This is a genomic window from Caballeronia sordidicola (assembly GCF_000729995.1).
In the GTDB taxonomy this organism is placed as follows: domain Bacteria; phylum Pseudomonadota; class Gammaproteobacteria; order Burkholderiales; family Burkholderiaceae; genus Caballeronia; species Caballeronia sordidicola_A.
The window spans coordinates 1-57,671 of sequence record NZ_JNFG01000002.1 but is presented as its reverse complement, the minus strand read 5'-3'; the positions used below and the strand labels follow the sequence as shown (position 1 = coordinate 57,671).

Here is a 57,671-nt window from a genome sequence, read left to right as displayed (position 1 = left end):
ACGTGTTGTTATGCGAGACCAGTTGCACCTTCGATGCGCGCTCAGCACGATTCGCTTCATACAGCGCGAACGCTCCGGCGTAATCGGTTGCCCCTACTTCGTCCAGGCAGCGAGTCAGCATGGCTGCATCCTCAATCGCCATGGCCGCGCCCTGCGCCATATGCGGTTTCATCGGATGGCACGCGTCGCCGAGCAGCACGAGACGGCCACGGCTCCACAACGGCAGCGGATCGCGTTCCAGCAGCGGCCACTTTGTCACTTCGGGCGTGGCGTCGATCAGCTTCTGCACCGACGGATGATAGCCCGCGAACACCTCGCGCATTTCGTCACGGCTGCTGGGCGCAACCGACTGCCCTGCCGGCCACTCAGCCTGCGGAACGCCTGTCACGTAATAGATTTCATCGCGCTTGGACGTCACGTAATACACCATCATGTGCCGGTCTTCCGACCACCACTTTACACACAGATCGAAAGGATCGGAGCCGAGCAGCGACGCGGGAAATACCGCGCGATGAGCGACATATCCCGTATAACGCGGCGGTTCAGCGCCCAGCAGATGGTCGCGAATCTTCGAGTTCACGCCGTCCGCGCCAATCACGATGTCGGCTGTTTCAACACTGCCGTCGGCAAAAGTCAGCCGGACTTCATTCTCCAACTCTTCAATCCCGCTCAGGCACTTATTGAATTCGATCGTGCCCGGTGCGACCGATTCAGTCATCAGCGCATGAAAGTCACCGCGATGCACGGTCAGATACGACGCGCCATATTCCTTCAGCGCGAACTCGCCCAGCGGAATCTGCGCGATGGCTTCGCCCGTTTTCCAGTCCCGGCTGTACCAGTAGTCCGGGTGCGAACCCATAACGTTCAGCGCGTCTTCGCAGTCCATGCGGCGCATGATCTTCATCACGTTGGGGCCGAGATGAATGCCCGCGCCGAGACGCGAAAACGCAGGGGCTTGCTCGTACAGACGCACCGAATACCCGGCGCGCTGCATCAGCGCCGCAGCTGCTGTTCCGCCAAGGCCCGCGCCAATAATCGCGATTCGGGGTTTGCTCATGATGATCTCTCCATGTCTGGCGCTCGCCGAAAGAAGTCGTTCAGCCGAGCCTGTTGAATGAACTGATATTGAGTGTACACATTGAATTTTTTTGAGTAAAGAAAATTTGCATTGCGTCGATGTCAGCGCGTTTTATCCCTATGTTTGTGCATTTTATAAGGGTTTTCACCAATCTAAAGCGAGCATGCACCATTAAAAAATGTTTTCAGAATCTTGTTAAATTACAATGTGTACACTAGACTTTATCGAATCAAATTGCTGCAGCATTTGCCAGACCAACAACGCCGCTGCGGGCGGCCCAAGACAACCACATACGGAGTCGACCAGATGACCAAGACCTTTCGCATCGGCCAGATCGTGCCGAGCTCGAACACGACGATGGAAACCGAAATCCCGGCCATGCTGCTCGCCCGCCAGAGCATCCGCCCGGAGCGTTTCACGTTTCATTCCAGCCGCATGCGCATGAAGAAGGTGGTCAAGGAGGAGCTTGCGGCCATGGACGCGGAATCGGACCGCTGCGCGCTGGAACTCAGCGACGCGCGCGTGGACGTGCTCGGTTATGCGTGCCTCGTTGCAATCATGGCGATGGGACATGGCTACCACCGTGTGTCGCAGAAGCGGCTGCACGAGCGCACCGTGGAGAACGGCGGCGCCGCGCCGGTCATCACCAGCGCGGGCGCGCTTGTCGAAGCATTGAAGGTCATCGGAGCGAAACGCATCGTGGTGGTGGCGCCCTATATGAAACCGCTGACCGAACTGGTCGTGGACTACATCCGCAATGAGGGTTTCGAAGTCGTCGCCTATCGGGCGCTCGAGATTCCCGACAACCTGGATGTCGGCCGCCACGACCCGCGCCTGCTGCCGGACATCGTGAAAACCCTGCCCTATCAGGACGTCGATGCAATCGTCTTGTCGGCCTGCGTGCAGATGCCATCGCTTGCCGCAGTGCCGCAAGTCGAGGCAATGACGGGCAAGCCGGTCATTACCGCTGCCATTGCCACAACTTACGCCATGCTGCGCGAGCTGGATCTCGAACGTGTGGTGCCGGGCGCGGGTGCGCTTCTCTCCGGCGCTTATTAACCACACTTACTGATCGCTTTCGATTCACTCACGGACTCCGCGATGACCACAACTTTTCTCTACGGCGCGAACGTCAACGCTAACGGCATTCGCCAGCATTACCTGCGCTACGGCGGCAAAGAGGGCGTGCGTGCCGGCCGTCCCGCCGTGATCGTGATTCCTGGCATTACCAGCCCGGCCGTCACGTGGGGCTTTGTCGGCGAGACGCTTGGCCGCCAGTTCGATACCTACGTGCTCGATGTACGCGGTCGCGGTTTGTCCGAAGCATCGCCGACGCTCGACTACAGCCTCGACGCGCAAGCCGCCGACGTCATCGCGCTCGCTGAAGCGCTTGGCCTTGAACACTATGCGCTCGTCGGCCATTCCATGGGCGCCCGCATCGCGATCCGTGCTGCCCGCAGCGCGCCGAAGGGCCTGACGCGCACGGTGCTGGTCGACCCGCCCGTGTCCGGTCCGGGCCGCCGCGCGTATCCGGCAAAGCTGCCCTGGTATGTCGATTCGATCCGCCTCGCTTTGAAAGGCATTGACGCCGACGGCATGCGCACTTTCTGTCCGACCTGGACTGAAGAGCAGTTGCGCGTGCGCGCACAATGGCTGCATACCTGCGATGAACGCGGCATGCTGACATCGTTCGAAGGCTTTCATACCGATGACATCCACGCCGACCTGCCCCTGCTTCGCGTGCCTTCGCTTCTGATCACGGCCGCGCGCGGCGACGTGGTGCTCGACGAAGACGTGCAGGAGATGCAGACACTCGCACCGGGACTGCTGCATACCCGCGTGCCGGATGCCGGACACATGATTCCGTGGGACAACGAAGCCGGCTTCTATGAAGCGTTCGGCGATTTCCTCGGCGCAAAGCTCGTCTAAGGTCCGGCACAAACGACCCAAGACTAGCCGACACTGACACTCATTCTTCAGGAGTCAACATGCCAATCAGCGATTACGAAATGATCGCCGCATGGAAGCAGGTACTGACGTTGTCGAAGCTGCAGGCCGGCCAGACCGTCACCATCCTCACCAGCGCGTCCACGCATCCGCAAACGCTTTCAAGCGCCCTGATCGCCACGCAATCGATGGGCGCGATCGTCAACCGGCTGGACCTGTTGCCGGTAAACGGAGAAAAGGCGCTGAGCCGCGACTCGCTCGCGTATCTCGGCACCACGCCTCTCACCGGCAACCTGGCCGCTATCGCCGCGTTGAAGGCGAGCGATCTCGTGCTCGACCTGATGACCTTGTTGTTCTCGCCCGAGCAGCACGAGATCCTCGCGACCGGCACGAAGATCCTGCTCGCGGTTGAGCCACCCGAAGTGCTCGCGCGCCTCGTGCCGACCGAGGCCGATCGCACGCGCGTGCGGGCGGCGGCCGAGCGGATCAAGGCATCGCGAGAAATGCGCGTCAAGTCGAAAGCGGGCACGGAACTCGTGTGTCCGCTGGGCGAATTCCCTGCAATCTCCGAGTACGGTTTCGTCGATGAACCTGGCCGCTGGGATCACTGGCCAAGCGGTTTTGTGCTGACCTTCCCGAACGAAGGACAAGCGAGCGGCCAGATCGTGATTGATCGCGGCGACATCCTGCTGCCGCAAAAAAAATACGTGAACGATCCGATTACGCTGACCGTGGAAAACGGTTACGCGACGCGCATCGATGGTGGTGTAGATGCAGACTTGCTAAGCGACTATATGGCCTCGTTCAACGATCCCGAAGGCTATGCGATCTCGCATATCGGATGGGGTTTGCAGCCTCGCGCACGCTGGTCCACGCTCGGCCTGTACGACCGCGAGGCAACCATCGGCATGGATGCACGCGCGTTCGAAGGCAACTTCCTGTTTTCGCTTGGGCCGAATAACGAAGCGGGCGGCAAACGCACGACGACGTGTCACATCGACATCCCGCTGCGCCATTGCGACGTGACGCTCGATGGCGAAGCCGTGGTCCGCGATGGCGTGGTGATGGACCGATAGAACCTGACCCCTTGGAGTAATCTGAATGAGCGACATCCAGAGCCACGCCGAATCGGGCGTGTACAAACAGCAGGGATTTGGCACACCGTTGCCGGTGCAAGGCAATATCGGCTTGCTGATTGTCGACTTCGTGGTCGGCTTCGCGGACCCCAAGACCTTCGGCGGCGGCAACATTGCGCCGGCTATCGAACGGACGGTGCACCTGCTGGCGGCTGCGCGCCGGCATGGCTGGCCGGTTGCGCATAGCCGGATTGTTTACGCGGCCGACGGCAGCGACGACAACGTGTTTTCACTGAAAGTGCCGGGCATGGCGACGCTTACCGAAGATCATCCGAACAGCGCGATCGTGCCTGAGTTGACGCCTGCACCGGGCGAGTTGGTCGTGCGCAAGACCGTGCCCTCCGCGTTCTTCGGCACGCAACTCGCGCCGTGGTTATCGCAGCGTGCAGTGCAGACCTTGATCGTGGCCGGTGCGGTCACGAGCGGATGCGTGCGCGCAAGCGTGGTCGATGCGATGTCGCATGGTTTCCGTCCGCTGGTTGTGTCCGATTGCGTCGGCGATAGGGCGATCGGTCCGCACGATGCGAATCTCTTCGACATGCAACAAAAATATGCCGCTGTCATGACGCTCGATGAAGCCCTTGCGACGATAGAACAACGCCGGGCCTGAGCGCAGGATTTCCAGGAAACACTCTCGCGGGTTGCCTCTTGGTGTTCGCGATGCGAAAGCGTATCGTTGGACTTGAAGCTAGTCGTTGACGTCAAACGTTGGAAGCGGTGTAGTCGAATAAAAGCTGCGTTTTCGGAAACCATCATGCCTACAGCAGCAGCGCTCACCCGAGGTGAACTGCTCGCGCTCAACGGCTGCCTGACCATCGTCAGGCAGCCCCTCGCGCCGGTCAAACCCGCGCCCGGGCAACCGGGCAGCGGGTCTTCCTACGTTCAGGACTCGCCGGAAATTTTCGTCGCGATACTGGACGACGGCCGCATCCTGGCGTTCAACGGCCACGTCGATCTTGGCACAGGCATCCGCACGTCGCTCGCGCAGATCGTGGCGGAAGAACTCGACGTGCCGGCCCCGCGCGTCGCGATGATCCTCGGCGACTCCGCCCAGGTGCCCAATCAGGGGCCGACCATCGCGAGCGCGACCATCCAGATATCCGCCGTGCCGCTCAGGTTTGCTGCGGCGCAAGCGCGCCTCGTGTTGATCGGGCTCGCGGCGCAACGCTGGGGTATCGATGCCGCCCGCCTTGCCACCGACGACGGTTATGTCATTGCCCCGGACAAGACCCGCATCGGCTTCGACGAGCTGCTCCAGGGGCAACGGATCTCGCTTCCCATCGACTCATCGGTCGCGGTAAAAGACCCGTCGACCTACCGGATTGTCGGGCGGCCAACCCCGCGCGTCGATCTGCCCGCCAAGGCCACCGGCACCCTAACCTTCGTCCACGACATGCGTGTGCCCGGCATGCTGCACGGGCGCGTCGTGCGGCCACCGTATGCAGGACACGATTGCGGAGCGTTCGTCGGCAAGACGCTGATCGACGTGGACCGTTCATCGGTCGATACGTTGCCGGGCGTGCGTGGCGTGGTTGTCATCGGCGACTTCGTCGGGGTGGTGGCGGAGCGGGAGGAACAAGCGATCCGCGCAGCGCGTGCGCTACGCGTCCGGTGGCGCCCGCTGCCGCCGCTCCAGTCTCTCGATGACCCAGCAGAGGCCATCACCCAAGCTCCGGCCCAGCGCCGCCTGCTGCTGGAAGAAGGCGACGTGGAGAGTGTGCAGGGACAGCCTGGGACGACCACGCTGACACGCAGCTATGTATGGCCGTATCAGATGCACGGCTCGATCGGGCCGTCCTGCGCCCTCGCGGACTATCAGGACGGACGCATCACGGTATGGTCGGGCACGCAGAACCCGCAGACCTTGCGCTACGACTTGTCGCGTCTGGTCGAGCGAGACGAAGCTGATATCGATATCGTCCGTATGGAGGCCTCCGGATGTTATGGCCGCAATTGCGCCGACGACGTCGCGGGCGATGCGCTTTTGCTCTCACGTGCGATGGGTCAGCCGGTGCGGGTCCAGCTATCACGCGCGGACGAACATCAGTGGGAGCCCAAGGGCACGGCGCAAGTCGTGGATGTGACCGGCACGGTGTCCCGTAGCGGCGACACGCTGGGTTATTCGTTCGCCTCGCGCTATCCGTCGAACGACGCGCCCCTGCTCGCCCTTCTGCTTACCGGCGCGACGCCGGCGGAACCGCGCGTCTTTGAAATGGGCGACCGGACCGCGGTGTCGCCCTACACTTTCGCGCATCGCCGTTTCGTTTGCCATGACCTGGCGCCGCTGGTCAGGGCATCGTGGTTCAGAGGGGTATCTGCACTGCCGAACTCCTTCGCCCATGATGTATTCATCGATGAACTCGCGTTCGAGACCGGCGCCGATCCCCTGGCTTTCCGGTTGCGTCATCTCGAGGACGAGCGGGCGGTGGCGTTGCTTGAGGCAGTCGCGGAACGCGCAGGCTGGCAAGCCCGTGCCGGACGCCGTCCAGCACGGGAAACCGGCGAACGTGTACTTCAAGGACGCGGCGTGGCTTATGCACGATATGTGCATAGCCGCTTTCCCGGTTTCGGTGCGGCCTGGTCGGTGTGGATCGTCGATCTGGAAGTCGATACCGTCAGCGGGGAAATCCGCATCACGCGCGTGACGGTCGGTCAGGACACGGGCACCGTGATCAATCCGGACGGGGTGCGCCATCAGATCCATGGCAACGTGATCCAGACCCTGAGCCGCACGATGAAAGAGCGTGTGCGCTTCACCGACGGTCTGGTCGCAAGCAAGGAATGGGGCAGCTATCCGATCCTGACATTCCCCGAACTGCCCCCCGTGGACGTGGTGCTGGTGGACCGGCAAGGCGAGCCGCCGCTCGGCGCCGGCGAGTCCGCTTCGCTCCCCGGTGCGCCCGCTATCTCCAATGCGTTATTCGATGCAACTGGCGTACGGTTCCGCGCGCCGCCCTTCACGCCAGACGCTGTCAGGGCGACGCTGCAGGCCGCCGCTGCGCTCGCGCCTGCCGAGCATCGATGAGCGCGTAGCAGTGGCCTGTAGGCGTTTATACGGAGCTACAGGCACATACGGCTCAGTTATCTTCCGCCTGCGCCATGGCGCGCAACAGATACACGATCGCAACGCGCTCCGCCGGATTCAGCCCCCCAAAAGTCTGCTCACTCACCTGCTTCGCAAAAGGCACGGTCTGGTCGATCAACGCCAGTCCTTCCGGTGTCGTGCGCACGAGCAGCTTGCGGCCGTCGAGCGGGTCGGGCGAGACCACGATCAGCGAACGCGCTTTCAAACGCTCAACAACGCCGCGGATGGTGGCCTGGTCGATTGCCGTCGCTTTGACGATGTCGTTAAGCGAGCAGGATTGCTTCTCCTTCACCGCGCATAGCGTGACGAACTGGGCCGCGGTCAGGTCGGAATCCGGTATGGCCGCCTGGAAGATGGCGACGTGGCGCTGGTACGCGCGCCGCAGCAGATGGCCGATCTGCCTGGAGAAGTGATACTCCTCGCTGTCTGCAGCAGCCGGAGGGGGAGAGGGCTTTTTGGACATGGGAAGAATTGTAGGGCACACGTTATATTACGCTGCCATTCCGGTGGCGCACCGTTTTCTTCAGTCCTGCCGTGATGCCCTTTTCATCATGGTCCGCGCGGGGGTTCGGGGGCGTTGTGAAGCGCGCGAGGGGCCATCTGCCCATACCCTTCCCTGATCTTTACCCGAGCGTTCCATGCTTCGAAGGCTGTCCTCATGCATCTAATCCCGTTGGCGGCTTCGTTCCATCATGAGGCGACCTGCCAGATCGGAAGCGAAGGTGTCGCGCCCGTCCGCGTCCGCATTGCAGCCGTTGGCGACGCACCAATCCGGAAACACATTCGGGTCGATATATGCCTGGATCACGCCAATGCCCTGGTGGATACACCGTTCACGGAAGCGCTCGACCTGATTTTTCCAGTCCATGTACGAGGCTGGCAACACCTCCCCGTCGACGAACATGGCCCGGCATCGGTCGTAGTGCTCTTGCGTGTACCACGCCACGCCCAACAAACGGAACTGCGAGTTCATGGATTCCTTTTATACATGCGAGCTCGCGAGGGAGCGGGAGCGCCGGGCGCGAGTAACGCGCGCGGATCGACGCGAAGGCCGCCGCCGACGATGACCCGCCCCGTCAGCCGGACTCGACGTTGGTGAAACCGTATCGGCCATACCAGGGATGCACTCGACAGGACCGGATGGAGAAACACCTGGTGGATTGGACTACCAGACTGACACCGGGTAGCCGCGCTCAGCGACGCTTCTTAAATAAGCTGCCTGACTGCGTAGTACAAACTCCTTCCGAACCTCACGCTCATCTTCGCTTGCAGGGTCCTGAGGAACTCACTGCGGAGTATCTCCACTTCACGGCTTGCCCGCGGAGGCAGAAGACCTACCGCCTGAATGAAGTCGTCCACCTCATGCGTACCCATGTCGTCTTCGAGCACGATCATTTGATGGCCAGGCTCCGCCGACATCTCATCCACATCGCGAGCATCTGTCGCGCAAGGCAATGACCGCGATGCCCCGAGGGCGCCCGCCGGCATGAGCAAGACATCGGCGGCGTCGAAGTCGCACGTGCCGTTGGCGCACGCACCCATGATCCGTACCCGCCCGGGAAATGTTGCCGACAGATCGGCGAGCCACGCCGCCGGTTCGTGACCGACTCCAGCTATGAGTAACCGCGAGCTTGGAGCCTGCATCAATGCGCGAATTAATGCAGCTTGCCGGGCGATGCCGGTAGATGAAAACTCGTCACTGACCACCGCCAGCGCGAAGTCGTTATCCGACACGTTCATCCTGGCGCGAGCGCGTTGTCTTACCGCGAGCGGCACCTCACCGCGGCGAGGGTCCGGTAAGACTTTGACTTTGACTGCGGCCGCTCCCACTGCCCCCGCATCGAAGCGCGAATCGAACGTAAGCAAGGTCGCACGCGACGCAAGAGAACGGCGCGTTCTCCATTCGCTGTCGACAGGCGACGCTTGAGGATTCTCCCGGCGCATGTCCAACGCGAACACGGAAGCGGGCCCGAACCATCGCCTTAGCGCGAACGCACATTCGGCGAACGCTTCGGCATAAGCCTCGACACCCACGAAGACATAAAGATTGCCGGCAGCGCCCCCATGACTGTCCGCATGTGCCCGTTGCACCATCGCAAGCAGGTGCGCCGAACTGATGAGCGTTGCGCTTTGCGAGCCCCCGCGCAACTCGGCGTTGATGAATTCGACTCCCGCAAAGCTGTCAACCCCTACACCCCGCCATAGCTGCATAGACCTGGTAAGAGGGGCGACCACCTTGATGGTCACACTCGAAACAGAGCGAATTCCCTTTACCGAATCGCAAAGGATTTTTATCGATGCCGGATGCATCACTGGAGTTAACAAAACGATAGACGAATGCAATGCCTTCTCAAATAGTATGATGAATTAAGACCAAGCTGAATGGTGGTTTGAGTCTTGATAAACAATGAAATTAGAAGATTTCTTATTGCTTATCGATGGCCAATTATTTACGATTTTTTTCTGATTATAGATACATATTCTTAACTAATTCGGACAATACATATCCTTTTTGAGACAGTCGGTAAAGGAGCTTTTCTTTGTTAGCTAGAATGGTTTTAGGGCACACACTAACGAGAAAAAAATGAACTTAGAGGTTGCAAGATCCTGGGAGAACTCAAGACGGGTAGTCTCCATCGAGCAAGGGAATCGTCGGCACGGGCACGCGACCAACAAGCGGATCGCCATCCTGGTCTACGAGAACTGCTCGTTCGTGGAGGTCGGACTGATTGTCGAGACCTTCGACCTCGCCAATCTGGCCGCTACGACTCAGTACGGTCAGGCTCCACATTATTCGATATCCTTATTATCGAGCCGGGGAGGTCGCGTTCAGTGCTCCAACTCCATCAGCATGGACACGGACTCTGTCGACTCGTCGAATCCGTCCGGATACGACGCTTTGTTCATTGCGGGAGGCGAGGGTGCATCGGCTGCGGCCAACGACGACCGGACAACCGGGTGGCTCAAGCGCGTGTTCCAGACCGTGCGGGTGGTGCAGGCGGCGGGCAACGGCACGTTGTTGCTCAAGGGCGCTGACCTGCCCAACGCGCGCGGCATGATCATCCCGATACGGCCGTCGGGCAGGCAGCACATCCAGGGACCGGGAAACGATGTGGTGATTGACGTCAATGCCGGTTCGCCGGTCATCACTGCCCTCTCTCTCATCAAGAGCGACTTCGATTATGAAACAGCGGAGGGCATTGCCGAACGCCTCATGCCCTTTCCCGGACGTTGGCTCGAACCGCTGCTCGGCGACCCGCCCAACGCAAACGTTGCTTCAACAATCAAGGAAGCGACTCGCTGGATAGAAGAGCATTGCGCCCGTCCGATCACGGTCGACGACATTGCACAGAGCGTGTCTATGGGCGAGCGCACATTTCTCCGGCATTTCAAGGCCGAAACCGGAATGCCGCCTTCCGAATACTTATTGCGTACCCGCCTTGATATTGCGTGCCGGTTATTGATCACCACGACTTTACCGATCGATAAGGTGGCGCGGCGATGCGGAATGCGCAGCGGCACCCGGCTGGCGAAAATCTTCAAGCGGCGCCTGGGTATTTCCGCCAGTGACTACCGTAACTGCGCGCGTGCCGACTTCGGCAATACCTGAATCTCCAGAGTCCAGTGCCAAGCCCCGATCGCGGGCTTCGGCACTTTTCAACCTGCGGCGCTTTTCAGCCCTGATTCCAGGGCTATTTCTTGAATACCCCGACAATGCCCGCGTGATCGACTACGAGTAGTGAAGTGATCTTGTGCCGCTCCAGCAGCGCGAGCGCGTCTTCCACCCTCGTGCCGATCCGCGTGGTAACCGGGTTGCTCGACATGAACTCGCTTGCCGATTTGCTGAAGGCATCTTGTCCATGCACCTCGATCACGCGCCGTATGTCGCCATCCGTCACGAGACCATGACCTTCCCCGGTCCTGACGATCGCGATTCCCAGGTTGCTCTTCGTCATGACCGACACGACTTCCATCACCTTCGCGGCAGGGTCGACAAACGGTAACGCGTCGCTGATCATTTCGTCCTCGACCATCCGCAAAAGGCGCCGGCCCAGCGACCCTCCGGGGTGAAACCGGGCGAAACTCTCGGGCCGGAAATCGCGGGCTTCCATGAGCGTAACTGCTAATGCATCGCCCATTGCGAGTGTCGCCGTGGTGGACGCGGTCGGAGCCAGCTGCAACGGGCACGCTTCGCTTTCCACCGCCACATTCAGGTGGCAATGCGCCGCGTTCGCCAGCGTCGAGCCGGGCTTGCCGGTCATCGCGATCACGGCATTGCCGTTCTGCCTGAGGAACGGCAAGAGCTGGATCACTTCATGCGTCTCGCCCGAATTCGAGATTGCTACGAACACGTCGTTGTCCTTCACCATGCCCAGATCGCCGTGATAGGCCTCGCCGGGATGCATGAAGAAGGCCGGCGTGCCGGTGCTTGCCAGCGTGGCGGCAATCTTTCGCCCCACAATGCCCGACTTGCCCATGCCGCAGACGATCACCCGCCCGCTCGACTCCAGGATGGTGCGCACCGCCCGCGAATAGTCCTCGTTCAGGCGAGCCGAAAGTGCGGCCACCGCGCGTGCTTCTATGTCGAATACGCGCCCGGCGGACGCTATAAAAGTGGCATCGTTCATGAATATGCTCCGTTACCGGCAATTAGAAAGTCGGATACGCGCTTCACGTCGTCCCATGTGTCAACGCCATGCGGGGGCGCTTCAGGCCAGGTCATCACCTTGATCGGAATGCCGAGCCAGATCGCGCGCAACTGCTCGAGCTTCTCCCATTGCTCGAGCTGGCATAAGGGCTCCCGCGCAAGCGCGCCAATCACCGAGCGGCGATACGCATAGATCCCAATATGGCGCAGGAAAGCGGGCAACGGCCATTGATGTAGCGGAACATCCCGGCAAAACGGAATGGGTGAACGGGAGAAAAGCGCCGCGTCACCCGCTGCATTGACGACAAGCTTCACGATGTTCGGATCGTGCAGATGCGCCGGGTCAGTGACGGACGCGGCGACGGTGGCCATGCGCAATTGCGGATCGGCGTTGCAGAACGCGATGAATCCGGTGAGCAGCGCGCACGGCAGCAGCGGTTCATCGCCCTGTACGTTCACGACGAGATCATCGGCGTGCCAGCCGAGGCGCTCTGCCACTTCCGCGCTTCGATCCGTACCTGATCGATGTTCCGGGTCGGTCAGCAACGCCGGGACGTTGTAAGCGTCGAGCACGGCGGCGATGCGGTTATCGTCGATTGCGACGATCACGTCAGTCTGCCCATTCTCACCATCCAGTGCATCCAGCGCGGCCCTGACACGCCGGTACACGCGCACGATCATGGGCACGCCCGCGAGTTCGATCAGCGGCTTCGCGGGCAGCCGCGTCGAACCGTAGCGTGCGGGAATGACTACATGAACCCGCGAGCAGTCATTGCCTGACGTCATGTCGGCTCCATTCGTCGATAAGAGGCGCGTAGGCGGCGTCCAGCGACAAGCCGCCCAGCGCGAGGAGATGGTCAGCCACATCGCGGGCGACACCGTGACCGCCGATGCAGGGCGTGACGTAGGCCGCAGCGCGCCGCACGAGCGGATGGGCATCGGCCGGTGCGCAGGAATAGCCTGCGATGGCCATGGCCGCGAGATCGATCACGTCGTCGCCGACAAACGCAATCTGCGCATCTTGCAGCGCGCGCTGCGAGCGGATGCGTTCGTAGGCGGAGCGCTTGTTATCGCATCCGGCGACCACGACATCGAACTCCAGTTGCCGCGCGCGCAACGTCAGCGCCGGGCTCGAGCGCGCGGACACAATGCCTGTCGCAATGCCGTGCGCGCGCAGCAACGCGACGGCAACACCGTCTTTCACGTTGAACGGCTTGATGCATTCACCTTCGCCGTCCAGGTAGATTGATCCGTCCGTCAGCACGCCGTCGACATCGAACAACACGAGCCGGATGGCCCCGCGATAGCCGCTGCTCACAGGAGGCCTTCCTCGATGGGTGCGAACGACTTGACCAGGTCATCGACCGCTTTCATCTGAACCAGGAACGCTTCGAGCAGCGCGAGCGGCAATGCGCTCGGACCGTCGCAGCGCGCCTGCTCCGGGTTCTCGTGCGATTCGAGAAAGAGTCCGGCCACACCCGCGGCAAGACCGGCGCGCGCCAGTTCAAACACCTGTTCGCGGCGGCCGCCGGACGCTTCGCTTCCGGCGTCGCGGCGCTGCAGGCTATGCGTGACGTCGAAGATCACAGGGCTTCCACCTGACGCTTCACGCATCGTGCGAAAGCCAAGCATATCGACGACGAGGTTGTCGTAGCCGAACGAACTGCCGCGCTCACACAGCATGACGTTGTGATTGCCCGCCTCATGGCATTTGTTCACCACGTGCTTGACCTGTGCCGGACTCATGAACTGCGGTTTCTTGATGTTGACGGCGCGTCCGGTCCGGGCGATAGCCACCACCAGATCCGTTTGCCGCGCAAGGAATGCGGGGATCTGCAGCACGTCGACCACTTCCGCCACCGGCTTCGCCTGTTCGATCTCGTGAACGTCGGTCAGCACGGGGACGCCAAAGCGCAGCTTGACCGCCTCGAAGATCCGCAAACCCTCGTCGAGACCCACGCCGCGGTATGAATGCATCGACGAACGGTTTGCCTTGTCGAACGATGCCTTGAAGACAAATGGAATACCCAGGCGTTCCGTGACGTCGACATAACGCGCGCAGGCAGCCAGCGTCGAATCGAGGTCTTCGAGCACGTTAATGCCGCCGAACAACACGAACGGCGCTTGATTGGATACGGTGATGTCGTTTGAAATTACCAACGATTGTTGACTGGCAGTCATGGCTGTTGTCCAGGTGGCTTGGCATCGGGACCCGTCGTGGTGACGGGCAGGATTGACTCAAAGGCATAACGTCGATCAGCGTACAACGCACAATGTGCATTTCGTGCACTTCACTTGCTTAAACAACCGGCCTCATGCGTGGAGCCGCACACCAGGTTCGCGGCTGGCGTCGCTTGCCATACATCGACGGAGCGCACGGTCATGGGCTGCGCACTGCCGCTGCCGAGAATCAGAACGAGGTGATCCTTGTCGAGCACGCTGAAGCCAGCGGTCTTCATCTCGGTCTCAGGCGATCCGTCACCGGCGCGTGCCCAGGCCATGGGCTTGCCGACCGGCTTGCCATCGAAGAAAAATTGCGCTTTTCCCGGTTGACTGGCGTTCGCCGGAATCCACAAAAATCCGTATCGGTGATAACGGCTGAAGTCCGTGCCGGACGGCGTGCGCATGCGCACATCGAGATTCGCGGTCGAGCGGGCGCAATAACCCGAGGGGCAAGTATGCTGATACACGCCGAACCAGTCATGCAACGCACTTCCGTATAAATCGCCCGGCAATCCGAACCGCTGCAGATCGTATTCGAAGATGTCCACTTCAATGAAACGCCGGTAACCCGGCGGCTGACCCGGCCACTGTTCGCCGGCCAAGCCTGCGAGATGCTCGATCGCCATGCTCCAGAACGCCGGCCATCCGCGCTGCGCGGCCGAGCGTGAGGCCGCGGGGTCGAACTTGAGCTCCGCCTCCATGTACGCACCGCCGCCAAAGGCCGTGCCGATCCATCCGGGCCCGCTCAGGGCGGGTGCAGCAGTCGCCACGCCATAGTTCGCGCGGCCGCTGTCGCCCAGCGTAATGCCCTGCTCGCCCGAGTCCGGCTTTGATAGCGCCGAGCGCTCCAAAGGCGGGTAGCCGAAAAACCGTCCACGGAACCATTGGAACTTCGCGTTGCGCTCGTCGCTCCAGTCCACGGTCACCGGCTCGAAGCGGCTGCGAAACGTGTGAGTCGTGTAGCCCGCGCTGCGTGCCTCTGGAGGCACGGTATCCATGGACGTCTGCGCGGAAGTTTGCACGGGCTGCGCTGCGGCGAGCGCAAACACGGGCAGGAAAGCCAGCCCGGCGCATACCCGTCCGATCATGGACATCACACTCTTTCGCTTATTTTTTTGCATCGCTTTCGTACGCGTAGGCTGCATAGCGATAGGCGCCGTACTTCGAACCATAACCGTATTTCACATGCTTGAGGTTCAGGCCGTTGAACAGCACACCGGTTGGCTCGACACCCGCCTGGGCCAGCCGTTTCACTGTCTCCGTGATTTCGCCCATCTTGGTCACCGTTGCCCAGGCGACCAGGAACACCGTGCCCGCGGCCGGCGCGAGAATGCCGGCGTCGGCGGCGACCAGCACGGGAGCCGTATCGATCACCACAATGTCATACGCTTCGGACACGTCTTTAACAAGCTTGAGCAGACGGTCGTTGAGCAGGAGTTCAGCCGGGTTGCGCGGCTGCGCGCCCGTCGAAATGAAGTCCAGGTCCGGCACCACGCCGCGATGCACGGCCGCCTCCACGCTGGTTTGGCCCGAGATGATCTCCGACAGTCCAACACCGCGTTCCAGCCCAAAATACTGGTGAAGATAGCCCTTGCGCAAGTCGGCGTCGATCAGCAGCACGCGTTTGCCGGCCGTCGTCAGCACGGTGGCGAAGTTCGCCGAGACAAACGATTTACCCACCGACGGCGCCGGTCCTGTGATCAGCACCACGTTGTTCTTTGCGTTGAACATCGTGAACTGAAGCGCGGTTCGAAGGCTGCGGAAACTCTCAATGGAGGGATCCTCCGGTGCATCCAGCGCCAGCAGCTTCACACCCGGCGACTTGGCACGAATGCGCTTCGACAACGCCGTTTGATGCTCGCTCAACGGAATGGTGGAATACACATGCAGTCCGCTGCGCCGCTCAATTTCATTAGGATCACTGATACCACGGAACAGCATGTTCCTGACGAACGCCACCACAACGCCGAGAAACGCGCCCGCGAGGAATGACCCGAGCACGACCAGCAGACGCTTTGGTTTCACCGGATCTTCAGGCGTGATCGCCGTATCGACCAGGCGCACGTTGCCGGTCTTGCCCGCCTTGACCAGTTGCAACTGCTGGAAGTTGTTCAATAGCGACGTATAGAGATCCGTATTCACCTGGACTTCGAGCATCGTGCGGACAATGTCCTGCTGCGCGTCCGGAAGCAGCTTGAGCTGCGCCGCGGTGTTGTCGGTGAAACGCTGCAAGCTCGCCAGTTGTTCATCAATCGCGCGAATGGCCGGATGCGTCGGGCTGAAGCGCAGCAGCAGCTCTTCGCGGCGCTGCTGCAACTCGAGCAGCCGCGTCTTGGCATCGGCGGCCTGGCCGAGTGAGAGCTTCGCTTCCTCGGTCATGTCAATCGATCCGCGACGGTCACGCATCGCGGTATAGCGCGCCTGTGCTATTTCGAGCCGCGACTTGATCTGAGGCAACTGAGTATCGAGAAACTTGAGCGACTGCGCCGCTTCCGCGGACTTGCGCTCGACGTTTTGAGCAACATACTGCGTGGCGATAGCATTCAACAGATCCGACACGCGCCGCGCGTTCGTATCCTGCAATGCGGCAATCAGGATGCCCGACTGCTTGACCTTCTCCTGCACGTCGAGGTTGTCCTGCAGGTTTTCGATGGTCTTGACCTTGGAGTAACGCTTCAGGATGAACTGCGCGCCCGGGTTGCCGCGCACGGTGTTGACCAGCAGGCTCAGGTTGCCGTACGACGAGGGAATGGTTTCGAGCCGGCCGACCTGACCCGTGAACGGCTGGTCCAGGTCACTGCCGGACAAACGGTAATGGGTGGCATCCGTGACCGTCAGCGTGAATCGTTTGCTCTCGAGGTCTTGCGGTACGTCGAAACGCTGGACGTCGATACGTTCGCCGCCCCATCCGTAACCACCGAATCCGAGCAGCCCCGGTGTGGACAGATCGTCGTTCTGCCTTGCCAGCCAGTTGCCGATCACCGGAAAGCGCTTCGGACCCGCATCGATATAAGTCCGCAGCTTCTCGACTGCCCGCGTGACCACGAGCCGTGACGCGAGGATCTGGCTCTCGGCGGCGGCGGTCGACTTCACGTCGAAGAGGGACGATACATCGCCGAGCATGCTCTTGGCCGCCGAGGAGTCGGGACTTTCCTCGACCTGGATCATGATGTCCGTCTGATAGACGGGCTCGGTGGCGAACGCGTACAGGAGGCCGAGCGCCAGGCAGGCGCCGGTCACGAGAGCGATCAGCCAGCGGCTCTCGATCATGACATCCAGGATCGTGACGAGATCGAGATCTTCTTCTTTATCGACCGGAGGCGATGGAGGACGTGTCATTAGATTCATTCAATTGCGCCAAGGTAAGCAATGCGCCAGCAAGGAAAAAGTACCTGACGAATCAGGCCGTGAGGGCGATGCGTTGCGCCCATTCGTCGACGCCCGCTTCGATCAACGCAAGGCATTGCTCGAAGTCGGCACGACTGCCGCCGTAGGGATCGAAGATGTCGCGGTCGTGGAACTCGCCCAGGCGAAACACTTTGCCGCGGGTCGCCCGGTAGGTCTCCTGGATCACGCGCTTCTGGTTCGCGTCCATCACAAGGATCATGTCGACGCCGGAGCAATGTGATGCGCTGAGCTGGACCGCGCGGTGCGCTTCAATGTCTATACCGCGCTCAAGCAGTAACTGGCGACCTAACGGATCCGCAGGCATGCCCGAGAGCGCGCCCAGACCTGCCGAGAGCACCTGGAACTCGGGCAGGCGCGCGCGCAGGAGGCCTGCGGCCATCGGGCTGCGGCAGATATTGCCAATGCAAACAGTCAGGATCGAACGGATCATGCGTCAGTCGCCTCGTGCCGTGCGTTGCAGGTAATAGGCGCCGGTCGTACTGCCGACGAGCGGCGTAATAAAGCGATCCCAGCGGATCACGCCCGGTGCGTCGACGTACACCACGTCGTCACTCCTGAGCTGGAAGCTGCTGGCGAGCGACATGGCGGAGGGCGACTTGCTGTCGAGGTGATACACGACTGGCAGCGCGCCATCCACGTGACGCCGGATCACATAGATCTCGCTCGCGTCGGCGGTGACCTGGCTCACGCCGCCAGCGTCGCCCAGTGCGTCGCTCAACGTCAGGCGGCCGTCGCTTCGGAACGGCACCGGGCTCGGCTTGCCGACTTCGCCCATCACGACCACGCGGTGTTCAAGCAACGGCGGCACGCGGATCACATCGCCATTGCGGATCGCAATGGCCGTCGTGCTCAGCCCCTTCGCGTGGAGCTCGCTCAGGTCGATGTCGTAGGTAGTCTCGCCGCGCGTCAACTGGATGCGTGACCGGTCGCCCGTCGGTGCAATACCGTCGGCCTGGTTCAGCATCTCCGCGAGCGTGGCGGGAATGTCGTTGATCGCCTTCACGCCGGGCGTACGGACTTCGCCCTCCACGTACGCTTTCTGGCTGCGAAAACCGACCACTCGCACCGTGACTTGCGGATCGGTGATCACACCGGTCAGCTTGCGGGTCACCGCGTTCTGTAACTCCTGTTCGCTGAGCCCTTCGGCACGCAGACCCTTGACGTAGGGAAACTGCAGCAGCCCGTTCTCATCGACGACATAACCCGGCACGCTTTGCGATGCCATGCCGGCGCTGCCGGGCATGGCGCCGTTAGTGCGCTCGATGTCGTAGGTCAGGTTCGGCATGACCAGTTCCGGGTGGTCCCATACGATGATCGACAGGACGTCGTGCCGGCCGATCCGGTAGGGCTTCGGTTTGCCGAGCAACGGCGCATAGCGGGTATCGGCCGTGAGCTGTTCACGCTGGTCAAGCAGGTCGCGCTGGATCAGCGCGAACGTGATCGGCGTGACCACCGGGACCGAGTTCGGATCGCTCGGATCGACCGGCTTGGACGCGTCGAATTTCATGCCGGGAGCGAGCATGCACCCGCCGAGCAACATGCAGGCAGACGACAGGACCACGATCAGTTTCGACGACACAGCAAATTTTTTCATAGTCAACAGATTGGATGGTGCAACCGATGCACGCGGCCGATCGACCGCGCCTCTCATCGGCGATCGAACCACGTGCGCTCTATTCCGGACCAGTGGTCGCGGGCGTTGGCGGTGAGAACCACAAGTTGCGTGGGTTGCTCTCGTCCGTGAGGTCATACAGCGGGAACTGGCGCGCGAGCTTGGCCCCGCCATCGCGGGTAAGCGGCGACCAGCGGATGGCCGCGACCCCGGAGGTCGAATGCGTGAACAGCGCATCAAATGGAATCGTCACGTAGATGCCTTTGTCAAAACTCCCTTCACCGAACTCGCTGCTCGACACGTTGGTCTTGGTTGCATAAGCCCCTATGCGCACGCCGTTGCGAAACACGCGGCTGATATCGAGCGTCGCGCCGCGGTCTTTCGCGAGGTACTGTCCAACGCTCAGGTCGACCTGCACGCCGTGCCAGCCGGTGTCCCAATAGAGCGTCACGTTGCCGGTGGTCACCGAGTAATCGCGCAACGCAAAGTCCTGCCGGAAATCCCGCTGCTGGACCCGGTTCACATCGACGCCGACCGCCAGCGGACTCGACCATGGCCGATACAGCCACTCGCCGCCCACACCGGCGAACATGCTTTCCAGATAGCCGCCATAGACGCTGTAGTACTGGTCGCGGCCAAGCGCGCCCACGTGCGTCAGTTGCAGCAGCGGCATGGTGAAGCGCGATGTCGTCAGGTACTCGCGAAGGTAGGTCCGCACCCGCGGCAGCGAACTCGGCGCCGTGTAGGTGAACTTGTCGTAGTTGTCGACGAGCCCCAGGTTCAGGTCGCCGGCAAGCCACGTATCGCGGCGCAGGCGTGCTTCGGCATACGCGTTCAACGACAACTGATACAGCACGAATCCGTTCGGGCCGCCGAGCGTCTGCTGATACGCCGGCCCGACCGACAAGGTGAAGCGCTTTGGCTCCTGCCGGTAGATGTCCGTATACATGCCCTTGGGCGGCGGACCATCCGGCATCGCGGCAGGCGGCATCTTGAACACTGCCTGCTGCCGGTCGACAGGCGCCAGCAGGCTCGCATGGTTGCGCACCCAGGTGTCGCGCTCGATCGCATAACCGGTCACGGGCAAGCCGCGCGACACGAGCGTCACGCGAAACGCGCGAACCTCCGGCGGTGCATCGCGGTTCAACACGGCGGCGATGCGGTCAATCTTGTCTGCGAGGTAAAACGCATCGATCTCGTCGAAAGCGACGATGAGCTGCGAACCATCGCGATAGATGCTCTGCACCCGGAAGCCGGTTTGTTGCTCCAGGGCTTGTGCGGTTCCACTCCAGTCCGTCGCAGCCACCGCGGGCGCTGCTTGCTGAATCAAGGGCTGCATAACGGGCTCTGCGACTGGCTGTATGACGGGCTGCACCACGGGCTGCATCAAGGCCGGCAACGGCGCCGGATCGCTGACCTTCGGCGTGCCGATATCCGGCAGCTTGCCGTGCAGTGTGATACCCAGCATTGCCCGGTTGCCGCGTTCCAGCGCGGCGCTGACATCGATGTGGGACGACACGCGATACACCGCGCCAATGTTGAAACTCGACCGTGTCGTGAAGTGCTGGTGAAACGGTTCGTTTTGATAGTTGTTGCCGTCGTACTCGAGTTTCAGCACGAGCGGGGTCCAGGGCGTCTGGTACTGAACGCCGCCAAACAACGACATCGGTCCGCGAAAATACGCCTTGGAAAAAGTCCCCGAGTTGACCACATTCGAGTCCGGCGCGGGACGGGTCTTGAATTTGTCGCTGATGATCGATAAGGGGTTATCGATGTTGCCGCGCGCGCCCAGGTAACCCCAGCCCAGACCAAGGCTCCAGTCGAAGTCGCCAGTGCGTTTGTTCGCCACCAGGTACTCGCCCGAAAACAGGCCCGTGCCGCCAATATCCCTCATCCCCAGCGCAACCGCCGGCCGCATCGCCGTCTCGGATAGCAACCGGACCTTGAAATCGATGCTCTTGTCCTTGTAGCTCTGCGATCCGCTTAACGACGCCGGCCCATACTTCTCCGAGCTGATGTCCGTATAACGAAAATCAAACTCCAGCCAGTCGAGCGGCTGCAGCATCACGTTCACCCGCGTGTACGGCGAGGTCGTGGAGATGCCGATCGACGCTTCGCCCGCTTCGCCCATGCGGGCGGTTGGGGTCTGCAACAAGCCAATCGTGCCCCAGTCGCTTGCGGTAACCGGCAGATCGCGGTCATGAAATTGCGCCGCAGCCGGCGACAGCTCCTCTTGTGAGTCCGGCTGCAGCGGAGCATCGTGCCCTGCGTCGTCGAGTCCCGACGGGCCTTGCGTCGCAAAGAAGCTCGCAAGACGCACCGACAAAGACTCAGGCCACCCCGCTGACCTGTCCGGCGCCCAGATCCATGCGCCGGGCGCAGGCGGCTGCTGCGCCGTCCGGTTCCACAACCCGACATTCACCTTCTGCACCACGCCGTCGGGCTGCACGACCCACGCGTCGTCAGGCGCCGCATGCGGATCGCAGCTTCGGATGTAATAGCTCGCTTCCGCCTGCGCCACATGCTTTACTTTGCATAGCGAACCATCTCCGCGAATCACGGTAACGCTTGACGGACGTTCGGGAATCGCCACCGCGTCGCCCGCGTTCAGCACGGGATCCTCCGCAGGATTCGCCTGCAGCCAGCGCGGGTCCGCCTCCTTGAGCACCACGCGCCCTGTTGCCGGGCGCGCGGCAATCAGCGCGCTCAACCCATCCCGATCCGGTTGCGCGGGCGCAGCCGGACCAGCCAGGTAGCGGACCAGGTCCAGCAGCGTTTGACGTGCACCCTGCTGCAACGAACGCTCCCGCGCCGACTGCCATTGAATGCCTGTGACATAGATGTCTCGTTCACGCTGGGCAGGCAAGGCCAGTTGGCTCGCCAGCCAATCGCCCAGGCGCACAGGTGCACCGATGGTCACGGCCTGCGCTCCAAAAACATGTACCGATGTGCATGACAGCAAACAATAAAGCGCATAACTTCTTCCGCGATCGAGCGCGTCCCTGACTCCAGTCGCCATAACGTCAGACTTCGGCCGGCCAGCGCTGCCAGCTCAGACAGAGCCGGTCATCGAGACATTGTTCGCCGTAGACGACCAACGCGTGGCCGTCCCTTTGCAATACGCCATAACGCGAATCGCGTAACCCGATGCGTCCCTGCGTGCGCTCCGCAAACCAGCGCAAGGCCGATGCCTTCGGCCCGCTGTAACGCGTGTTCGCCGGCATATCGATGGGCGTCACGGTGACGACGTCGGCTTCGCCGAAGTCATACGCCGGCATCACGTCACGGCGGCGTGCATACGATGTCGGCGCGCTGATCGAGAGCCAGTCCGGCGGTGCCGAGAGGCGCACATTCAACCACTCGGTCGCCATCCCTGTCGCACCGATCAGGCGGCCGTTCTGAATTCGCAGTACTTCACCGGCGCCCGAGTACCACACCTCGACCGGGCCGGCCGCGTTCTGCTCCACGTTACCCAGCACGAGCAGTGCAGAGCGCCCTCTCGACGACACCTTCAGGTACTGATGTTCCTTCGCGAGAACGGTGCGATCGATCTGCGCGTCGCTGTTCTGACGTACAAAGGAATAACTGTCGGAGAGCGCCCGCATCGGATCCGAGCACGCACCCAGCAAGGTCATCGCGGCGCAGGCGAGGCAGCGTGCGAACGCCGGTGAAAACAACCGATGCGGTGCATGGCCGCGATGGCTGTCATGACGCGAGTGGACACGGGACACGGAATCGAGCGCGCGCAAGGGTTAGCGAACCGTGCCGGTGGTTCCGGTCGTACCGGTGGTGCCCGTCGAGCCCAGCCCGTTGCCACCCCCGCCGGATACCGCCGCTACCACGAGCGCTGTGACCACCACGCCGCCCACCACAAGCGCGGCCGTACCGATGCCACCGGCGCTCGCGGCGGCCACCGCGGCAGTGGCGCCCTCTTCGCCCTGCGCATGCGACAGCGAAGGCATGGCCAGCGCTGCTACCGTCATCAATACAGGAAGAGCTTTCATACATCACCTCGTCAGGGTGCGGCGCAAGCCGCATGAGAGAAGCAAGACCTGTCCCGATGCCCGGATCCAACCCCAGGCGATGGCCGACATGCTCTTGAGAAATCGATAAATATCTCAATGGCAAATCACGACAGATAAAGCTGGCTAAATTCAAGGCGGATAGTACATTTGCTGCATCGCAGTGACTGTCCGTGACTTTAAACGGCAAGACTTTGACGCGAATGGGAAAGCACTATTGAATTGACATGAATGTCGTCTGATCAATAGCAGCCCCGGCTGGTTGGATTTATTGACCCGCTCCGTCAACATCGTGTTCTTTTACGCCAGACAGGTACCGTCCGCTTTTCGCCTATGTATGATGCAACGCAAAAGACGGGTGGCATGCCTTTGGTTATTTGTTTAAAGCATTGCCAGGTGATTAATATTTTGAAATTCGCGTTTCGAAGCGAATGCCGCTGCATTTCCTGATTCGCGTCATCCATCGGGCGTGGCGAGGCGCTTTTTAGCATCGTGCCAAAGACGGTGTGCGGAGCCTTGCCCGCTCTCCGGGGAAGAGCATCCAGCAGATTTAAACGATAGCACCAGTTAAATAAAATGCGGTTGAAGACCAGTCACGCTATTCATTGGGGAATAACATGCAATCGGCTCGGCTTCTCGAAACGGACGTTATTACGTACCGGCTTGGATTCTTATCGCGCACAGTAGACGCCTGCATGATTCTGATTGGTGCCGCGATTGCTTTTGCGTTGCGTTTTGAGGACTTCCATTCCTGGACCGAGCCTATTGTCATTTTGGTCGCATTTAACGCTTTAATGGTCGCGAGTTTGTTTCCGGCACTCGGATTTTATCGAACATTTCGGCGTGATTCTTTTATCAAGACTGCAATGCGCGTGACAGCCGGCTGGACCACCGTATTCATGCTTGGCATTGCATTCATGCTGTCCGTCCAGCAGATGTCCCTGATCTCGCGCCTGTGGTCCGGTGCATGGTTCCTGATCTCGCTTGCGCTGCTGATTGCGGCGCGCACGGGAGGGTACCGGTTGTTCGGCGTGGCGCAATCACGGCGCGAGCGAGCGAAGTCCGTCGCCATAGTGGGCGCCAGCGCCTACAGCATGCGGTTGATCGAAAAACTGCAACGATCGGCAAGCGGCGGTCTTCAGCCCGTCTGCGTATTCGACGAACGCCCGGACGCTGCAACGTTCTCCTGCGGATTGCCGGTCGTACGTTCGCTTGGGGCACTCGCGGAAGCGGTCAAGCATCGGGCTATCGACGAGTTATGGTTGGTCCTGACCCTCAAGGAAGAAGAGCGGATCCACGCAATCCTGCGCGAGTTCAAGCACGAGTTCCTGAATATCCGCTTCATCCCCAACGTCCATAACTTCGCGCCGTTCACTCACGCCATAGACGGAATTGTCGGTGTACCCGCGATCAACCTGCTTGCTTCGCCGCCTGCCGACCACCGTTTCGTGCCCAAGGAAATCTTTGACCGTCTGTTCGCGGCGCTGGTGCTCGTGTGCATTCTCCCGCTGATGCTGGGAATCGCGGTGGCGGTCAAGTTGTCCTCGCCGGGGCCGGTGTTTTTCAGGCAATCGCGCAAGGGCGTCAACGGCACGCCGTTTCAGATCTACAAGTTCCGGACCATGGTCGTGCACACGGAAGAGCCCGGCAAGCTCACGCAGGCGAAGCGCCGCGATCCGCGCGTGACGAACGTGGGCGCGTTCCTGCGACGCACCAGCCTGGATGAATTACCGCAATTCCTGAACGTGTTGCGCGGCGAGATGTCGGTCGTCGGCCCTCGTCCTCATGCGCTGCAGCACGACGAACAATACAAGGATTTGGTCCACGGCTACATGTGCCGGTACCGGATCAAGCCGGGCATTACCGGGTGGGCGCAGATCAACGGCTACCGCGGTGAAACCGAGGCTATCGACAAGATGCAGGGCCGCGTCGAGCTCGACCTGAACTACATCGAGAACTGGACCTTCGGCCTCGACCTGAAGATCGTGCTCATGACGATCGTGCGTGGATTCAGGGGGCTGCATGCGTATTGATGAGATCGCATGTGAGCGGCAATCGCCCCTCCATTGCGGGACCGAACCCACTCGCCCACACCACGCCGGCGGCCCGGAATCGCGTGTTTTTCTTAAGGCATTTCCCAGCATGAGAGTGACATGACTGTCCCAACCCGCGTTGCCCGGAAGGGCTTGATCCTGGCCGGGGGCACCGGCTCGCGCCTGCATCCGCTGACACGGTCCGTCAGCAAGCAGCTCATGCCCGTGTATGACAAGCCGATGATCTACTACCCGCTCACCACACTCATGCTGGCGGGCATACGAGACATCCTGATCATCACCACGCCGCAGGACAGCGAATCTTTCATTCACCTGCTCGGCGACGGGTCGAGCTGGGGTCTTAACCTGTCGTATGCAGTGCAGGAGCGTCCCGAAGGACTCGCCCAGGCGTTCCTGATCGGCGAACATTTTCTCGGCAACAGTCCGGCCGCGCTGATCCTCGGCGACAACATATTCTATGGCACGGGTCTTTCAGTGCTGCTGCAAAACGCGTGCTCGCGCGAGGACGGCGCAAGCATCTTCGGGTACTACGTGCGCGACCCGGAACGCTACGGCGTCGTGACGCTCGATCAGCACGGCAATGCCGTCGACCTGGAAGAAAAACCCCGTCATCCGCGTAGCCACTATGCGGTGACGGGCCTCTATTTCTACGACCGCGACGTCGTGCCGATGGCGCGTGAGATCCGGCCCTCGGCGCGCGGCGAACTCGAGATCACCGACCTCAACCGTGCCTACCTGGAGCGTGGAGACCTCAAGGTCGAACTGATGGGCCGCGGCTACACGTGGCTCGACACGGGAACCCACGAATCGCTGCTGGACGCGGCCAACTTCGTCCATCTGATGCAAGTGCGCCAGGGCCTGCAGATCGCCTGCCCGGAAGAGATTGCATGGCGGCTGGGGTGGATCGGCAGCGAAGACATGCAGCGTCTCGCGTCGCCGCTGCTGAAGAGCGGTTACGGGAACTATCTGGTGGACCTGCTGCGTCGCGAGGTAGCGCTGTGAACATAGTCGAAACGCGTCTTCCCGGCGTCCTGATCCTGCAGCCCAAAGTCTTCGGCGATGAACGCGGTTTTTTCGTCGAGACCTTTCGCGAAACCTGGCTCGCCGATACCGGCGTGAACGCCCGCTTCGTCCAGGACAACCAGTCCCGTTCGGCACGCGGCGTCTTGCGCGGGCTCCATTACCAACGGCGCAATCCGCAGGGCAAGCTCGTGCGCGTATCGCGCGGCGCGGTCTTCGACGTGGCTGTCGATGTCCGGCTAGGCTCGCCCTCCTTCGGCCAGTGGGTCGGCGTGACACTGGACGACGTGCGCCACGAGATGTTGTGGATTCCACCCGGTTTCGCCCATGGCTTTTGCGTGATTTCTGAACAAGCGGACTTTGTCTACAAATGCACGACTTACTACGATCCCGAGACCGACGCGGGTGTTCGCTGGGACGACCCGGCCATTGGCATCGAATGGCCGGAGCCTGGCGGCGGCGCAGCGACGGCAATGTCCGCCAAGGACTTCGCGTTACCGCTGCTGCACGAGCAGGAACCGGCCAGGCTGCCGCGCTTCGAGGAGGTCGCGGCATGAGCTTGCGCGACTTCGCATGGAGCGCCACGCGATGACGATTCTCGTAGTCGGAGCCGGCGGCCAGGTGGGCCGCGAGCTCGTGTTGCGCTCTCACGGCCGCGAATTGATCGGACTCGACCGGCAAGCGCTCGATATCACCGATCACGACGCGGTCGATCGTGCCCTGAGCGAGTACGACGCGGAGCTGGTGATCAACGCCGCCGCGTACACATCCGTCGATAAGGCGGAGAGCAATGTCGAACAGGCGTTCGCGGTGAACCGCGACGCCGTCGAGATCCTGGCCTGCGCGTCGGCACAAGCCGGCATCCCGTTGTTCCATCTGTCCACGGACTATGTATTCGACGGCAACAGCACCACGCCCTACGAACCGGGCGATCCGGCTTCGCCACTCGGTGTGTATGGCCGCAGCAAATGGGCCGGCGAGCAGGCCATTCGCGCGCTGCTTCCGGCGCATCTGATCCTGCGGGTGTCGTGGGTGTTCGGCGCGCACGGCAACAACTTCGTGAAGACGATCCTGCGTCTTGCGCGCGAGCGCCGCGAACTTCGGATTGTCGGCGACCAGTACGGCGCACCCACGCACGCCGGTGCAATTGCCGAGGTGCTGCTGTTGCTCGCTGACCGGTATCTGCGGGCGCCCGGCAACCGCTCGCTGCCCTGGGGCACTTACCACTACACGGGGAGCACCGTGACCACGTGGTGCGGTCTGGCGCAGGCTACGGTCGCGCAGGCGGCGTCGCGCGGCATGCTCGACCGCCCGCCGACCGTGCGGCCGATCACGACAGCCGACTACCCGTTGCCGGCGGCCCGTCCAAAGAACTCCGTGCTCGACATGCAAACGACCCGCAACCTGCTTGGCCTCGAGCCCCGGCCGTGGCAGGAAGGCCTCGCCGAAGTACTCAATCACTGGGCTGCAAACTGATGGATTATCGACCCTCTACCGTCCTTGTCACGGGCGGCGCCGGATTTATCGGCTCGAACTTTGTGCATCACCTGCTGCGCGCCGATACCCGCGTGCGGATCATCAATCTCGACTCTCTGACCTACGCCGGGTCGCTGGACAACTTGTCGAATCTGGCGGACCCAAGCCGCCACACGTTCGTGCACGGTGACATTTGCGACCGTCCGCTGGTGGGCCGGCTCCTGGACGAACATGGCATTGATACCGTCGTCCACTTCGCGGCGGAAAGCCATGTCGACCGGTCGATCAGCGACCCGCGCGAGTTCGTTCGAACCAATGTGGAAGGCACCTTCACGTTGCTCGAAGCGGCCCGCGCCGCCTGGCTCAACGCCGGCACGGACGCGGCCCGCGAGCGGCGCTTCCATCACATTTCGACTGACGAAGTGTTCGGCTCCCTGGGTCCGGGCGACCCGGCCTTTGTCGAGACCACACGCTATGCACCGAACTCGCCTTACTCAGCGAGCAAGGCCGCGTCCGACCATTTGGTACGCGCCTATTTCCACACGTACGGGCTGCCGGTCGTCACAACGCATTGTTCGAACAACTACGGCCCGCGCCAGCACGCGGAGAAGTTCATTCCGACCGTGATCCGCAACTGCCTCGCCGGCACCCGTATCCCGGTTTATGGCGACGGCCAGAACGTGCGCGACTGGCTTTATGTCGATGATCATTGCGACGCGCTGCAGCGTGTGCTGACGAAGGGCAAGGCCGGCGAGACGTACAACATCGGCGGGTGCAACGAGTGGCGCAACAGCGACGTGGTTGCACTGATCTGCCGCCTGCTCGACGAACGGCTGCCCGAACGCGCGCCGCACATGCGGCTGGTCGAGTTCGTTACCGACCGCGCCGGACACGACCGCCGCTATGCAATCGACACGGCAAAAATCAGCGACGAACTGGATTGGGGTCCTGCGGAAGACTTCGAGACCGGCATCGCCAAGACAATCGACTGGCAACTCGGATTGACGCTATGAAAACACTGATCACCGGCGGCGCCGGTTTTATCGGCAGCTCGCTTGCCAAAGCGCTCGTTGCGCGCGGCGACTCCGTTACCGTGCTTGACAACCTGTCCCCGCAGATTCACGGCGCAAGTCCGGACGAGTCGCCACTTCTTGGCGAGCTTCCGGCAAGCGTGCGTTTCATCAAGGGCGACGTGCGCCACGTGGATGACTGGGCCCAGGCGCTCGAAGGACAAGAGGCGGTGGTGCACCTCGCCGCCGAAACCGGCACCGGCCAGTCGATGTATCAGGTCGACCGTTACGTGGAAACGAATATCCGCGGCACGTCCTTGTTGCTCGATCATCTGGCCCACCAACCACATTCGATCCGCCGCGTGGTGGTGGCGTCGTCACGTTCGATCTATGGCGAGGGTAAATATCGCGGCCCGAACGGCGACACTTATCCCGGCACGCGCAACGCCAGCGACATGCGCGCCGGCGCGTTCGAATGCCTGTCTGCGGACACGGGTGAACCGCTTGAGGTGGTGGCGACGGACGAAGCGTCCAAGACCCATCCGAGTTCCGTCTATGGCATTACCAAGCTGGTTCAGGAGCAACTGGTCCTGATGACATGCGGCGCCATGGGTATTGGTGCGGCGGCGTTGCGGTTTCAGAACGTATATGGACCGGGACAGTCGCTTCGCAATCCCTACACAGGAATCCTTTCTATATTTTCCACGCTGCTGCTGCAGGGCAAGGACATCAATATTTTCGAAGACGGCGAGGAGACACGAGATTTTGTGTACATCGACGATGTGGTCGAGTCCATCGTCCTGACACTGGACGCGGAGCACGCGCAGCAAGTGGCCTACAACGTTGGCTCGGGCGTGGCGACCAGCGTGCTTGAAGTCGCGCAAACACTGAAGCGGATCTATGGCGCTGCGGGCGAACTGAAGATAACGGGCGACTTCCGGCTTGGCGATATCCGTCACAACTTCGCCGACGTCAGCAAGATTCGCAACGAGCTCGGCTTCCAGGCAAGCGTCTCCTTCCGCGAAGGCGCCACGCGTTTTTGCGAGTGGGTCAGGAGCCAGACGATTGAAGACGCGGGTTATGAGCGCTCCGTTGCTGAAATGCGCGCCCGGGGTTTGATGAATTGAAGCATTGCCCAGGCAACGCAGAGACTGGCGCCCGTGCTTTCCATGGAGGATCGAGACAATGAAAATCGGCATCGTGACCGTGCTGTTCAAATCGGACGACGTGATCAATGGGTTTATTGACAGCATGAACGCCCAGACGTTCGATAATTTCCATATCTTCTTCGTGGAGAACGACGTGAGCAATCTTCATTGCGAACGCGTGATCCGCGAGACGCTGAAGACGCCGTTCACGTTCGTGCGCAACTACGAAAACACCGGCGTGGCCGCGGGCAATAACCAGGGGATCGACTTCTTCCTGTCCGACCGCTCCTACACGCACCTGCTGTTCCTGAACAACGACATCGAGGTCGATCCGGACTTCCTGCAAAAGCATGTCGAGCTTCTCCAGTTGCACCCCGAGGTCGATGCGCTCGCGCCGAAGATGTTCTATTACAAGCCCGAGAACAAGGTCTGGTATGCCGGCGGCAAGCTGAGTTACCTAAAGGGCGGCTGCAGGCATTTCGGTCATAACAAACCCGACCGGTTGACGACGGACGAGCTGTATCGCGTGGACTACGCACCGACCTGTTCGCTGATTGTGAAGATCTGGCCGTTGCGCGACGCCGGCATTCGCATGTGGGAAGAACTGTTCGTGTACTACGACGACACCGTGTTCTGCCACGAGCTCAATCAGGCCGGATTCAGGATGTATTTCACGCCGACCATTCATCTGCGGCACAAGATCAGTTCGTCCACAGGCGGTGCCAAGTCTGATTTTTCACGCTATTTCATGACGCGCAACTGGCTGTACTGGGGGCTGAGGAGACGCAACCTTGCCGTGCTTACTTCTGCACTGGCGCTAGGCGGCTTTCACTTCGTGGCACGTAACAAGGTTGAGATCCGCGCAATGCGCGACGCGCTTCAAATGGCACGCCCGCTTGCGCTAGAGGTGCAGCAATGAGCCCGACCGCCGCCCCGGATTTGTGGAGACAGACATGACTTACCGGTACCACATGCGCGGCAACAGCCTGATCAGGAAGCTCACGCTCGTCATGAGCGAGCGTGAGGAGGACAGGATCATTGAAGCCATGCAGACCGCGCGCAAGCCGATGGTCGTGTCGTTCCTGAACGCGCACGCATTCAACCTCGCGTGGAAGGAGAGCGATTTCAGGAGGAGCCTGGTCGAGTCCGACCTGCTGCTTCGTGACGGTATTGGCGTATCGATCCTGCTGACGCTACTTGGCATCCGGCCGGGCCTCAACATGAACGGCACCGACCTGATTCCGAAGGTGCTCGAGCGCTGTCGCGGCAGCGTCGCGCTGCTGGGTACCCGGGACCCCTACCTGTCCATGGCGGCTGCGAAACTGCGTGAGGCAGGTTCGGACGTCACGATCACGCTGGACGGCTTCCAGCCGGACGCGCGCTACGTGGACGCGGTGCGAGCGAGCCGGTCCACGATCGTCATCCTGGCAATGGGTATGCCCAAGCAAGAGCGCGTGGCGCTGGCGTTAAAGGAGGCGATCACGTGGCCGTGCCTGATCGTCAATGGCGGCGCGATCCTCGACTTCATGTCGGGCCGGGTAAGCCGCGCGCCCGGCATGCTGCAGACGCTTCATCTCGAATGGCTGTTCCGCCTCGCCCGTGAGCCCCGGCGTTTGTGGCGCCGGTACGTGCTCGGAAACTCGGTGTTCCTGTTTCGCTCGCTGCGAATCTGGCGCTCATTGAGACCCGACCGCGACAACGGACGAACGCTGATCTAGCCCTGCGCTTTCGCGGCTCCCGACAACCACATGGCCGCTCGCGCCCCAACTCAACGACTCATCCGAAAGCGCATGACAAAAATCGTAACGCTGGTCTATTACCACTCAATGGCGCGTTTTTTTTGCGGCATAGAAGATGCGTGGAAGCAATTCGAACCCGATGCCGAGTTCCTGCATCTCGCGGTATTCCCCAGCGCCTGGGCCTACCTGAAGGTGCATGGACGGCAAACAGCAGCGCTTTCCTGGCAGTCGTATCTGGGTGGAAGCCTAAGCACAAGGGGCATCGCCGCCACCGTGCCCGGACCGGAGATCGAGGCCATGATCCGGTTCCACGCATCGGACCCAAACATCAAGCCGACACAGACAATCGCGTTGCGGCGCCAGGCGCAAAAAATGCTGCGCGCCTGCCACTCGATCGTGACGAAGTTCGATCCGGACATTGCGATCATCAGCGGTGATACACGGCTTCCCGCCGAGTCGCTGATTCGTGCGCTAAAGAACCGCAAGACTGTGTCGTGGTATTTCGAGCAAGGCCCGTACCGCACGACGGTACTCGATCGCCAGGGCGTCAACGCGAACTGCTCGTTTCGCCACGAACTTGCCCGACTCGAGGCGTCCGGGCCATCCCTGCCGTCTCGCGTAAATTCAGCCCGTTGGACGAACAAGCTCTATACCCTGCTGGACCGCGTCGCGTTCACACAAGCACATGTCACGCGCCTGATGCCACCCGACCTCCTGCCCTACACGCTGCACAAATGTCCGCAGGCACGCTATGCCAGATTGCGTTCGACGGTACTGCTGCAGTCCGATCCGCAAAAGGTCGTACTGGTCGCCATGCAGGTCCCGGAAGACGCGAACAATATTTACCACAACCCTCTCGGTCTCGACGACGTCGGCCTGCTCAAACTCGTGCTGGAAAACGTGCGACCCGGCTCGACCGTCGTGGTTCGCGAGCACCCGCTGTATAGGCGAAAGTATTCACAGGTCTTCTATGCGCTGATTGAAGCGTCTTGCAACGTGGTCCTGAGCCAGGCATCGCTGCAGCAGGATCTCGACAGGAGCAGGACCACGGTCACCGTCAATTCGCTCACCGGACTCGACGCCTTCGCGCAAGGGCATCGCGTGATCTTGCTGGGGGAGTCGTTCTACGATCATCTGCCCGGCATCGACACGCTCCGCTCCGGCGTGTCGCTACAGACGTTGCTGATGCGAGACCACCCGCCTTCCGCCGATAAACCCGCCTCGTTGCTTGGGCCGTTGATCGATAAATATTTCTTCAAGGGACACTTCACCGACGTGGACTTGTCATTTACCCGCACGATCGCGCAACAGATCGCCAATGACTCGCGAGCCGCTCAATGAGCCGGATGCGGTTCACGCAAATGGCGGGGTTGATCAAGCGCAATAAGATGCTCAGGCGCATTGCGTCAAGCCTGTTCTCCCGTGTGCTGGGAGCAGTCGTCAACTTCACGCTGGTGATCTATCTGGGCCGGTATTTCGGCGCGGCGCAGACCGGTCTCTACATGATCGGTTTCGGCGCCGCGACCCTGCTGTCCACACTGGCACGTCTCGGGCTCGAACAGATCATCATCCGTGAAGGCGCTCCGCTGATCCGCGATGCCCACTGGCACGCACTGCGGCGTCTCTACCGGCGGGCGTTGTTCACGTCCCTTTGCGCCGGTGCATTGATCGCAATGGTCATGTTCGCGCTCGCTCGCGTGATTGCCGTTTACATCTTCCACAAGGCGGAACTGGGCGGCGTGCTGCCATGGTTCGCGCTCTCCATCCTGCCGCTGACGTTCGCATTGATCCACGTGCCGTTCCTGCAGATCGCCAATCGTCCGGAAAGCAGCATCGCCATCCTGAGCCTATGGATACCGCTCTTCTCGCTGCCCGCGCTCTTGCTGGTTCACCCACATTCCGGCGTGGCCGGTGCTCAGATCTTTCTAGCGGCTTGCATGGTCAATGCATTGATTGCGTTTGCGCAATGGCGGCGCTTCATGGCGCATAAAAGTGCGCGGAACACGAATGCCACGGCCTTGCCCGACCCCGCGTTGCTCGCACCCGCGATGCCGCTTCTCGTGGGCAACGTCTGCCAGATGGCGCTGCTGTGGATCGCGGTTTTTGCGGTGGGCATCGCCGCTTCGCCTGATGCCGTCGGCGCGTATTCGGTTGCGCAACGTGTTGCGTTAACGTTGTCGGGATTCCTCGTCCCGCCTATTGATGCGCTCGTCGGGCCACGACTCGCGATGATGCGTGGGGACAAGTCACGCGAGGAAATCCAGTACCTGATCCAGAGCATCTCCTCGGTGCTGTTCGTCTCTGCGACGGCCGTGTTTGTCGTGATCCTGCTCTATGGTTCCGAAATCCTCAAGTTATTCGGCGGTGATTTCCGCGAAGGTTACGGTGCACTCGTCTGCCTCAGCTTCGGGCAACTCGCGATTGTCGCGAGCGGTTCAATTCGCCCGCTGCTCGTGGTCTACGGCCTGGAGAAAATGATCCGGAATACGATGATGGGGGCTGCCCTCTGTTGTGTCGTGTTGTGCGTGGCGTTGATTCCGCTCATCGGTCCGCCAGGCGCCGCGATTGCGACCTCGCTCGCACTCGCCGGGGAGAAAGTAATCGAAGGATTCATTGCCCGGCGCAGGCTCGGCATCTCCGTGTTTCCGTCGCCCGGTTTCTATGCGCAACATGTCAGGCTTTGGCTTAATCGCGACAGCGCACAACGGCGAGGAAGCTGAACCATGGAACTCGGCATCTGGTTCAAGGTTCGCAACCGTCTCAGCACATGCCTTCAGGGTGTGCTGCTGCCTTTCTTCTTCGCCGATTTCGGGCGCGGCGCGAGAATTCTCCGTCCGATCCGGATCAGCGGCTCGAACAATATCTCGATCGGGCGGGATGCGTTCATCAACCATTTCGCCTGGCTCGAAACCATTGCGTGCTTTGACAGGAAACCGGCGCTGCGGATTGAGCGCGGTGTTTATATAGGCAACAGTGCGCACATCATTGCGACGCAATCGATTGTGATCGAAGCCGATGCGCTGATCGCGGACCGTGTGTATATAGCCGACTACGCTCACGGCTACAAAGATGTCCGCATGCCCGTGAAACATCAGGCGTTGACGCCCCGCGCGCCCGTCAGGATCGGGACCGGTACGTGGATTGGTGAGAATGCAGTCTTGATTGGATGCACGATCGGGCGCAACTGCGTGATCGGCGCCAACTCAGTGGTACTCACCGATATTCCCGATTATTGCGTCGCCGTGGGAAGCCCCGCCAGGGTCATCCGCCGATGGAACCCGCAGACCGAAGAATGGATAACCGCGTGAAGATGACCGGACACCCACTCAATTCCCCCTTCACTCGAACACGCTTTTTTCGCCATGAAAATACGCTTCAATAAACGCATGCGATATTCGCTCCTGCTGCTCGCCATCCTGCTGGCAAGCGGCGGCTGGATCGTCGTTGTGCGCATGGGCAACGGGCCGCTGATCGCGGCCATCACGCTGATCCTGTTCTGCGGCTTCCTTGCCTCACCACGCATTCCGCGTGCGGTCGGGCTGATGTTTGCGCTGCTCATCGGCCTGATTTTCGTTGTGAGTTTCGTGCAGGACTGGACCATCGACGACAAGGAGCTGTTTGTCATTCTGAAAGCGTTGATCGCGCTCTTTGCATGCATTCATTTCAAGCGCTCCGGTCTGGATTTCCGCGAGTTGTTTGTCGACGTCATGTATTACACGGCCATCGTCTCTCTGGTCCTGTATCCGCTCGCGTACGTGGCGCCCGGAATCGCCCGCTTCATAGACGGCGAATACAGCACCGTGTTCGGCCTGCTCTATGTGCGCTCGTCCGACCTCGAGCGCTTTCATCATTACCGCAACCAGGGTTTCTTCTGGGAAGCGGGCGTGTATGGCGTGATGCTGACGCTTGCGTACACGTACAACGTGCTCAAGTTCCGCAGGCGGCCAAGCGCGGTCTTCCTCCTGGCGGCGATCACCACGCAATCCATGGGCGCGCTGTCGATCCTGTTTCCGTTCGCGGGATTTTGCTACATCTACGCGCGTCAGCCAAAAGTGGCCAAGCTGCTGGCGGGGACCGTTGTCGTGCTGGTAGTCCTGGGGGTATCCGCGCCAGGTATTCTCGGCGATGCGTTCTCCGCGCTCTTCGGCCGCAACGTCCAGAACGACGCAAGTATCCTGGTGCGCATCAACGACCTGACCCTGGGTCTGCGTGCAGCCTCGGACAGCCTGCTGCTTGGCAGGCCCAGCGGCGATATGGACGCGTACAACGCGCTCGCGCTGGATGAATTCGGCTACGTCAAGGTGGAGGATAGCGGCATATCCAACTCCATGACGTGGCTCGTCTACAAGTACGGGGTGCCGGTTGCGCTGATGTACTGCGTGGTGCTGTGGATTCGCGTCAGAAAGGACTTCGGCAGCCTGGCGCCGCTCGTCTTCCTGGTGTTCTCCGGCTTGATGATGATCGAGCCGCTTGGCGTGTCCATCTTCGTGTTTATGTTGCTGGGGTATAGGGATGGCATCGAGGTTGAAACGGAGACGTCAGCGCTGGTTTCAGACGCATCGCCCGCGCCGGTTGGCGGCCGTGTCGCCGGTGCGTGACGGAGTCAAGTCTGCGACACTCGCGCAGGCTTTGCCGAACGTACCTGACGGCGACGGCCATTGATGAGATCGCCAGCCACACCCATGCGGTCGATAGCCCAGGCAATCGCCGCCAGCAAAGTGGCCTGGATGACGAACGACAGCAACCAGTGGTTCGCATGAACGGCATCCAGCAGATGGACGACCGTCGCGTTCACCAGATAGTTGAAGCCAAGGATAGGTAGCGTATGTGTCCCGAGCCAACGCAAAAGCCGGGAGTCGGGAAGTGCCACGGAGAGATGACCCAGCATCAGCGTACCGGCGAGCGCCGCCGCAACGTCGAGCGTGCGTTTCACCGGAGTGGAACCATATATGCTGTCCGACATGTTTAGCGCATCTCCCGACCTGTTCGTCAGCACAGCCCACACCATTGCGACACTGAAAATTAGGATCACACGGCGTACCGCGGAGCCATTTTCGTGAAAATCAAACCATCGTCTTCTCCTGACGACGTGTCCGATCGCGAAGAAAAAAGCTGCGGATGTTGCTATGTCAAGGTCGAACGGGATGAACGGCAAATGCGCCGCGCCCACTATTCCGGCAGCGCCAATCACCATCAGCATCGGCACCATCGCTTGGCCGATAACGCGCGCGAGGCAGGCTGCCGCCGTCTCCAGGCTGAACAGGCAAAACAGGAACCACAACGGTGTGGAGAGGAAATTGCCATCGGCGCGCGGGAAGCCGACCGCGGTACCCCAAGCCAAGCCGAGGAATGCTGTTAGCGTGAGCCTGTGAAGCAGCAACTTGGCGATGAATCCCAGTCCGCATACGGCGCCCATGCACCACGCTGGAATGATCAGCCGTTGGAATTTCCCATTGGTAAACGACCCTGGAGAACGCTGCGCCTTATCGATCTGGAAGAGATAGCCGGACAGGAAAAAGAACGCCGGCATATGGAAAGAATAAACATACCGGTGGACTTCTTCTGGAAGCCCCGCGGTATGTCCAAGCACCACCAGCAGAATCCCAAGGCCGCGGAACAGGTCGATTTCCGGGTTGCGTTCTGTGCTCATTCTTTGCGTTTCCTCAGGAGTGCGCATGCGGACTGGCGAGGTTTCATGACGATCCTCAAGACGATCCTTTAGTGATTGCACATGTCAGCATGATCAGCAGCGCCAAAGCGGCCAGCCAACGCAGTCTCAACAAAAGGATCAGGCGCCGCGGCGTCCACTTGCCGAACTTGCGCCACTTGGCCGTGCCATATTCAATGTGCGCGTAGACGCCATAAAACAAGCGCATTCGAATAGCTGAGGCGAAGGAAGCAACCACATAAACGGCGATGACAACGGCCGCTAAAAACATGATCCCGGATAGCATCACACCCCCGTGCGCTGGTTGGGATTGGCGAAACGTTCGCAACTGGTCTTGTTGATAACCGCACTGTGCCGGCGGCTTTGAAGGAGTCGATTGTTTCACCAGGCACCGGTTGGCATCAGTCAAAACAAGCCGCTTTTCTGACACGAGAATTACTCGCGTAACGATTGCTGGAACAGTGCTGTCACACGGATTCAGCGTGCTTATCCCGGTACGTCAAAACCTTACCTTTTTTCGCAAGTGTTTTTGATGGCGCGGACGACGCCCCTATGATTGGTCCGCTTGCACTCTCAGGGCAGGCATAAACCTCGGAACTTTCCTGCTCACCCCCTTAGGGTGAGCAGGTTTTTTTTAGGTTCGACGCAATGATTGAGATATCAGACCGATTCAAAATGGCCAGTCTTCTTAAATTCGACCACGGAAGGCAAGCGCGGTCTCACCCCTACCCTCCAGCGCCGGATCAAGCACCGCCGCCAGCTTTTCAAACGCCGGCTCGATCTCCTCTTCCGCCACGCATCCGTACCCGATCAGCAAACCCGACATGCCCTCTCCAGGCCGCAGGAAATAACCCGACAGCGGACGCACCACAATATTGACCGCGAGCGCCGCTTTCGCCACCTCACGGTCATCCACGCCATCGGGCAAACGCAGCACGAGATGCAGCCCGGCATCGCCACCCACAATCTGCAGTGCGTCGCCATAACGCTTCCTGATCGTGTCCAGCAGGATCTGGCGACGCTGCCCGTAGATCCCGCGCATTCGCCGGATATGCGACGTGAAATGCCCTTCCGCGATGAACTCGGCCAGCACCGCCTGCTGCAACAGTTGCCCCTCGCGATACAACTCGGCGGAAGCGGTCGCAAAGCTCGTCGACAAGCCCTCGGGCACCACGATATAGCCAATCCGCAGCCCGGGGAAAAGCGTCTTGCCGAAGCTGCCTACGTAGATCACCTGACCCGATGTATCGAGTCCTTGAAGCGACGCGAGCGGCCGGCTGCCGTATCGAAACTCGCTGTCGTAATCGTCCTCGATGATCCAGCAGCCGTTTTGCCGCGCGTACTCCAGCAGCATGCGCCGCCGCGCGAGGCTCATCACCATGCCCAGCGGATATTGATGCGACGGCGTGACCAGCATCAGCTTGGGCGGCTCTGCAAGATCATCCGGAGATGGATTGATGCCCTCTGCGTCCACGGGAATGGCCTTCAGCGATAGCCCGGACACTTGCAACACACTACGCACTCCCCAGTAACAAGGATCTTCGGTCCAGATGACATCGCCGGAATCGGACAGCAGGCGCACGGCAAGATCGATGGACTGGTGAATCCCCGTCGTCACGATGATTTGTTCCGGCGTGCAATGCACCGAGCGCGAGGTCCGCAGATAATCGGCGAGCACCTGACGCAGCTTCGGCAATCCGCCGCCGGGCGCGTAGGTCAGCAGATCCGGCGGCAAGCGGCGCCAGTATTTGGATTGCAAGCGGCTCCAGACGGCCGCCGGAAACCGCGACACATCGGGTACGCCGGGCATGAACGCGCCGCCTTGCCGCTGCGACACACCCGCCCCCTGCAGCAACCGTGCACCGCGCGCGGACAGTACACGAGGTTCAGCCGGGGCCGCATCGCGCGCCGCTGATTCCGCGCCCACGATCTCATCAGGCGCGCTGTCCGAGACAAACGTGCCCTGCCCCGTCGCCGACCACACGTAGCCTTCCAGCGCGAGTTGCTCATAAACCTGCGTGACCGTATTGCGGCCGAGGCCCAACTCGCTCGCGAGCAATCGCGACGACGGAACCTTGGTCCCCGCCGGCAATTCCCGAGACAGGATGGCTTGCTGCAACAAGCCATACAACTGCCGGTAAATGGGAGGCCCGCCCGTCCGTTCAATCCGCTGAGCCAGCCAGTCGGACAACATGCTTGCACGCATCGCGGACATGTAGAAAGTGGCTCCTATAAAAACACGGAAATGGCTCTGATTGAAAGAGCCAAATCTTACTATAGTCGAGGTACCGCCTAAGAACCGTCAAATAACGATCAACCCTCCAAGGAGCCATGCCGTGAGCCAGACCCTGAAGAACGCCGACCTTAAAGCCCGCAAGGATGCAGCTACCCCGCGCGGTGTCGGCGTGATGTGTGATTTCTACGCTGAACGTGCTGAAAACGCCGAGCTGTGGGATGTAGAGGGTCGCCGTTTCATCGACTTCGCGGCGGGCATCGCGGTGTGCAACACGGGACATCGGCACCCGAAGATTGTTGCGGCAATGCGCGCGCAACTCGAGCGCTTCACGCATACGGCGTATCAGATCGTCCCTTACGAATCGTATGTTTCGCTCGCCGAGAAGATCATCGCGCGCGCACCCGGCGACTATGCAAAGAAGGCCGCGTTCTTTACGACCGGCGCGGAGGCTGTTGAAAACGCCATCAAGATCGCGCGCGCCGCGACGGGCCGGCCGGGCGTGATTGCATTCGGCGGCGGGTTCCATGGCCGCACGTTCATGGGCATGGCGCTCACGGGCAAGGTAGCACCCTATAAGATCGGCTTCGGACCGTTCCCGTCAGACGTATTCCATGCACCGTTCCCGAACCCGGTGCGCGGCATCACGACCGAGGATTCGCTGCGCGCGATCGAGCAACTTTTCGCGGCGGATATCGAGGCCAAGCGTGTTGCCGCGATCATCTTCGAACCGGTGCAGGGCGAAGGCGGTTTCTATCAGGCGCCCGTGGAATTCGCGCGCGCGTTGCGCAAGCTCTGCGATACCCACGGCATTTTGCTGATCGCCGATGAAGTGCAAACCGGCTTCGCGCGCACCGGCAAGCTGTTCGCGATGCAGCACTACGATGTGGCGCCGGACCTGATGACCATCGCCAAAAGCTTGGCGGGCGGCATGCCGCTGTCGGGCGTGGTCGGGCGCGCCGACGTGATGGACGCGGTCGCACCCGGCGGTCTTGGCGGCACGTATGCCGGCAATCCGATGGCGGTGGCGTCGGCGCATGCGGTGCTCGAGATCATCGATGAAGAGAAGCTCTGTGAGCGTGCCGTGCGGCTGGGCGACAAGTTGAAGTCGCGGCTGACGACGCTTAAGACCGACGTACCCCAGATCGCCGATGTGCGCGGCCCCGGCGCCATGGTCGCCGTCGAGTTCTGCAAGCCGGGTACCAGCGAAGCGGATGCCGCTTTCGCCAAGCGCGTGCAAACCCTGGCGCTTGAACGCGGCCTGCTTTTGCTGATCTGCGGCGTGCATAGCAACGTGATCCGTTTCCTGTTTCCGCTGACCATTCAGGACGCCGTGTTCGATGAAGCGCTCGCTATTCTCGAACGTGTCCTGACCGAAGAAGTGGGTGTCGCAGCATGAGCACGCAACATTCATCAATGCAGTTGAAGGACCCGACGCTGCTGCGTCACGAAGCGTTCATCAACGGCGAGTGGCAAGGCGCCGATGATGCCTCCGTCTTCGAAGTCATCGACCCGGCGAACGGACAGTCGCTCGGTCATGTGCCTAAGATGGGCGCGGCGGAAACGCGTCGTGCGATTGATGCGGCGAACACCGCGTGGCCGCTTTGGCGCAAGAAGACCGCGAAGGAACGCGCGGCCATCCTCCGTCGCTGGTATGACTTGATGCTGGAAAACGCCGACGATCTCGCCATGATCCTCACGCGCGAGCAAGGCAAACCGCTCGCCGAAGCGCGGGGTGAGATTGTCTACGCAGCATCGTTTATCGAATGGTTCGCGGAGGAAGGTAAGCGTGTTGCCGGTGACACGCTGGCGTCGCCGGCCGCCGATAAACGCATCGTGGTGACCAAGGAACCGATCGGCGTCTGCGCAGCTATTACACCGTGGAACTTCCCGAGCGCGATGATCACGCGCAAGGTCGGTCCGGCGCTTGCAGCGGGTTGTTCGATCGTCGTCAAGCCCGCTGAGTCCACGCCGTTGTCCGCCTTCGCCATGGCCGTGCTGGCCGAGCGCGCGGGACTGCCCAAGGGCGTCCTCAACATCGTGACTGGCGACCCGAAGGCGATCGGCGCCGAGCTGACCAGCAATCCCATTGTCAGGAAGTTGTCGTTCACGGGATCGACGCAAGTCGGCCGTCTGCTGATGGCGCAAAGCGCGCCGACGGTCAAGAAAGTGTCGCTGGAACTGGGCGGCAATGCACCGTTCATCGTTTTCGACGATGCCGATATTGATGCCGCAGTCGAAGGCGCGATTGCGTCGAAGTATCGAAACAGCGGGCAGACTTGCGTGTGTACGAACCGGTTTTATGTTCATGACCGGGTGTATGACGAATTTGCCGCCAAGCTGGGTGCGGCCGTTGCGAAGCTCACGGTGGGCAATGGGTTGGAAAGCGGTGTGTTGCTCGGACCGCTGATTAACGACGCCGCCGTGCAGAAGGTTGAATCGCATATTCATGACGCATTGGAAAAAGGCGCCCGGGTTGTGACAGGCGGCAAGCGGCATGCGCTCGGATTCGGCTTCTTTGAACCAACGGTGTTGTCAGGCGTTACTTCAGAGATGAAAATCGCCAGGGAAGAAACGTTTGGGCCACTCGCTCCGTTGTTCCGGTTCTCCTCCGATGAAGAAGTGATTTGGATGGCTAACGATACTGAGTTTGGACTGGCTGCGTATTTTTATAGCCGTGATATCGGTAGAGTTTGGCGTGTCGCCGAAGCGCTGGAATATGGCATGGTCGGTATTAATACCGGGCTGATCTCTAACGAAGTTGCGCCGTTTGGCGGCGTTAAGCAGTCGGGGCTCGGGCGGGAAGGCTCGCGGTATGGGATCGATGACTATCTGGTGATCAAGTATTTGTGCATGGCAGTTTGAGGGCGTTCGCACTCATGTTCCGTGGGTGCGAACGCCTACCATCACGCGGTACATGCGGCACGTGCGTGCTGCTGCATGTACCGCCCGGTTCAAACCTCGACCACAACCCGCTCCAAGCTCTCCACCGAAAACGCCTTATTTAGCGCCGTATGCAACAGCGCCGCATGCGCCCCACCCGCATCCAACACAATCAAGTTCTCCGCAAAGGCCTGCTCCAGCGAAAGCCTGCCCTCGATCACCGCCTCCATCGCCACTTCCGTTGCAATAAAGACCACATCCCGGTCCTCCTGTTTTTCCGCCGTCACATCGGGGGGCTCTGGACTGCAATCAGGATCGAACCCGTTCTCCGTCGCGTGGAAAAATCCCCAGGTCCCTATTTCGATCAGCAGCACATAGAAATCCGGCAGCGCCATCAACTGGCTAACCGGCATGGACGACTCCAACCGGCGTTGCAACGCCTTCAGCGTATCAATCGCCGCCACGCGCAACTTCACATTGGCTAACGGACCATCGAAAACCTTTTCCGGCAGCAAACCCGCATCAATCGCTTCCCGCGTAGCAACAGCCACCGTGAGCGATCCGGGATGATCCACATTAAATTCAATCTTGAGGTCACAGATAGAGCACATTGTCTTGATTCCTTTGCAAGCGTCGGAGCAACGTCATGAACCTCAAGGCGTCACGATGTTGAACCAGAAGTCGAAGTTATCCAGCCAGGAGACGAACTCGCCGAGCTTCTGCGTGTTGCCCGTAATCTTCGCCTTGCCCGCAATAATCTGCTTCTGCATGGTCGTGACGCCCATCATCACGTCGTTGAGATCGGTCCGGGACATGCTTACTGAAGCATCGGCCGTGTCCGAGGTCTTGCCCTTCGAGTAATGCAGCGCCGAATTCTCAACACCGACCAGATAGTTTTCTTTCGTGTCGGTCATGATGAAATTGAACGAGATCGACTTGCCTGCCGCCCGATCTGCATTCAAGCGAACACCCTGGTAATCAAGGAACATTTCCAACGGCATCGCCTTGATCGTGTCAGGGCTTTGTGAACTGCCGAACGGAACCTTGTGCACGCCATTACGAAGTTCCATGGCGCCCGTCAGATAGAAATTGCGCCAGCTCGAAGCTTCTGACTGGTAGCCAAGCTGTTCATAAGCGTCGGCCAGCATGTGCTTGGCGGAAACGTTCTTCGGGTCGGCAAACACCACGTGGTTCACGACTTCGGCAACCCAGCGGTACTCGCCCTTGTCGTAGTATTTCTGCGCCTTCTGCAAGACGGCGTCTGCGCCGCCCATAAACTCCACGTAACGCTTGCCATTTTCGACAGGCGGCAATCTATGGAGATTCGCGGGCACGCCGTCAAAAAAGCCCAGGCGCAAGTTGTATTGCGCGACCACATCATGGAACACAGTGCCGTAATAACTACGGCAGTACCATTGTTTTGCCAACGTATCCGGCAACCGCAGCATCTCCCCTATCTCTAGCGGCGTGTAGCCGGTATTGGCCAGGCGCATGGTCTGGTCATGCAAATAGCGGTACATGTCGCGCTGCGCCTTCAGGAACGCAATGATCCGGTCATTGCCCCACGTCGGCCAATAATGCGAAGCGAACAGGACCTGCATGTCGCTACCGAACATATCAATGGCCGCCTGAAGGTACTTCGACCACAACAATGCATCGCGTACCTTTGCACCGCGCAACGTGTAAAGGTTATGCAGCGTGTGAGTTGCATCCTCGGCGGCGCAAAACGCCTTGTATTTTGGAATGTAGAACATGAACTCGGACGGCGCTTCGGATTCCGGCGCCATGATGACCGTCATTTCAACGCCATCCATGGTCAGCTTTTGCCCCGTCTCGGTCGCGAAGTCGGTCGGCACGAGCAACGTTATCGCGCCGATGGACGTGGTCTTGCCCAGCCCGGCGTCGACTACGCCATCCACCCCTCTAGGCAGCAAATTGCCGTACATATAAGCAGCCCGCCGGCTCATCGCGTTCCCGGCAATGACGTTTTCGCCCACCGCGGCCTCGGTGAATCCAGCCGGCGCGTAAATCTTTACCTTGCCCGCTTTTAAATCGGCTTCATCGACAATACCCCGAATGCCACCATAATGGTCCGCATGGCTGTGCGTATAAATAACGTGCGTAATCGGACGGTCGCCAAGATGCGGTATGACCAATTGCTTCCACACAACGACAGATACATCCGCGGTCATCAAAGGATCAATAACAATCCAGCCCGACTCCCCACGGATAATGCTCATTACCGAAAGGTCATAACCCCGGACCTGCCAAATTCCATCAACAACTTCGAACAGACCGTGATTCATGTTCAGCTTGGCATTTCGCCACAAACTGGGATTAACGGAATCCGGCGCATTATTCTCCGGGCCACCGCTGATAAACGAAAACTGCCCCAAGTCCCAGGCCGCACCACCCTTCGAACTCGGAATGATTCCGGGGCTCGGCAACGTGGCGACCAGCCCACGGCCCGCATCCTGAAAATCCTGTGTGTCATTGAAGGCTAATTCGTGCGCGTAGACCGCGTTCGCTTCCAAGGTCGCCTTGGTCGGCGGCTTGGACCCAATGCCCGTGGGCATGGCGGGCGGCGTGCCTTGCGCCAACGCGTCACCGGCTACCGCGCCAAGACCCGACGCCACGCCGACAGTGACAGCACCAACGCCCCTCAAGAACTCTCTGCGTTTGGTCAGGGAAGCCGGGATTTTTTCATCAGACATAGGTCAATACCTCTAGGTATCCAGTTGTTCTAAAACGCATATAGCCGGTCAGGAACGTATATCAACACGTCCGGCAACCGTTGCTTTCAATCTCATTTACTACATTCTTGGCAATTAACTCATCGCCCGAAACATTTATTGTCAGCTTGGGTTATCAATTGCCACAAAATTGTCTCAATCGATTTCCATCGGGTCAGCAATGCGAATAACTTTACAAACACATGACTGACAAGATGCCTCTAACGGCATTAACTCACCTTGACCAATATCGGTTTTCACGGTGCTTGGGTGGAATTACTGAAAAATTTTTCTGCTTGATATTTATTGTGATTTCACCTATATCGCGAGGCGATTGCTGAGTACACACAAAATATTCGATTGGCCCGTAATCTATAAATTAATTACGCAAATGTTTTACTTTTTGCAATGTTCCTGGCAAGTACCTCGCCGGTCCCTGGAAAGTTCATCGTGCCTCTTGCTTCCCACACCCCGCACTATGTAAAGCATTTTTGATCATTTGCATTCCACATGCTAGGCGCGCAAGAATGCGTTTTATGCATTCATCGATCTAATCGGTCGGCCGTCGCGTACCCATGGAAATTCGTCAACTGGAAGCGTTCGCCGCTGTCATGTCCGCCGGAAGCGTCACCGCCGCCGGGCGTTTGCTCGGGCGCTCGCAACCCGCCGTATCGCGCTTGATCCAGGAACTGGAAGCCGAGATCGGCTATCCGCTGTTCCAGCGTTTCGGGCCACGCGTCGCGCCCACACGCGAGGCATCCGAGCTTTACCAGGACGTCGAACGCTCACTGGCAAGCCTGCGTCAGGTTAAATCGCGCGCCGAGCAGATCGCGCGGCAAGCGCCGCCGCCGCTCACCATTGCTGCAACCTCGGCGCTTGCCGCAGGGCTCGTGCCTCGCGCGCTGGCTTTGCTTAACGAGGACCATCCGCTCGAATCCGTGCACTTGCGCAGCGCCGCACCCGAACAGGTCGTCGATGCCGTGCTGAACGGCATCGTCGATATGGGCGTCTCAAGCCTGCCGCTCGAACATCGCGGCGTGCTCGTTCACTGGATTGGCGAGGCTGCGTGTGTTGCCGCCGTGCACGTCGACGATCCGCTCGCGCGAGCACCGCGCATCGCATTGAGCGACTTCGCGAACCGTCGTCTCGTCACGATGCAGAACCCCTACCGCCTGCGGCCACGACTCGATGCGGCATTCGTGCAAGCGGGCGTGCGCACAGCTGGGGTGATCGAAACCAACTCGTCATTGAACGCACTCGGCGCGGTGCGCGCAGGACTCGGGCTCGCCGTGCTGGAGCCGGTGACCGCGCTTGGATTGCCCGTCGATGGTGTGGTGATCCGTCCATTGGATATCCGCATCGCGTTCCTGTTCGGCGTCATTACACCCGAATTTCGTCCGCCCAGCGCAGCGACCCAGGCCGCGGCAAAAGCACTGGCGCAAGCAGCCGCCGAGATCCTGCCCGACTTCGTGCTCCACGACGCAAGCCAGCACAGCGCGATTCTCCAAGCGCTCTACGGCGAGCCCGACGACATCCTCAATCCGACCGAAGAGCCCGCCACGTGAGCCTCGACAAAAAAGTATCATCGATCCCCCCCACCGGCCTCGCGGCGCTCGAAGCACGCCTCGCGGAAGACCTGTCCTTGCTCGAATTGCCCGCACGCGAATGGGTGCCCGGCAAGACCCACAACGGCAGCGAAGTACTGGACGTGGCGGTGATCGGAGGTGGCATGGCGGGGCTGGCAGCGTCCGCCGCGCTCAAGCTGCTGGGTGTGCGGGCAATAATCTTTGACCGCTCGCAGCAGGGGCTGGAAGGCCCCTGGGCCACGACCGCCCGTATGGAAACGCTACGCTCACCGAAGCAACTGACGGGTCCCGCTTTAGGGTTGCCCGCGCTGACGTTTCGCGCTTGGTTCGAGGCCCAGTTCGGCACCGAAGCATGGCAAGCGCTCGACAAGATCGACCGCCTCCAATGGATGCAATATCTGGTCTGGTATCGCCGCGTGCTCGCGCTCGATGTCCGCAACGGCCACACCATTGAAGCCGTGACGCCGCGCGCCGATGGTCTCGTCGTATTGAGCGTGCGCACACGCGATCGTCGCTTTGAGGTCTATGCACGACGCGTTGTGCTCGCTACCGGGCGCGACGGATTGGGCGGGCCTGCGTTGCCGGGGTTTGTTGAAGGACTGCCACGTAATCGCTGGGCCCATTCGTCTGATACAACCGATTACACGACGCTGACCGGCAAGCGCGTGGCTGTGGTCGGCGGCGGTTCGTCTGCCATGGACAGCGCGGCCACGGCCCTCGAAGCCGGCGCCGCCAGCGTCGATCTGCTGATCAGGCGTTCAGATCTTCCGCGCGTCAACAAGGGCAAGGGAGCCGGTAATCCGGGACTAACTCACGGCCACCAAACATTGCCTGATGAGTGGAAATGGAAGATACGCCACTACATCAATACCGTGCAGGTACCCCCGCCGCGTGGCAGTACGCTGCGGGTATCGCGTCATCCGAATGCACGTTTTAACCTTGGATGCCCAGTGTTATCGGTTGAAAACACGGAGAACGGTCTCTCGATCCAAACACCCAAAGGCACCTTCGCGGCGGACTTCCTCGTGGTCTCCACGGGCTTCAAGGTCGACTGGTCCGCGCGCCCGGAGTTCGCCGCCTTTGCGCCGTTTATCCGCACGTGGGCCGACCGCTACACGCCGCCAACCGGCGATGAAGACGCCGAACTGTCCGACTCGCCCGATGTCGGACCCGCGTTCGAATTCCTCGAAAAGTCCCCCGGCGATTGCCCTGGCTTGTCGCGCATCCACTGCTTCTGCTATCCGGCGTCGCTCTCGCAAGGCGCCGTCTCCGGCGACATTCCCGCGATCAGTACAGGCGCAAAACGGCTGGCGCAAGGTTTAGCAAGCCTGCTGTATAGCGAGGACGTTGAGCAGCATTACGCAGCGCTGGAAGCGTACGCCGAACCCGAACTCTACGGCGATGAATGGCAACCGGCCGAAGCACCGCCACAGTACGCGGAGGACCAATGAGCGGCTGGCTCATTCGCCGAATCATGCAGGCGGCGTTCGTCGTGCTGCTGATGACGCTGATCGTGTTCATCGGCCTGCATGCGATCGGCAATCCGATTGATATTCTCATCGGGCAGGATGTGGATCAGGTCGACCGGGCGCGCATCATCGCTCAACTCGGCCTCGACCAGCCGCTTTGGAAACAGTACCTGGCGTTCCTCGCCGGCGCCATGCATGGCGATCTTGGCAACAGTTTCGTTTATAACGAGCCCGCAATCCGCCTGATCCTGCAACGCCTTCCCGCGACCCTCGAACTCGCTGTTTCGGCGCTGCTGCTGGCGCTGGTGATTGGTATTCCGCTTGGGCTTTTCGCTGGGCTGCATCCGCGCAATCCGCTCTCCAAGATGCTGATGACGGGCAGTATTGTCGGCTTCTCGCTGCCGACATTCTGGGTCGGCCTGATGCTCATCATGTTGTTCAGCGTGAAGCTCGGCTGGCTGCCCGCTAGCGGCCGCGGCGCGACTGCGAGCCTGTTCGGCGTGCAGTGGTCGTGGCTCACGCTCGACGGCCTGCGCCACCTGATCCTGCCCGCGCTGAACCTGTCGCTATTCAAGGTGTCGCTTGTCTTGCGCCTGACGAGTGCCGGCGTGCGTGAAGTGATGCCGATGGAACACGTACGTTTCGCTCGTGCCAAGGGTTTGTCGCCCACGCGCGTGGTGCTCGTTCATATCCTGCGCAATACGCTGATTCCGCTTGTCACGGTGATCGGCCTGGAGTTCGGTTCGACCATCGCATTCGCGGTCGTGACCGAGACCGTGTTCTCATGGCCGGGCGCCGGCAAGCTGATACTCGACAGCATCAACGCACTCGATCGTCCGGTGATCCTTTCGTACCTGATCGTGGTCGTCTGCATGTTCGTCTCGCTGAACCTGTTCGTCGATATCCTCTACAAGTTCCTTGATCCGCGCGTGCGGCTGGAGGGTGCGCGATGAGCACGACTCCGCTGGCTCCCAAAACAGAACAGCCCGTGCGCGGCGCGCTTAAACGCCGTCAGTCGCCGTGGCGTCAGCTCGTCGCTGACTTTGGCCGCTCGCCCGCGGCGATGGCCGCGTTGATCGTCGCGATCCTGTTAGTGCTCGCAGCCATATTTGCGCCACTGATCACGCCGCAAAATCCCTATGACCTGTTGCAACTCGATGTCCTCGATGCCCGCCTCCCCCCCGGTTCGATGAACGGCGCCGGCACGCATGCGTACTGGCTTGGCACCGACGGCCAGGGCCGCGACCTTTACTCCGCGATGCTCTACGGCCTGCGCTTAAGCCTGTCGGTAGGTCTCGGCTCGGCGGTGATCGCGGGCGTGGTCGGCACCGTGTTCGGCTTGGTCGCGGCGTATGCCGGCGGCAAGGTCGACAGCCTCATCATGCGGCTCGTGGACTTGCTGCTTGCCTTCCCGTCCATCCTCGTCGCCATGATGCTGCTCGCGTTCCTGGGCAAGAGCGTGACGAACGTGGTGCTCACGCTGGTGCTGATCGAATGGGCGTATTACGCACGCACTGCGCGAGCGCAAGCATTGGTTGAAGCGCGGCGCGAATATGTTGAAGCCGCGCGCAGTCTCGCGATTCCCAACTGGCGCATCGTGCTCGTTCACATCCTGCCGAACTGCCTGCCGCCGCTGATCGTGGTCGGCACGCTGCAGGTCGCGCGCGCGATCACGCTGGAAGCAACGCTGTCGTTCCTGGGCCTCGGCGTGCCGATCACCGAGCCATCCCTCGGGCTGCTGATTGCCAACGGTTACCAGACCATGCTCTCAGGCGAATACTGGACCAGCGTCTATCCGGGCCTTGCGCTGCTGGCCATGCTGGTATCGATCAACATGGTCGGCGACCGTCTGCGCGAATTGCTCAATCCGAGGTTCGTGAAATGAGCGACGCTGCCTTCCATGATTTCCATACCGCGGACAACACGCTCGAAGTCCGCCATTTGCGCACGCGCTTCTTCACACGCGAAGGCGAACTACCCGCTGTTGAAGACGTCTCGCTCACGCTCGCGCGTGGTCGCGTGCTGGGTTTGGTCGGCGAATCGGGATCGGGGAAATCCGTGACCGGCTTCTCGATCATGGGACTCATCGATGCCCCCGGCCGCGTGGTCGGCGGCGAGATATTGTTCAAGGGCAAGAACCTTGTCGGCTTGCCCGAAGCGGAGATGCGGCGCCTGCGCGGCAGCCGTATCGCGATGGTGTTCCAGGACCCGATGTCCACGCTCAATCCGGTGCAGCGCGTGGACGCGCAGATGATCGAAGCCGTGCGCGCGCATCGCGACGTCAGCCGCAGCGCCGCGCGCGAACAGGCGAGCGAAGCGCTGGCGGCCATGGGCATTGCCAGTCCCGGCGAACGGCTGCGCGCGTATCCGCACCAGTTATCAGGCGGTATGCGCCAGCGTGTGGCAATTGCGATTGCGATGTTGCACAAGCCAGACCTGATCATCGCCGATGAACCCACGACCGCGCTCGATGTCACCATCCAGGCGCAGATCCTGTCCGAAGTGCAAACGCTCGTACGTACGCAAGGCACCTCGCTGATCTGGATCACGCATGACTTGTCCGTAGTAGCAGGCCTCGCCGACGACATCGCCGTAATGTATGCGGGCCGGATCGTTGAACAGGGCACCGTGGATGCGGTGCTCGACCGTCCGCAGCATCCGTACACGGCGGGTCTGATCGACAGCTTGCCGAGCCTCAACACGCGCGGCAAAAGGCTCACGCAGATTGCAGGCATCACGCCCGATCTGCGCTCGTTGCCGCCGGGCTGTGCGTTCGCCGCGCGTTGCACACGAGCCACGTCGCTCTGCTCGACGCCCCCGGTGCTTGGACCCTCTCCGGCCGCGCAAGCGTCCGAGCACGGCACGCATCTGGTGCGTTGTTTTCATCCCGGCAGGCAAACCGACGTCCGCACGGAGACAACCGCATGAGCGAGATCAATGCACGCGCGCTCATTGAACTGCGCGGGGTCAGCCAGCGCTTCGGTGAACGCGATGAGAACGCCGCGACACGCTGGCTGCGCGAGCGAAACGTGCTCGCGGCGCAAGCGGTCACGCGAGCAGTCGAACATGTCGATCTCGCGATCATGCCGGGCGAAGTGGTCGGGCTGGTCGGTGAATCGGGCTGCGGAAAGTCGACGCTCGGACGTATTGTTTCCGGCCTCATCGCGCCGACAGAAGGCGATGTGCTGGTGGACGGCCAGGACCGCGCGGCCATGTCGCCGGCCGCGCTGCGCGCCGCCCGGCTGGCAATCCAGATGATTTTCCAGGATCCGTATTCGAGCCTCAATCCTAGACGCCGTATTCGCGATATCGTCGGCGAAGCACCGCTCGTTCATGGCATGGTCGAGCGCAGCGATCTCGACGCCTACGTGGCGGCGCAGTTAAAGCGCGCGGGCCTCGATCCGTCGCTAGCCGACCGCTACCCGCATGAGTTCAGCGGCGGTCAGCGGCAGCGCATCGGTATTGCGCGAGCGCTCGCCGTCAACCCGTCCATGCTCGTCTGCGATGAAGCAGTCGCCGCCCTCGATGTATCGATACAAGCGCAGATCCTGAATCTCTTCATGGACCTGCGCGAGCAGCTAAATCTCACGTACTTGTTCATCAGCCACGACCTAGGCGTTGTCGAACAGTTGTCTGATCGCGTAGTGATCATGTATCTCGGGCGGGTGGTGGAGAGCGCGCCCGTTGAAGAAATATTCCGGCATCCGAACCATCCTTACACGCAGACCTTGCTGGCGGAAATTCCCCGTATAGATGCACGCAAGAAGCACTTCACCGCCATTCGCGGCGAGATGCCGAGCCCGCTTGCACCGCCGTCGGGTTGCCACTTTCATCCGCGCTGCCCGCACGCCATGCCGCGTTGCAAGACCGAGGTGCCGCGCTTACGCGGCATTGCCATCGAGCATGTCAGCGCGTGTCACCTGAACGACGCTCACTAAATTTCAATCCAGAACACACTTAATAAAAAGGAATTGCATCGTGAAACGCCTGATCCTTTCCACGCTGACCGCCGCGCTCGCCAGCGCGGCGTTGTTCAGCTCCGGCGCGTCGGCGCAAACGCTGAACATTGCGTTCGCCGATCCGCTCTCGTCACTCGATCCGCAACTGAACAACTACGCGGGTGACCGCTCCGTCGACCTGCACTTCTGGGATCTTCTGGTCGAGAATCACAACAATGTCCTCTCGCCGGGCCTCGCGACAAGCTGGAAGTCGACCGGCAACGACACGTGGGAATTCAAGCTACGCCACGACGTCAAGTGGCAGGACGGCACGCCGTTCACCGCGGACGACGTAATCTATTCGTATCAGCGCGCTCGTAATGTGCCGGGGACCATTGCCACCTTCGCGGGGTATCTGCGGACCATCGCATCCGTCACTGCGCCTGATCCGTACACACTGATCATCAAGACCAGTTCGCCGACACCGGACCTGCCACTCAACCTGACGTCCGTTCACATTGTGAGCAAGCATGTGGGAGAGAAATCGACGACTGAGGACTACAACTCCGGCCGCGCGATGGTCGGCTCCGGGCCGTACAAGTTCGTTTCGTACACGCCGGGCGACCGGGTGGTGATGACGCGTAACGACGCTTACTGGGGCGCCAAACCGATCTGGGACAAGGTGAACTACCGCTACGTGAGCAACGCGGCGGCACGCACGGCGGCGCTGTTATCGGGCGACGTGGATATGATCGACAAGGTCTCCGTCTCCGACCTGCCGCGTCTCAAGCAGTCGACGAAGGTATCCGTGTTCGCATATCCGGGCCTCCGTGTGCTGATACTTCAGCCGAGTTTCCGTGAAGGCCCAAGCCCGTACATTACCGATAACGCCGGCAAGCCGTTGGCGAAGAACCCGCTACTCGATGTGCGCGTGCGCCGCGCGTTGTCGCTGGCGATCAATCGTCCCGCCATCACCGACCGCATCCTGCAAGGGGCGGCCACGGTCGCCAACCAGTGGATGCCGGCCAAGACCTTCGGATATAACCCGGACGTGAAGGACATCCCCAACGACCCGGTCCAGGCGAAGAAACTGCTGGCCGAGGCGGGTTTTCCGGACGGCTTCCAGTTGACGCTGAGCGTGCCTAACGATCGTTATCCGCAAGCGCCTGAAACGGCGCAGGCCGTGGCACAATTCTGGACGCGCATTGGCGTGAAGACGAAGGTCGAGGTCATGCCGTGGGCCGTATACGCCAGCCGCGCGAACAAGAACGAGTTTGCGGTGAGCATGATTGCGTGGGGTAACGGCACGGGCGAAGCAAGCTATGCGCTCGTCAACATTCTCGGCACAGTTGATCCGAAGACGGGCATTGGCGCGTCGAACTGGGGCCGCTATAGCAGCCCGGCGGTCGATCATGCACTTGACGCCGCCACGGCCGAGTTCGACACCGCGAAGCGCGAAGCCATCCTGCGACAGTCGGTGAAGGTGGTGAGCGACGACGTGGGCATCATTCCGCTGTTTCACTACGAGAACATCTGGGCCGCGAAGAAAGGCTTGAAGGTGAGCCCGGCAGTCAGTGACCGGACGACCGCGATGATGGTTACGCGCAGCGGCAATTGAGGTCATCATGATCGACATCACGGCTACACCGGGCGATGATCTGATCGACGTCGCGCGACGCATCGCGGTGACGGGTGCGCGCGCGGGCGCATTGTTGACCCTTCGCACACAGACGGTTCGTGGCGCCGGCACGGTCTGGACAAGTCGCGCAGTTTTTCGTGCCGATGACCAAGGCGTCATCGACCTTTCCCGCGATGCGCCTGTCGAAGGCGATTACGGCGGTGTATCGGCGATGGGACTCATCTGGTCGCAGGTTCCCGTCGAAGCGGGCAAACGCGAGGTGTTTCCCGCTGATGTCGCTAAATCGTTGTCGACCTGCATCGAAGTCATTGATGAACGTGGGCAGGTGCTGAGCGCTACCCTGCTGATCCAGCGCCTGATGGCGCCCGGCGTGCAGCGCAAGGACATGCGCGTCGACGGCTGTGTCGGCACGTTGTTCCTGCCCGCGTCACCCGGACCGCATCCCGTCGTCCTCGTGCTCAACGGATCGGGTGGCGGCATCAATGAACCGCGCGGTGCGCTCTACGCATCGCGTGGATATACCGCCCTCGCGCTTGGTTACTTCAAGACGCCGGGGCTGTCCGACTACATCTCCAATACGCCGCTCGAATACTTTCGCCGCGCGCTCGACTGGATCGCACGCGAGTTGCAACCGGCGTTCGGCTTCATTGCCGTAAGCGGACAATCGCGCGGTGGCGAACTCGCGTTGCTGCTCGGCGCAACGTATCCGGATCGCATCAAGGCGGTGATCGGTTATGTGCCGGGCGCGGTCGTTCACAGTGCGCAGAATGCGGCCGACCCGGCGACCGGTCGCGAAGGTCCGACCTGGCTGCTCGACGGCAAGCCCCTGCCGCACCTGTGGGAAAACAACCGCACGGCTAGCTGGAAACCCTTCGACGATGGGCCACCGCCGCATCGTCACGAACGCGCAATTCGAACGGCGTTACTCGATAAGGACGCGGTGGAGCGAGCACGGATTCGCGTCGAGAATACCGATGGGCCGGTGCTGCTGCTCTCCGCTACCGACGACGGTTCGTGGCCGTCCTCCGACTACTCACGCATGGTCGTGGAGCGGCTTGAGCGGGAGAAGCATGCGTATCCGGTGCGCCATCTCGACTTCGATAACGCCGGCCACGCGATTGTTTTTCCGTACGTGCCGACCACGCAACTCGTGTATGCGCATCCCGTTTCCGGACGTATCAGCACCGGCGGCGGTGAACCCGCTGCGAACGCACGCGCCGATGAATCATCGTGGCGCGAAGTGCTGGCTTTTCTCGACGCGGCTGTCGGTTCCCGTGCATCAAAAAACGCTGGCAACAACTTCAGGCAGGAGCATTCATGACAGACACCTACGATCTCAGCACCGACATTGTCGACCGGATAGCAGGTCTCACGCCCGGTTCAGCGACCTATGTAACACGACATAAACGCGACAAGGTCGCCGCGGCGACACAACGCAGCTACGAAGCGTTGTTCGATCCGGCACTGCCCGATTTGTCGCTGAGCGACCGCTTGCTTGTGGCCTTGTATGCCTGCACGTTGTCGAATGCCCCTGCGTTAGCGACTCATTATGCGGAGCGGCTTGCTTCGATCGATGCGGACCGTGCCGTGATCGACCAGATCGCGCTGGGTTCGATCGACGCTCAGGAGCCCCGCTTGCGTGCAATGCTTGCGTTCACGCGCACGCTGATCGAAGCCCCCATAGACGGCGATAAGGCCGCGCTGGAACGCCTTCCCGCCGCCGGCATTCCGACGCCCGCCGTGGTCGCGCTCGCGCAGTTGATCGCGTTTCTTTCTTATCAAATTCGCCTGACGGCCGGTTTGCGCGCGCTGCAGGTCTTGAATGCAACGGAGGCAGCATGAGCCGGGTCATTGAAGCGCATGGCTTCACGAATCGCGTGCTGGGGTGGGACGCGTGGCTCGATGTGGTAGAACTCGCCGATGCCTCGCCTGAACAGATAACCGTGCTTGAAGAGAGCCATCCGAAAGCGAAAGAATCCGACTATTACCTGTTCCTTGTGCATCAGCCGGAGATCTTGCGGCAGCGCTCGGCGGCTTTCAACGCGATCATGTATGCACCGGGCGGCTTGCCGCGTGCGGAGCGGGAACTGGCATCGACGGCCGTCTCGCGGATCAATGGCTGTGTGTATTGCGCGTCCGTGCATGCACAGCGTTTCGAGCAGCTGGCGAAACGCGACGACGTGATCGAGCAGGTTTTCAATGATCCGGCTACCGCTGGAACATCGCCGCGGGAGAAGGCGATCGTGCTGGCGTCGATCGACCTGACGCTCACGCCGGGCCAGGTTGAGCCGGCACAGTTGCGGGCGCTGCGCGATGTGGGTTTGAGCGACGACGAGATCCTCGACCTGATTCATTCCATTGCCATCTTCGCGTGGGCCAATCGTCTGATGCTCAATCTAGGCGAACCGGTTGGATAAGCGGGCAGGCGTCGGCCGCGGTCGATCAAAGGAAACACGTCAAAACGGAATAAGGTTCCAACAACAAGTTCTTTGCATTGTTCCGGCAGGACGGGTACGTATAGCGATTGACCGCTGAACTATGCCGACCCCGTCATGCCCCTTCACGCCGAAAAAATTGCCGACTGGCTGCTTGCCGGTCTCGAACTCAAAAGCACGCTGTTCCATGTCGGCCAGTATTGTGGAAGTTGGCAGGCGTCGACGGCCGGCCATCAGCGGGCGAGTTTCCATGTCGTGTTGTATGGCGAATGCTGGCTGCATCTACCCGCCAAAGCGGGACGCAATGCGACGAGCGTGCACCTGACGCAGGGCGACGCCGTGTTCCTGCTGCACGACATGCCGCATTGCCTCTCGCCGCTGCCCGTGGCGCCACCGGTTGGTCAGGAGAGCCAGCGTGTGGGTGCGATGGAGGCGCTTTCGTCCGATGGAAGCTCAGTGCAAGAGAGTTTGGGACTCGCATGTGGATTCTTTGAATTCCGCTCGGGTCTCGACGACCAACTGCTCGGACTCATCCCCGATCACATCGTCGCCCGCCATGACACTGCGGCGCTTGACGGTCCTCGCGCCGTGTTCGACTTGATCCGTGCTGAGGCGCGGCAACATCCTGATGCACCCTCGCCGTTGATTGCGCGCCTGACCGAGTTGTTGTTTTTCTACGCGCTGCGTTCCGTCGCGGCGCGCGACGATATTGCGCCTGGTCTTTGGTCATTGATGCGCCGTGCGGAATTTGCGCCGTTGATTACTGCGATCATCGATACCCCTGCTGAGCGCTGGACGACCGACAGAATGGCGGATTTCGTGCACATGTCGCGTGCCCGTTTCTGCAAGCAGTTTGTAGAGGCCTGTGGCCAGCCCCCTGCGCAGTTCGTGACGCTGGTGCGGATGAAAGTGGCGGCAGCAATGCTTCGTAATGGCACCACGACGCCGGACGCGGCGGAACAGGTCGGATATCAATCCGAGTCCGCGTTCGCGCAGGCGTTCAAGCGCGTGACCGGTGAGCAACCGGGTGCATATCGCAGGACGCGAACACAGGAGCTTGAAGCGCCGGGCTTCGCAATCGATGAAAAGCGGGTAGCGCTGCACTGAGACATTATTTTCGCTCGCGGCGGGACGGGTTCAGGACTTCACCGTGCGTACAAATTTGGTGGATGGTTTTACGCGGATAGCGCGGGGTGAACCTTGGGCAGGTTCAGTCACTGGTGGCGAAGCGTGTGGGTATCCGTGTTCGGAGAAAGAGGGTTTCACACATTAAAAAAGCCACGGGCAGCGGACAAAACCGAGGGGCGATCATCGATGCTGTATCAATCAGCGAACGTCCCGCCGAAGTGGAAGATCGAGCGGTTCCCGGGCACTGGGAAGGTGACTTGATATCGGGCTCGAACAACTCGCATATTGCGACCCTGGTTGAACGCCAATCGCGCTTTGTGATGCTGGTGAAAGTCCAAGGCAAAGACACTACAA

Annotated in this window: 49 protein-coding genes and 2 pseudogenes (1 of these 51 running past the window's edge); 31 read left to right on the top strand and 20 right to left on the bottom strand. The window is 60.8% G+C overall.

Translation table 11 applies throughout. From position 1 onward, the window contains the following. Positions 1-1,057, bottom strand: partial view of an FAD-dependent monooxygenase gene (locus tag FH08_RS0101190; RefSeq protein WP_031356556.1) — the 5' portion only. 104 nt of this gene lie to the left of the window's left edge; only the first 1,057 of its 1,161 coding nucleotides appear in the window; the start codon lies at positions 1,055-1,057; the stop codon falls past the left edge of the window. A gap of 327 nt (positions 1,058-1,384) precedes the next feature. Between FH08_RS0101190 and FH08_RS0101185 the strand changes: the two genes are divergently transcribed. From FH08_RS0101185 to FH08_RS0101165, 5 genes are all read left to right on the top strand, one after another. After that, a complete protein-coding gene (locus FH08_RS0101185; RefSeq protein ID WP_031356555.1) occupies positions 1,385-2,137 on the top strand; it encodes an Asp/Glu racemase in 753 nt (250 codons plus the stop codon). 42 nt (positions 2,138-2,179) lie between these two features. Beyond that, positions 2,180-3,007 carry an alpha/beta fold hydrolase gene (locus FH08_RS0101180; RefSeq protein WP_031356554.1) on the top strand — a complete coding sequence of 276 codons (828 nt, stop codon included), beginning with the start codon at positions 2,180-2,182 and terminating at the stop codon, positions 3,005-3,007. A 59-nt stretch (positions 3,008-3,066) separates the two neighbouring features. Continuing rightward, a complete protein-coding gene (locus tag FH08_RS0101175; protein WP_031356553.1) occupies positions 3,067-4,101 on the top strand; it encodes a 2,5-dihydroxypyridine 5,6-dioxygenase in 1,035 nt (344 codons plus the stop codon). Positions 4,102-4,126: 25 nt separating this feature from the next. Next, the gene (locus tag FH08_RS0101170; RefSeq protein ID WP_031356552.1) at positions 4,127-4,771 is read left to right on the top strand and encodes an N-carbamoylsarcosine amidohydrolase; all 645 of its coding nucleotides are present in this window, start codon (positions 4,127-4,129) and stop codon (positions 4,769-4,771) included. 144 nt (positions 4,772-4,915) lie between these two features. Next, positions 4,916-7,186, top strand: coding sequence for a xanthine dehydrogenase family protein molybdopterin-binding subunit (locus FH08_RS0101165; protein WP_031356551.1), 2,271 nt, complete (start codon positions 4,916-4,918; stop codon positions 7,184-7,186). 52 nt (positions 7,187-7,238) lie between these two features. Here the strand turns inward: FH08_RS0101165 and FH08_RS0101160 are convergent, their stop codons facing one another. The 3 genes from FH08_RS0101160 to FH08_RS0101150 form a co-directional block, all read right to left on the bottom strand. Then, a complete protein-coding gene (locus FH08_RS0101160) occupies positions 7,239-7,709 on the bottom strand; it encodes a MarR family winged helix-turn-helix transcriptional regulator (protein WP_031356550.1) in 471 nt (156 codons plus the stop codon). Between the two features lie 201 nt (positions 7,710-7,910). After that, positions 7,911-8,219: a hypothetical protein gene (locus FH08_RS0101155; protein ID WP_031356549.1), complete on the bottom strand. Its 309-nt coding sequence runs from the start codon at positions 8,217-8,219 to the stop codon at positions 7,911-7,913. Positions 8,220-8,452: 233 nt separating this feature from the next. Then, positions 8,453-9,457 carry a hypothetical protein gene (locus FH08_RS0101150; protein ID WP_031356548.1) on the bottom strand — a complete coding sequence of 335 codons (1,005 nt, stop codon included), beginning with the start codon at positions 9,455-9,457 and terminating at the stop codon, positions 8,453-8,455. Positions 9,458-9,830: 373 nt separating this feature from the next. On the opposite strand from FH08_RS0101150, the gene FH08_RS0101145 reads away from it, so the two are divergent. Then, complete coding sequence (locus FH08_RS0101145) at positions 9,831-10,856, top strand: GlxA family transcriptional regulator (protein ID WP_075583272.1); 1,026 nt, start codon at positions 9,831-9,833, stop codon at positions 10,854-10,856. An 82-nt stretch (positions 10,857-10,938) separates the two neighbouring features. Here FH08_RS0101145 and FH08_RS0101140 read toward each other — a convergent pair whose 3' ends face one another. The 11 genes from FH08_RS0101140 to FH08_RS48085 all read right to left on the bottom strand — a co-directional run bounded on the left by FH08_RS0101140 (position 10,939) and on the right by FH08_RS48085 (position 23,141). Beyond that, the gene (locus FH08_RS0101140) at positions 10,939-11,874 is read right to left on the bottom strand and encodes a KpsF/GutQ family sugar-phosphate isomerase (RefSeq protein ID WP_031356546.1); all 936 of its coding nucleotides are present in this window, start codon (positions 11,872-11,874) and stop codon (positions 10,939-10,941) included. After that, complete coding sequence (gene kdsB, locus FH08_RS0101135) at positions 11,871-12,680, bottom strand: 3-deoxy-manno-octulosonate cytidylyltransferase (RefSeq protein ID WP_031356545.1); 810 nt, start codon at positions 12,678-12,680, stop codon at positions 11,871-11,873. The genes FH08_RS0101140 and kdsB overlap by 4 nt, the downstream gene beginning before the upstream one ends. Next, positions 12,664-13,212 carry a KdsC family phosphatase gene (locus FH08_RS0101130; RefSeq protein WP_031356544.1) on the bottom strand — a complete coding sequence of 183 codons (549 nt, stop codon included), beginning with the start codon at positions 13,210-13,212 and terminating at the stop codon, positions 12,664-12,666. The genes kdsB and FH08_RS0101130 overlap by 17 nt, the downstream gene beginning before the upstream one ends. Further along, positions 13,209-14,075: a 3-deoxy-8-phosphooctulonate synthase gene (gene kdsA, locus FH08_RS0101125; protein ID WP_031356543.1), complete on the bottom strand. Its 867-nt coding sequence runs from the start codon at positions 14,073-14,075 to the stop codon at positions 13,209-13,211. The genes FH08_RS0101130 and kdsA overlap by 4 nt, the downstream gene beginning before the upstream one ends. A gap of 110 nt (positions 14,076-14,185) precedes the next feature. After that, positions 14,186-15,211 (bottom strand): hypothetical protein, encoded by a 1,026-nt coding sequence (locus FH08_RS0101120; protein ID WP_031356542.1) that lies wholly within the window; start codon positions 15,209-15,211, stop codon positions 14,186-14,188. Between the two features lie 13 nt (positions 15,212-15,224). Further along, entirely contained in the window at positions 15,225-17,465 is a 2,241-nt protein-coding gene (locus tag FH08_RS0101115; RefSeq protein WP_031356541.1) for a polysaccharide biosynthesis tyrosine autokinase, read from the bottom strand. Positions 17,466-17,517: 52 nt separating this feature from the next. Further along, complete coding sequence (locus FH08_RS0101110; protein WP_031356540.1) at positions 17,518-17,955, bottom strand: low molecular weight protein-tyrosine-phosphatase; 438 nt, start codon at positions 17,953-17,955, stop codon at positions 17,518-17,520. A gap of 3 nt (positions 17,956-17,958) precedes the next feature. Further along, positions 17,959-19,119: a polysaccharide biosynthesis/export family protein gene (locus FH08_RS0101105; protein WP_031356539.1), complete on the bottom strand. Its 1,161-nt coding sequence runs from the start codon at positions 19,117-19,119 to the stop codon at positions 17,959-17,961. A gap of 79 nt (positions 19,120-19,198) precedes the next feature. Then, positions 19,199-22,156 carry a YjbH domain-containing protein gene (locus FH08_RS0101100; RefSeq protein WP_031356538.1) on the bottom strand — a complete coding sequence of 986 codons (2,958 nt, stop codon included), beginning with the start codon at positions 22,154-22,156 and terminating at the stop codon, positions 19,199-19,201. Positions 22,157-22,160: 4 nt separating this feature from the next. Further along, on the bottom strand, positions 22,161-22,868 hold the full coding sequence (locus FH08_RS0101095) for a YjbF family lipoprotein (protein ID WP_235210252.1): 708 nt from the start codon (positions 22,866-22,868) through the stop codon (positions 22,161-22,163). Positions 22,869-22,889: 21 nt separating this feature from the next. Continuing rightward, positions 22,890-23,141, bottom strand: a complete 252-nt coding sequence (locus FH08_RS48085) for a hypothetical protein (protein WP_035565020.1) — start codon at positions 23,139-23,141, stop codon at positions 22,890-22,892. 635 nt (positions 23,142-23,776) lie between these two features. On the opposite strand from FH08_RS48085, the gene FH08_RS0101085 reads away from it, so the two are divergent. The 12 genes from FH08_RS0101085 (at position 23,777) to FH08_RS0101030 (ending at position 36,204) form a co-directional block, all read left to right on the top strand. Next, positions 23,777-25,192, top strand: coding sequence for an undecaprenyl-phosphate glucose phosphotransferase (locus FH08_RS0101085; protein ID WP_051887613.1), 1,416 nt, complete (start codon positions 23,777-23,779; stop codon positions 25,190-25,192). A 120-nt stretch (positions 25,193-25,312) separates the two neighbouring features. Further along, on the top strand, positions 25,313-26,215 hold the full coding sequence (gene rfbA / locus FH08_RS0101080) for a glucose-1-phosphate thymidylyltransferase RfbA (RefSeq protein ID WP_031356534.1): 903 nt from the start codon (positions 25,313-25,315) through the stop codon (positions 26,213-26,215). Next, entirely contained in the window at positions 26,212-26,790 is a 579-nt protein-coding gene (gene rfbC, locus FH08_RS0101075) for a dTDP-4-dehydrorhamnose 3,5-epimerase (protein WP_031356533.1), read from the top strand. Before rfbA ends, rfbC begins: the two co-directional genes overlap by 4 nt. Before the next feature lie 31 nt (positions 26,791-26,821). After that, positions 26,822-27,709 (top strand): dTDP-4-dehydrorhamnose reductase, encoded by an 888-nt coding sequence (gene rfbD / locus FH08_RS0101070; protein ID WP_031356532.1) that lies wholly within the window; start codon positions 26,822-26,824, stop codon positions 27,707-27,709. After that, entirely contained in the window at positions 27,709-28,722 is a 1,014-nt protein-coding gene (gene rfbB, locus FH08_RS0101065; protein WP_031356531.1) for a dTDP-glucose 4,6-dehydratase, read from the top strand. The genes rfbD and rfbB overlap by 1 nt, the downstream gene beginning before the upstream one ends. After that, on the top strand, positions 28,719-29,846 hold the full coding sequence (locus FH08_RS0101060; protein WP_031356530.1) for an NAD-dependent epimerase/dehydratase family protein: 1,128 nt from the start codon (positions 28,719-28,721) through the stop codon (positions 29,844-29,846). The genes rfbB and FH08_RS0101060 overlap by 4 nt, the downstream gene beginning before the upstream one ends. Before the next feature lie 58 nt (positions 29,847-29,904). Further along, entirely contained in the window at positions 29,905-30,786 is an 882-nt protein-coding gene (locus FH08_RS0101055; protein WP_031356529.1) for a glycosyltransferase family 2 protein, read from the top strand. A 34-nt stretch (positions 30,787-30,820) separates the two neighbouring features. After that, on the top strand, positions 30,821-31,585 hold the full coding sequence (locus FH08_RS0101050) for a WecB/TagA/CpsF family glycosyltransferase (RefSeq protein ID WP_031356528.1): 765 nt from the start codon (positions 30,821-30,823) through the stop codon (positions 31,583-31,585). 72 nt (positions 31,586-31,657) lie between these two features. Then, positions 31,658-32,947, top strand: a complete 1,290-nt coding sequence (locus tag FH08_RS0101045) for a capsular biosynthesis protein (protein ID WP_031356527.1) — start codon at positions 31,658-31,660, stop codon at positions 32,945-32,947. Beyond that, positions 32,944-34,326, top strand: coding sequence for an oligosaccharide flippase family protein (locus tag FH08_RS0101040; RefSeq protein WP_152602706.1), 1,383 nt, complete (start codon positions 32,944-32,946; stop codon positions 34,324-34,326). The genes FH08_RS0101045 and FH08_RS0101040 overlap by 4 nt, the downstream gene beginning before the upstream one ends. A 3-nt stretch (positions 34,327-34,329) precedes the next feature. Beyond that, the gene (locus FH08_RS54120; RefSeq protein WP_031356525.1) at positions 34,330-34,914 is read left to right on the top strand and encodes an acyltransferase; all 585 of its coding nucleotides are present in this window, start codon (positions 34,330-34,332) and stop codon (positions 34,912-34,914) included. A 78-nt stretch (positions 34,915-34,992) separates the two neighbouring features. Then, positions 34,993-36,204 (top strand): hypothetical protein, encoded by a 1,212-nt coding sequence (locus FH08_RS0101030; protein ID WP_235210251.1) that lies wholly within the window; start codon positions 34,993-34,995, stop codon positions 36,202-36,204. A gap of 5 nt (positions 36,205-36,209) precedes the next feature. On the opposite strand, the gene FH08_RS0101025 is transcribed toward FH08_RS0101030, so the two are convergent. From FH08_RS0101025 to FH08_RS0101015, 3 genes are all read right to left on the bottom strand, one after another. Continuing rightward, positions 36,210-37,256, bottom strand: a complete 1,047-nt coding sequence (locus FH08_RS0101025) for an acyltransferase family protein (RefSeq protein WP_031356523.1) — start codon at positions 37,254-37,256, stop codon at positions 36,210-36,212. Positions 37,257-37,311: 55 nt separating this feature from the next. Further along, positions 37,312-37,704: a hypothetical protein gene (locus FH08_RS51600; RefSeq protein ID WP_152602705.1), complete on the bottom strand. Its 393-nt coding sequence runs from the start codon at positions 37,702-37,704 to the stop codon at positions 37,312-37,314. A 258-nt stretch (positions 37,705-37,962) separates the two neighbouring features. Continuing rightward, positions 37,963-39,480, bottom strand: a complete 1,518-nt coding sequence (locus FH08_RS0101015; protein WP_051887648.1) for a PLP-dependent aminotransferase family protein — start codon at positions 39,478-39,480, stop codon at positions 37,963-37,965. Between the two features lie 142 nt (positions 39,481-39,622). On the opposite strand from FH08_RS0101015, the gene gabT reads away from it, so the two are divergent. Both gabT and gabD read left to right on the top strand, forming a co-directional pair. Continuing rightward, positions 39,623-40,906 (top strand): 4-aminobutyrate--2-oxoglutarate transaminase, encoded by a 1,284-nt coding sequence (gabT, locus tag FH08_RS0101010; RefSeq protein WP_031356520.1) that lies wholly within the window; start codon positions 39,623-39,625, stop codon positions 40,904-40,906. Then, complete coding sequence (gene gabD / locus FH08_RS0101005; protein WP_031356519.1) at positions 40,903-42,372, top strand: NADP-dependent succinate-semialdehyde dehydrogenase; 1,470 nt, start codon at positions 40,903-40,905, stop codon at positions 42,370-42,372. The genes gabT and gabD overlap by 4 nt, the downstream gene beginning before the upstream one ends. A gap of 89 nt (positions 42,373-42,461) precedes the next feature. Here the strand turns inward: gabD and FH08_RS0101000 are convergent, their stop codons facing one another. Then, complete coding sequence (locus FH08_RS0101000) at positions 42,462-43,001, bottom strand: hypothetical protein (protein ID WP_031356518.1); 540 nt, start codon at positions 42,999-43,001, stop codon at positions 42,462-42,464. Between the two features lie 42 nt (positions 43,002-43,043). Next, a complete protein-coding gene (locus FH08_RS0100995) occupies positions 43,044-45,104 on the bottom strand; it encodes an alkyl/aryl-sulfatase (RefSeq protein ID WP_081889318.1) in 2,061 nt (686 codons plus the stop codon). Positions 45,105-45,697: 593 nt separating this feature from the next. Between FH08_RS0100995 and FH08_RS0100990 the strand changes: the two genes are divergently transcribed. From FH08_RS0100990 to FH08_RS50170, 11 genes and pseudogenes are all read left to right on the top strand, one after another. Continuing rightward, entirely contained in the window at positions 45,698-46,687 is a 990-nt protein-coding gene (locus tag FH08_RS0100990; RefSeq protein ID WP_031356516.1) for a LysR family transcriptional regulator, read from the top strand. Beyond that, positions 46,684-48,159 (top strand): flavin-containing monooxygenase, encoded by a 1,476-nt coding sequence (locus tag FH08_RS0100985; RefSeq protein WP_035565017.1) that lies wholly within the window; start codon positions 46,684-46,686, stop codon positions 48,157-48,159. The genes FH08_RS0100990 and FH08_RS0100985 overlap by 4 nt, the downstream gene beginning before the upstream one ends. Continuing rightward, positions 48,156-49,130 (top strand): ABC transporter permease, encoded by a 975-nt coding sequence (locus FH08_RS0100980; RefSeq protein ID WP_031356514.1) that lies wholly within the window; start codon positions 48,156-48,158, stop codon positions 49,128-49,130. The genes FH08_RS0100985 and FH08_RS0100980 overlap by 4 nt, the downstream gene beginning before the upstream one ends. Continuing rightward, on the top strand, positions 49,127-50,062 hold the full coding sequence (locus FH08_RS0100975; RefSeq protein WP_031356513.1) for an ABC transporter permease: 936 nt from the start codon (positions 49,127-49,129) through the stop codon (positions 50,060-50,062). Before FH08_RS0100980 ends, FH08_RS0100975 begins: the two co-directional genes overlap by 4 nt. Continuing rightward, positions 50,059-51,105, top strand: a complete 1,047-nt coding sequence (locus FH08_RS0100970; protein WP_031356512.1) for an ABC transporter ATP-binding protein — start codon at positions 50,059-50,061, stop codon at positions 51,103-51,105. The genes FH08_RS0100975 and FH08_RS0100970 overlap by 4 nt, the downstream gene beginning before the upstream one ends. Next, complete coding sequence (locus FH08_RS0100965) at positions 51,102-52,115, top strand: ABC transporter ATP-binding protein (protein ID WP_031356511.1); 1,014 nt, start codon at positions 51,102-51,104, stop codon at positions 52,113-52,115. Before FH08_RS0100970 ends, FH08_RS0100965 begins: the two co-directional genes overlap by 4 nt. A gap of 40 nt (positions 52,116-52,155) precedes the next feature. Then, complete coding sequence (locus tag FH08_RS0100960; RefSeq protein ID WP_031356510.1) at positions 52,156-53,733, top strand: ABC transporter substrate-binding protein; 1,578 nt, start codon at positions 52,156-52,158, stop codon at positions 53,731-53,733. Between the two features lie 7 nt (positions 53,734-53,740). Continuing rightward, positions 53,741-55,075, top strand: coding sequence for an acyl-CoA thioester hydrolase/BAAT C-terminal domain-containing protein (locus tag FH08_RS0100955; RefSeq protein ID WP_031356509.1), 1,335 nt, complete (start codon positions 53,741-53,743; stop codon positions 55,073-55,075). Further along, positions 55,072-56,171 (top strand): annotated as a pseudogene (locus FH08_RS54280) (CMD domain-containing protein). Before FH08_RS0100955 ends, FH08_RS54280 begins: the two are co-directional and overlap by 4 nt. A 135-nt stretch (positions 56,172-56,306) precedes the next feature. Next, complete coding sequence (locus FH08_RS0100940; RefSeq protein WP_031356506.1) at positions 56,307-57,296, top strand: AraC family transcriptional regulator; 990 nt, start codon at positions 56,307-56,309, stop codon at positions 57,294-57,296. Between the two features lie 188 nt (positions 57,297-57,484). Further along, positions 57,485-57,671: pseudogene (locus FH08_RS50170) on the top strand (transposase); the annotation flags it as partial.

Excerpts from the sequence above, each read along its gene's own strand:
- kdsB (WP_031356545.1), bottom strand. The coding sequence starts at position 12,680 with ATGACGTCAGGCAATGACTGCTCGCGGGTTCATGTAGTCATTCCCGCA.
- FH08_RS0101100 (WP_031356538.1), bottom strand. The coding sequence starts at position 22,156 with ATGGCGACTGGAGTCAGGGACGCGCTCGATCGCGGAAGAAGTTATGCG.
- kdsA (WP_031356543.1), bottom strand. The coding sequence starts at position 14,075 with ATGACTGCCAGTCAACAATCGTTGGTAATTTCAAACGACATCACCGTA.
- FH08_RS0100975 (WP_031356513.1), top strand. The coding sequence starts at position 49,127 with ATGAGCACGACTCCGCTGGCTCCCAAAACAGAACAGCCCGTGCGCGGC.
- FH08_RS0101105 (WP_031356539.1), bottom strand. The coding sequence starts at position 19,119 with ATGAAAAAATTTGCTGTGTCGTCGAAACTGATCGTGGTCCTGTCGTCT.
- FH08_RS0101155 (WP_031356549.1), bottom strand. The coding sequence starts at position 8,219 with ATGAACTCGCAGTTCCGTTTGTTGGGCGTGGCGTGGTACACGCAAGAG.
- FH08_RS0101115 (WP_031356541.1), bottom strand. The coding sequence starts at position 17,465 with ATGAATCTAATGACACGTCCTCCATCGCCTCCGGTCGATAAAGAAGAA.
- FH08_RS0101175 (WP_031356553.1), top strand. The coding sequence starts at position 3,067 with ATGCCAATCAGCGATTACGAAATGATCGCCGCATGGAAGCAGGTACTG.
- FH08_RS0101050 (WP_031356528.1), top strand. The coding sequence starts at position 30,821 with ATGACTTACCGGTACCACATGCGCGGCAACAGCCTGATCAGGAAGCTC.
- FH08_RS0100940 (WP_031356506.1), top strand. The coding sequence starts at position 56,307 with ATGCCCCTTCACGCCGAAAAAATTGCCGACTGGCTGCTTGCCGGTCTC.
- FH08_RS0100955 (WP_031356509.1), top strand. The coding sequence starts at position 53,741 with ATGATCGACATCACGGCTACACCGGGCGATGATCTGATCGACGTCGCG.
- FH08_RS0100995 (WP_081889318.1), bottom strand. The coding sequence starts at position 45,104 with ATGTCTGATGAAAAAATCCCGGCTTCCCTGACCAAACGCAGAGAGTTC.
- FH08_RS0100970 (WP_031356512.1), top strand. The coding sequence starts at position 50,059 with ATGAGCGACGCTGCCTTCCATGATTTCCATACCGCGGACAACACGCTC.
- FH08_RS0101060 (WP_031356530.1), top strand. The coding sequence starts at position 28,719 with ATGAAAACACTGATCACCGGCGGCGCCGGTTTTATCGGCAGCTCGCTT.
- FH08_RS0101000 (WP_031356518.1), bottom strand. The coding sequence starts at position 43,001 with ATGTGCTCTATCTGTGACCTCAAGATTGAATTTAATGTGGATCATCCC.
- FH08_RS0101140 (WP_031356546.1), bottom strand. The coding sequence starts at position 11,874 with ATGAACGATGCCACTTTTATAGCGTCCGCCGGGCGCGTATTCGACATA.
- rfbB (WP_031356531.1), top strand. The coding sequence starts at position 27,709 with ATGGATTATCGACCCTCTACCGTCCTTGTCACGGGCGGCGCCGGATTT.
- FH08_RS0101045 (WP_031356527.1), top strand. The coding sequence starts at position 31,658 with ATGACAAAAATCGTAACGCTGGTCTATTACCACTCAATGGCGCGTTTT.
- FH08_RS0101030 (WP_235210251.1), top strand. The coding sequence starts at position 34,993 with ATGCGATATTCGCTCCTGCTGCTCGCCATCCTGCTGGCAAGCGGCGGC.
- FH08_RS0101150 (WP_031356548.1), bottom strand. The coding sequence starts at position 9,457 with ATGCAGCTATGGCGGGGTGTAGGGGTTGACAGCTTTGCGGGAGTCGAA.
- FH08_RS0101170 (WP_031356552.1), top strand. The coding sequence starts at position 4,127 with ATGAGCGACATCCAGAGCCACGCCGAATCGGGCGTGTACAAACAGCAG.
- FH08_RS0101165 (WP_031356551.1), top strand. The coding sequence starts at position 4,916 with ATGCCTACAGCAGCAGCGCTCACCCGAGGTGAACTGCTCGCGCTCAAC.
- FH08_RS0101085 (WP_051887613.1), top strand. The coding sequence starts at position 23,777 with ATGCAATCGGCTCGGCTTCTCGAAACGGACGTTATTACGTACCGGCTT.
- rfbD (WP_031356532.1), top strand. The coding sequence starts at position 26,822 with ATGACGATTCTCGTAGTCGGAGCCGGCGGCCAGGTGGGCCGCGAGCTC.
- FH08_RS0101015 (WP_051887648.1), bottom strand. The coding sequence starts at position 39,480 with ATGCGTGCAAGCATGTTGTCCGACTGGCTGGCTCAGCGGATTGAACGG.
- FH08_RS0101055 (WP_031356529.1), top strand. The coding sequence starts at position 29,905 with ATGAAAATCGGCATCGTGACCGTGCTGTTCAAATCGGACGACGTGATC.
- FH08_RS0101040 (WP_152602706.1), top strand. The coding sequence starts at position 32,944 with ATGAGCCGGATGCGGTTCACGCAAATGGCGGGGTTGATCAAGCGCAAT.
- FH08_RS0101120 (WP_031356542.1), bottom strand. The coding sequence starts at position 15,211 with ATGTCCATGATCGGACGGGTATGCGCCGGGCTGGCTTTCCTGCCCGTG.
- FH08_RS0101110 (WP_031356540.1), bottom strand. The coding sequence starts at position 17,955 with ATGATCCGTTCGATCCTGACTGTTTGCATTGGCAATATCTGCCGCAGC.
- FH08_RS54120 (WP_031356525.1), top strand. The coding sequence starts at position 34,330 with ATGGAACTCGGCATCTGGTTCAAGGTTCGCAACCGTCTCAGCACATGC.
- FH08_RS0100980 (WP_031356514.1), top strand. The coding sequence starts at position 48,156 with ATGAGCGGCTGGCTCATTCGCCGAATCATGCAGGCGGCGTTCGTCGTG.
- FH08_RS0101185 (WP_031356555.1), top strand. The coding sequence starts at position 1,385 with ATGACCAAGACCTTTCGCATCGGCCAGATCGTGCCGAGCTCGAACACG.
- FH08_RS0101160 (WP_031356550.1), bottom strand. The coding sequence starts at position 7,709 with ATGTCCAAAAAGCCCTCTCCCCCTCCGGCTGCTGCAGACAGCGAGGAG.
- FH08_RS0100965 (WP_031356511.1), top strand. The coding sequence starts at position 51,102 with ATGAGCGAGATCAATGCACGCGCGCTCATTGAACTGCGCGGGGTCAGC.
- FH08_RS0100990 (WP_031356516.1), top strand. The coding sequence starts at position 45,698 with ATGGAAATTCGTCAACTGGAAGCGTTCGCCGCTGTCATGTCCGCCGGA.
- rfbA (WP_031356534.1), top strand. The coding sequence starts at position 25,313 with ATGACTGTCCCAACCCGCGTTGCCCGGAAGGGCTTGATCCTGGCCGGG.
- FH08_RS48085 (WP_035565020.1), bottom strand. The coding sequence starts at position 23,141 with ATGAAAGCTCTTCCTGTATTGATGACGGTAGCAGCGCTGGCCATGCCT.
- FH08_RS0101145 (WP_075583272.1), top strand. The coding sequence starts at position 9,831 with ATGAACTTAGAGGTTGCAAGATCCTGGGAGAACTCAAGACGGGTAGTC.
- FH08_RS0101180 (WP_031356554.1), top strand. The coding sequence starts at position 2,180 with ATGACCACAACTTTTCTCTACGGCGCGAACGTCAACGCTAACGGCATT.
- FH08_RS0101025 (WP_031356523.1), bottom strand. The coding sequence starts at position 37,256 with ATGAGCACAGAACGCAACCCGGAAATCGACCTGTTCCGCGGCCTTGGG.
- gabD (WP_031356519.1), top strand. The coding sequence starts at position 40,903 with ATGAGCACGCAACATTCATCAATGCAGTTGAAGGACCCGACGCTGCTG.